Origin of the sequence: Flavobacterium agrisoli (assembly GCF_016522065.1) — a bacterium.
Taxonomy (GTDB): Bacteria; Bacteroidota; Bacteroidia; order Flavobacteriales; family Flavobacteriaceae; genus Flavobacterium; species Flavobacterium agrisoli.
This window is the reverse complement of record NZ_JAEHFV010000001.1, coordinates 346,028-403,698: the sequence shown is the minus strand read 5'-3', so window position 1 is coordinate 403,698 and position 57,671 is coordinate 346,028. Positions and strand designations below refer to the sequence as shown.

Genomic DNA, 57,671 nt, shown 5'->3' with positions numbered 1-57,671 from the left:
ATACGTTAATTTAAATTATGAGGTTAACCCAAATCATCCAACTTATACAAGCAATGGATATCATTACACCGAACCTTTTCCGAGCGTTAAATTAGCTTACAAACTCAATGAACAAAATAAATTTACGGCTTTTTATAACCGACGTGTAGACAGGCCCAATGAAGTTGATATTCGAATTTTCCCTAAATATGATGATGCCGAAATTATTAAAGTCGGAAATCCCGCGTTGCAACCACAATTTACCTCGGCTTTTGAAGTGGGTTACAAAACCGATTTTGAAAAAGGTTATTTAATGGGTTCCCTTTATTATCGGGTTATAAATGGTACCATTACACGAATTGCTACCACAGTTCCCGGAAGCGCTATTATTTATAATGTTTTTCAAAATGCGAAGGAAAGTTCTTCTTTCGGAATTGAATTGGTTTTTGCTAAAGAACTCAATTCGTGGTATTCCTTTAACCTAAATGGAAATTTGTATAAAAATACTATTGATGCTTTTACGGTTACTAATTTGTATCCAACCCCTTCTACTTTTAGTGCTAATCTTCAAGAAATCACTTCTGGAAATTTAAAATGGAACAATACTTTTTCGTTCTATAAAACCATTTCGGCACAGCTCTCTATGGTTTATTTAGCGCCCGATATAATTCCGCAAGGAAAAATTAAAGCTCGTTTTTATACTGATTTTGGAATTAAAAAATCAATTCAGAATGGGAAAGGAGAAGTGTTTTTAAATGCTACAGATCTTTTTAATACGTTAGTCATCAAAAAAGAAATTGCCGGAGAAGATTTCCGTTTTTCTTCCGAAGATTATTATGAAACACAAGTATTCCGTTTTGGTTATAGCTATAAATTTTGATTTCTTAATTAAAACCAAAATTCAAAATAAATTCAAAATTGGGTTGTAAAATTTGCACTTCTATAGTAATAAATGAATATGTATAAATTTTCTTCCGCCTACAGTAGATATACTTTATTGGCACAGTTTGTAATTTGGTTTTTGCTTCTTTCGCAATTTTTAAGAATTGGCTTTTTCATCTGGCAATTTGATGAAGTTTCATGGAATATTTTAGATGTTTTTAGAACGCTATTAACGGGGTTATTCTTTGATTTTGGAACCATTACCTTTATTTCCATTGGTAGTGTAGTGTATTATAGTTTATTGCCAAATAAATGGATTGGTTCTTTAATGGATAAAATTTTGGTTTATTTTTTTACAACGCTAACCATTTTTGTTCTTGTTTTTACTTTTTTTGCCGAATTGACATTTTGGGATGAATTTAAAGCACGATTTAATTTCATAGCCGTTGATTATTTAATTTATACTTATGAAGTTGTAGCTAATATTCAACAATCGTACCCACTACCTGTTTTAATTGGCGGAATAGCCGTTCTTACTTTTGCGTTTGTATATCTTTTTTACAAAACCCAAGCTTTTGCCAAAACGTTTGCTACTACTGCCACTTTAAAAACCAGATTGTCGGTTTTAGGCGCTACTATCATAATTGCTTTGTTCTTTGGTTTTTTCATCACTAATAATCAAGCAGAATGGTCTTCAAATCGGTATAATGCTGAAATTTCCAAATCGGGTATTTATTCCTTTTTTGCCGCTTTTAGAAACAACCAAATTAAATACGTTGATTTTTATACATCCACAGATAATGATAAAGCTTTTGATTGTATCCGGAAAAAGTTAGAGAATTCTAATACGGTTTATCTTAAAAAAGAGCATTCCATTCACAGAAAGATTACGTCTATTCAACCTTCTAATGCAAATAAAAATGTAGTGTTTATTTTGGTTGAAAGTTTAAGTGCCAGTTTTTTAAAAGAGTTTGGTAACGAAGAAAAGATTACACCATTTTTGGATAGTCTTGCTCAAAAAAGTATTTTTTTCGATGATTTATACGCCACCGGAAACAGAACCGTTAGAGGAATGGAAGCGGTTACGCTTTGTATACCACCAACTCCGGGACAAAGTATTGTAAAAAGACCTAACAACCAAAATTTATATACGGTTAGTAACGTGTTTAAATCACGAAACTACGATTGTAATTTTTTCTACGGAGGTGACGGCTATTTTGATAATATGAATGCCTATTTTGGTGGTAACGGTTTTGCGATTTATGACAGAGGAAGAGGAAGTGTTTTAAGCGATGAAATTAAAACGGTTCGACATAATATAACTGACAATGAAGTTACTTTTGAAAATGCTTGGGGAATTTGCGATGAAGATATTTTTAATAAAATGCTTAAAGTAGCCGATCTTCAGTATAAAACAGGTAAGCCATTTTTTAACTTTGTCATGACAACTTCCAATCACCGACCTTTTACGTATCCTTCTGGAAAAATTGATATTACATCTGGAACTAATAGGGAAGGAGCTGTAAAATATACTGACTTTGCCCTTAAAGAATTATTTAAGAAAGCAAAAACAAAACCTTGGTTCAAAAACACCGTTTTTGTTATTATTGCCGATCATTGTGCCAGTAGTGCTGGAAAAGATGAAATTGATGTAGCCAACTATCATATTCCAGCTTTTATTGTGAATTTACCCGAAAAAAGTAATCAAAAAATAACGAAACAATGTTCACAAATAGATCTTTGGCCTACTTTATTTGGTTTGTTTCATTGGAATTATGAGTCTGATTTTTTTGGGAAAAATGTTTTAGACCAAAATTATGAAGAACGTGCTTTAATGGGAACTTATCGAAAATTGGTATTGATGAAAAAGGAAAAAGTAATGATTTTATCAGATCAAAGAAAACAAGCTTTTTACGCTTGGAACAAAAATAACAATCGTTTAAAGGCCATACCAATGAATTCAACTTTTTTAAACGAAACTATTGCTTGGTACCAAACTGCCGATTTTCTTTTTACTAATAAACTGTTACAATAATGATGTACATTCATTTTATAATTAATCCCATTTCTGGAAGTGGAAAACATAATTTGTCGGCATCGTATATTAAAACTCAATTTCCGAACACTACTTATAAAATTGAAGTGGATTATACCCAACATAAAAAACACGCTTTACAATTAACAAAATCAGCTATTTTACAAAATCCCGATTGTATTATTGCCTGCGGAGGTGATGGAACTATTAACGAAGTGGCCTCCTCACTAGTGGGAACCAATATAAAATTAGGAATAATCCCGATAGGTTCAGGAAACGGACTAGCATCAAACTTACAAATTCCGAATAATTTTGAGAAAGCAATTTCAATTATAAAAAAAGGAAATTATAAAGCAATGGATGTAGGACAATTAAACGATAACTATTTTTTTAGCAATATGGGTATCGGTATTGATGCACTTATAATTAAAAAATACGAAAAAGCAGGTAAGCGAACGCTTTCGGCGTATATAAAAGCAACATTGTCGGCTGCTTTAGAATTCAAAACGTTTAAAACGAAAGTCTATTTTGACAATCAACATTTAGAAATCAATCCTCTTTTATTGTTTATATCGAATTCAAATGAGATGGGGTATAAAATGAGTCTAACCCCTAAAGCAAGCTTGTTCGACGGGTTTTTAGATATAATAATTGTTCCAAAACTTTCTTTTCTGGAAAAATTATTGTTAGGTTATCATGTTCTACGAAATTCGGTAGATAAATTTAAAAAAGCCAATCGAATTTTAATAAAAGATATTAGAATTGAAATGCCTTCAAAAATTTTTACTGATGTACAGTTGGATGGCGAACAATATAATTTGAAAACCAATCAATTATCAGTTCGCATATTAGCAAAATCATTACGGGTTTTGGTAGATTAACAGCCTTTTTCAGCATTACCTTTTAGAGTTTGCTAACCATAAAATTACTGAATATGCAGCCTAGATTTTAATTTTAAGAATAATAATCCAATTTTGTACGCATCTTCCGAAGAAGAATTTCGGTCACTAATCGGAATTTTATAAATTCCGCATAATTCGTTTAAAGAAAATTGCTTGTCGTTAATATCGTGTAATTTTCGATACATTACATCAATATCTAAAGCTTCGTTTTTTAAACGGCCACAATCCAATCGTTCTAAAGCAGCATTAATCATTTCTACATCAAAATGAACATGATGTCCTACAATGATGGCATTGCCGATATAATCAATTAGCAATTGAAGTGCATCGGGTTCAATTAACTTTTTCATTTTGCTTTCCACAATAAACTCGTTGGATAAGCCATTGTCATGCAAATATTTGTACTGAAGAATGACGGCCTCAAAATTATCTTCGATCATGATTACATTATTAACAATAGCAAATGACCCGATTGATAAAATAACGTCTTTTGAAGTGCTTAAACCCGATGTTTCTGTAGAAATTACCACATAACGATCGGATTTATGCTCAAATTTAGAAACGTATTCTTTCCAAAATTCGGGATGATCTTTGTTAATATTCTTAAGCCAATCAAACATATACTTATGAAAATTGCGTTAATTGAAATTTGCTTTTAATTAATTCTTCTAATTCTCGCATTGGAGCAAGGGCATTTTTTAATTTTTCACGATCTAGTTTTGAAAGATCTTTAATACTAATAAATTGTCCAGCATCATCGTTTTTAATTCCTTCCAAAGTACGGTATTTGGATAAAGTTAAAAATGCTTCGGCACAATTTAAATAAATATCGGCATTTTTCGTATCGGTGATCGCTAATTGCTTGAATCGCAAATAGGTATTATTGATTCCTTTGATGTCATTACTTAAAATTAACAAACGCGCTCCATCAATTAAAGGCATTAAAGCACGCGTTTTAATATCGAATTTGTCTTTGTTTTCGCCTTCTTCTTCCAAAACGAATTTCTTGAAAAAGGTTAGAGGCGAATTTTTCTTTAAAGCATCATTTCCTAAAAAGTCAAAAAACAAAGTGTTATTTTGAGCATTTTTGTAAATGATGTTTTCCAAGGCTTCTTCTATTTTAGGTTCACCAAAAACAATTTGGTAATCAAAGAAAATACTACTTAAATCATTACTACTTTCGCCTGGAGTATTCATCCAACTGTTGTATTGTTTGGTCCAATCGGTCAGGGATTTACACCACAACATATTACTTCCCATGTGACCATTCGGACAATATTCATAGCCTACTTTTTCTAAAATGCTGGTAGTTTTTTTAGCTAAATGCAAAAAGTAATCTTTAACATCTCGATATTTTTCGGCCGTAACATCTTCAAAAATCAAAATACTATCTTGATCGGTTAACAAAAGTTGTTCTTTACGACCTTGACTACCAATACTCAACCAAGCAAAGCGAGCAGGAGGTGAGCCTAAATCTAAAATAGAAAGCTCAACAGCACGTCGAATCAACGCCAGATTTATTTCGTTGGCAATATTGCTAATATGGGATATTGGAATGTTTTTTTGAATGGAATTTTGAATCAAATCACCCAAACGATCACGAATTTCTTTTAAGTCCTTTGGCACTTGCGAACGCTTGATTTCCTTGATTAAAACTCCAGGATTACTGGCTTGCGCTACAATTAAATCATGTTCGGATATAATTCCTTTTACCACCGATTTATTTGTTCCGTCTTTTGTCACACACAAATGTGTTACATCATGTTTTATCATTAACAATTGCGCTTCTGCTAAGGAAACATTTTCAAAAACAGTCACCACCGGCGAGGCCATAATAGTATCAACTGTAACGGTAATTGGAAAGCGTCCTGTTGCAATTTTAGTAGCCATATCAGCCTCCGTAATAATTCCGATTGGATTGTTATTTTCATCACAAACCAAAATATTATTTATAAGCGATTCCACCATCAAAAGTGCAGCTTCTTTAACCGTGGTGGTAATTGGAACGGTTATGGGCGAATTGTTGTAATTTAAGGATTGAATATATTGCATTTCAGATTGTGTATCCGAATAAAAAGCATTATCTGGAATTAATTTGCCTTTATAATTGGTTTCTTTAGTATGACGCGTGTTGGCAGCAAAACTTTCTAATAAAAAGTTCAAAACATCGGAATTATTGGCAACAAAAGGCCTAAAAACCGAAATCGGAATAGCGTAAAGAATAGATTCTTCACGAGCTTTGGCAGTCATGGTATAGTTGTTTTTGGCAAAAAACGGACGTAAACCAAAAATATCACCTGTATGGCATTTATTTAGCAATGTTTCTTCGGCATCGGCAATTATAGACAAATTGATTGTACCTTGAGCAACTACATAAAAACTATCATGAAGTACATCGTTATTTTTAAATAAAATAGCATGTTTTTCTAAATTTAATACACGAATTTTTGAAGCAATTTGAGATAATTCATGAAAAGTTAAATTATCAAATGGTGCGTATTCTTTTAAAAAATCTGCAATGTGCTCAGCAATAGTATTCATAAATATTTTTAAGTGATATAAAAATTGATTGTAAAAATAATAAATAAAACACTTACAAAAGTAGAACGAATAGATTTATCTGTGAAGCATTTCTATCAACAACAATTTAAATTAAAGATACTAATTAAATTGAGAAGTACAAGTTTGTTTGGAAAAAGTCTATTTTACATAATATAAATTATAGGTCAAATATAAATATCTATTATATATAAAAAAAACACCAAGATTTGGTGTTTTTACTAATCTGGAAAGCTTAAAATGTCTAATTGCTATAAACGGCCTTACCATCTACGTAAATTTCAATTTTGTTGCTTTTGTCCATAAATTGCGTTCTAACATATTTACCGTTAAAAATTCGAATATCACCGTAAACTTTACCCAAATCGGCTGTTTCATATTCGTATAACATTTTGGTGTTTCCTGGCTGAATTCCAATTTTATAGCTCGAAAATTTTGTACCTTTTAAATCGAATTCTTGTTTAGAATCAATTATATTTCCGTCGGCGTAGTAATTTGTAATAGAATTGTTTACAGTAATATCTGGATAAAATGAATTTACCTTTTTGATAAATTCTAACTGTTGCGCATTTACATTTTCGATTTTATTGACAATGGTTTGTGCGTACGAAAATGCAGTAAATAAACATAATGCAATAACTTTTTTCATAAATTTTGATTTAATTAATAATTCTTTGTTGTTAAATAGCTAATTTTTGTAAATATCAATAGCTAACATAGTATCAAGATAGCAAATATTTACCTTTGCAAGCCATAAATAACATTATTTTAATAAAATGTCAAAAAAACGACACTTCCAATTAATACTGATTTTAGGTGCTTTAACTGCTTTAGGTCCATTTTCAATTGATATGTATTTGCCCGGTTTTGAAGGAATTGCAACCGATTTAAACACTACTGTAGCTAAAGTTGCCATGAGTTTATCGAGCTATTTTATCGGAATTTCGTTTGGGCAGTTATTATACGGTCCGTTACTGGATCGTTTTGGTCGAAAAAAACCGCTATTTTGGGGATTGTTAGTTTATATATTGGCCTCTTTGGGTTGTGTGTATGTAACGAATATTGATTATTTTATCGCTTTGCGTTTCATTCAAGCCATCGGAAGTTGTGCCGCCACTGTGGCTTCGGTAGCTATGGTTCGCGACTTATTTCCTGTAAAAGAAATTCCTAAAGTATTTTCGTTATTAATGTTGGTGGTTGGACTATCGCCTATGTTGGCTCCAACTATTGGTGGATATGTCACAGCCGATTACGGTTGGCATACCGTTTTTATTATTTTGATGTGGATGGGAATTGTAATTTTATTGGCCTCGCAACTTTTTTTACCTGTTACATCGGAAGGAGATCCTTCTGTTTCATTGAAACCTAAACCTATTTTAAATAGTTTTTGGACGGTTTTAAAAGAACCACAATTTCATACATACGCTTTTACTGGAGCGATAGCTTTTTCAGGGCTTTTTACGTATGTAGCGGCTTCCCCTATCGTTTTTATGGATATTTTTAAAGTAGGTCCTAAAATTTACGGATGGATTTTTGCTTTTATGTCCGTAAGCTTTATAGGCGCTAGTCAGTTAAATTCTATATTATTAAGACGTTTTACAAGCGAACAACTCATTTTTAGAGCATTACTATGTCAAGTTTGCATTAGTATGCTTTTTTTAATTTTAGCTCTCAACCAACTTTTAAATTTGTATTCGACTGTAGCTATGTTATTTTTGTTTTTAGGATGTCTTGGTATCACAAATCCAAATACTGCCGGTTTAACAATGGCTCCTTTTACAAAAAATACCGGAATTGTATCGGCATTAATGGGAGCTATTCAACTTGGTTTAGGTGCTTTAGCCTCTTTTTTTGTGGGAGTTTTTGTGCACAATTCAATTACTCCTATGGTTGCTATCATGGTTACGAGTTCTGTGTTGGCATTTATCATTTTAAATATTGGAAGTCGGAAATTAAAGCAATAAAAAAAGCTGTTTTTATTAAAATAAAAAGAACAGCTTTTAAAATATTTTTTAGAGATATTAATTATCGCCAGGCAGTTTGATTTTTTTATCGGGCCTAATAATCATACGCAAAGATTGATCTTTAGCAAAATAAGCCACCATCCAATTGTAAAAGGTTTGCATTCGGTTTCGGTAAGTAATTAGCGAAAATAAGTGTACAAACAACCAAATGAACCAAGCAAAAAAGCCTTTAAAATGCATTTTAGGTTTTGGCAAATCAACAACTGCTTTATTTTTTCCAATAATGGCCATGGACCCCTTATCGTTATAAACAAATGGTCGCAGTGATTTGTTATCTTTCATTGCCTTAAAATTCTTCGATAAATTCTGTGCTTGTTGAATAGCAACTTGCGCTACTTGAGGATGTCCGTGAGGAAAATTTTCATCTCCAGCTAAAATACAAGTGTCACCAATAGCATAAATATTATCTAAACCATTCACTTTATTAAAAGCATCTGTTGCTAATCTTCGACCGCGACCGTAACTTTCGGTTGGAATTCCTTTGAAAATTTTTGCAGAAACTCCTGCTGCCCAAATTAAATTTTTGGTCGCAATAGTTTCTCCTCCTTCAAAATAAACCACATCATCAACATAATCGGTAACTTTAGCATTCAGTTTTACGACAACGCCTAGTTTCGTTACAGCTTCTAAGGTGTCCTGTTGAGATTCTTTACTCATCGGCGCCAACAGCGCATCGCCACCATCTACTAAATAAATATTACTCGCACTTGTTGCTAATTCGGGATATTCTTTTACCAAAATATTTTTACGCATTTCGGCAAACATTCCCGAAACTTCTACTCCAGTAGGCCCTCCTCCGGCCACCACAATGGTTAAGTATTTTCTTCTTTTACGAATATCTTTGCAAATGGCTGCTTTTTCCAAGTTTTTAAGCAAGGTGTTACGCATCACAATAGCATCATTGAGCGTTTTCATCGGAATAGCATTTTTCTGGACATTTTCCATTCCGAAATAATTTGTTTCGGCTCCGGTAGCAAAAACCAATTTGTCGTACGTTAGCTCACCATTGTTCAGAATAATTTTATTTTCTTCAGGAACCACTTCTAATAATTCGCCTAAACGGAATTGCAGGTTTTTTTTACCCGAAAAAAACTTTCTAAAAGGATAACTAATACTTGTAGGCTCTAAAAAAGCCGTAGCAACTTGATAAATTAAAGGGGGAAAAAAGTTGTAATTATTTTTATCGACTAAAACAACGTTTATATCTTTTTGATTTAGAAGATCTTTGGCCAGGTTAATTCCAGCAAAACCTCCTCCAATAATGACTATTCTCATATAAATCTTTTTGTATGATTTTGGGTAAAAATGAAGTCCTAAAATTACTATTTAAATTATCAAATGACGAAAATTGTAACTTATTTTTTATTTTTTTTAACAGGCTTTTCAGCAGGTTCTGGTTTCATTTGTAAGTACTGTTGCGCCAACAATTTTTCGATTAACTCTTCTTTCGTTAAATGGTGAAATATGCTTTTTACTTTTTGTTTTACAGCAATTTCAATTTCGTGATTCGGCTTGGTTTTGAAGATTTTTTTAGCCCATAAAATGGTATTATTGGCTTCGATACTGTTTCCAGAAGGCTTTTCAATTTTAGTAAAATGAAGGCCTAATTCTTTTTCAAAATCGGCAATTTCAACCTCTTCTTCAGGTTGTAAAATGGTCAGTGATAAACCCGTAGCTCCTGCCCTTGCAGTTCTTCCGCTTCGGTGAACGTAATTTTCATAGGTATCCGGCAAATGATAATTAATAACAAAAGAAACATCCGAAACATCAATTCCGCGCGAAGCCAAATCGGTAGCAACTAAAATCGAAATATGATTTTCTCTAAATTGCCCCATTATTCTATCACGAATTCCCTGTGTTAAACTGCCATGCAAAGCGCCCGATGAAAATCGGTTAATGGCTAAATTTTTAGCTAATTTGTTAACCGCAGCTTTGGTTTTACAAAAAATAATGGCCTTCTCCCCTTCTCTTGAATTTAAAAAATGCATCAATACATCTAGTTTTTCAATTGCCTCGACCACAATATATTGATGTTCTATTTGCTGATTCCCAACGGTTTCCATATCGGCCGAAATGGTAACTACATTTTTAAGCAAATAATTCTGAACCAATTGTTTGATAGCTCCCGATAAGGTTGCCGAAAACAAAAAAGTTCTTCGTTTTTTAGGCATTTCTGCAATTATTTCATCAATACTTTCTTTTAAAATAGCAATCATTTCATCGGCTTCGTCTAAAACAAGAAAAGAAGTTTTAGACAAGTCAATAGCTTTTCGCTGAATAAGATCAATTAGTCGACCGGGAGTTGCCACCACAATATGAGTGGCTTGTTTTAACTCTTGAATTTGAGGCTTTATTGAAGTTCCACCACATAAACTAATACTGTTTACTTCAGGTAGGTATTTTGAAAATGCAGTCAAATTAGAAAAAATCTGTTGTCCTAATTCTCGTGTAGGTGCTAAAATAACAGCTTGCACGTGATTTTCGTTGGTATTAATGAGTTGTAAAAGCGGTAAACCGAATGCGGCCGTTTTCCCTGTTCCGGTTTTGGCAAGTGCCACCACATCGGTTTCATTTTTAAGGAGTAACGGAATAGCTTGTTGCTGAATTTCGGTAGGCGAAACAATATCCAATTCGTTTAAAGATTGAAGTAATGAAGCTGAAATTCCTAATTTTTTAAAGGCTACTGACATTGTTTGCTTGTTTTTGAAATTCATTTGGGTAAAGGTACATCGTTAAATGCAAATTCCCACAAGAAGTCCTTTCTCTTGTGGGAATTGAAAACTATATTGACATGAAAATATTACTCTTCATCGGGTTCGTTCATGATTTTTTCGCGGTATTTTTTACCAATCAATAAGGTTAATTTTTGTTTGTAATCGTCAACAAGCCATTCGCGGTAATTTTTGCTGCACTGACTCAAACATTTTGAATATCGTTTAATACGGCAGTCAATATCGTCATCCAATTCTTTGGCTAACGTTTTTGCTTCTTGCAGTGTTTCGGTATTGTCTACGCACATATCAGCATGTTGGTCTAGCGATTTATCTAAAACAACTTTGGAACGTTCATTTTGTGCTATGGCCAATTTATGTTCTTCATCCACATCAAAAGTTACATCGGCGGTTTTGCTGAATTTAGCGCGCAATTCGGGCGGCATACTGTATTTAAAGAACATTTCGATTTCGGTATCGTCTCTCAAATTTTCCAGATAAAATTCGGGCGATTTGAATATGTGTTGCCAATTGACAGCATCACTCCACAAACCAAATCGAGCGGCATTATTACCCAAATCGATTACTGTAAATTCGTCTTTTCCAGGAAGTTTTCGAGAGCCACGGCCAATCATTTGAAAATAAAGAGTCAACGATTTTGTCGCACGATTTAAAATGATGGTTTCAACAGTAGGCTCATCAAAACCAGTTGTTAAAATTCCGACCGACGTTAAAATAGCATCTGGTGTTTTTTTAAACCACTGTAAAATTTCTTTCCGTTCTTCGTTACCACACGTATTATCCAAATGGCGAATATCATAACCGGCCTCTCTAAAAGTTTCATAAACATATAGCGAAGTATGAATACCATTATTGAAAATCAAGGTTTTTTTACCCAACGATTTTTCGGTGTAAGCATGCAACAATTTTTCTTGCATTACCGAATTGGTATACAAATCATCAGATGATTTTACGGTATAATCTCCGTTGATTCCCACTTTTAAAGAAGTCAATCCTACATCATAACTATAAGTAGTGGCTTTGGCTAAAAACCCTTTATCAATAAGGGATGCAATAGTATCTCCTACAATTAATTCATCGTAGCTTTGGTGCATCGGCAATTTGATGTTTGAACTCAAAGGTGTTGCGGTAACTCCTAAAATAAAAGCATTTTTAAAAGAAGTCAATAATTTACGGAAAGAGTTGTAATGCGCTTCATCAATAATGACTAAACCGATATGATCTAAATGTAATTTTTCGTCGTTTATACGATTTTTAAGCGTTTCCACCATCGCCACAAAGCACGAATATTCGTTTTGATCAGGTAATTCTTTTACTTTACTGTTGATAATTTTGTTTTTAACTCCAAAACCTTTTAGCATTTTTGAGGTTTGTTTGCACAACTCAATACGGTGTGTTAAAACCACCACTTTTTTGTCATTATTAGCTAAATAACGACGTACAATTTCTGAGAAAATTACTGTTTTTCCTCCACCAGTTGGCAATTGATACAACAAATGGTGTTTTTCTGGCGCGTTATCCAAGCGCTCAAAAATGGCATCAATATCCTTTTTTTGATAGGCGTATAATTCTTTTTTTTCTTCTTTTTCTATTTCTAAAATATGTTCAGACATTGCTTTTTATTGGTTTTTGCAAAAATACACCTAAAAAACAGTTATTCCTTGTGTTTTTACTTAAAATAAAAGAAAAAAATAGAAATGATTAAATTTTAATAAGAAAATTAGAGTATTGATTTATTGTAAACAGCTTCAAAATCAGCACTATTTTTCCATCGAAGTTGTTTTGTTTCGGTAACAATAGCTTGAATTCGTGGTTTAAATTCAGTCCAAATCCCGTTGGAAATACAAAAAGTAATTGCCTGTTCAAATGAATTTAACATGCTTTTGTAAAAAAGTTCTTGTTTTATGGTATTTTCTGAAGCATAAGTTTGAGCAATTTCGATAGCATATAACATAATATCGGCCGTTTTAAAAACATCTACTCCCAAAGTGATAAAGTGTTTGATGGTTTTTTGTGCCACCGAGCGACGCATTTTGGCTTTGCCCCTTCGGGTGACTTTTATCGGGAAATATTCGTTTGATATTTTTAGTTTAGCCTCCTGCAAAAGCGTTTCTTCTTTTGGATTAAAAACAAAATCATAAAAAACTTTTACCGGCGTAAATTTTTCATACAATTCAATAATTTGCTCCTGAAGCTGTTCCTGTGACAATTCTTTTAAATACTTTTTTAAATCGCGCTTACTCATAATCAAATGATAATAACCACAAAAGTAAATTGTTTGCCCGAGCATACCTAAAAAACCGCAGAGAATACTTAATTTTACGGCACAATTAAATTTTTATTTCAAATGCTAAAATTATTTAAAATAGTGGCTATCCTTGAGGGTATCTCTTACTTGGTTTTGTTTGCCAACATGCTTTTAATTAAACCCAATAATTTGGATTTATACCATAATTTATTATTCCCAATTGGCATGACGCACGGAATTTTATTTATCGGGTATGTGTTATTGGCTATTTTTTTAAAAGAAAGTCAAAAATGGACATTACCTGTTTTTGGTCTCATTTTATTGGCTTCTTTGTTACCATTTGGTACTTTTTATATCGAGCATAAATATTTAAAAAACGCATAATTTGTTAGAAAAACTTTTTAATTTTTTATACCCTGTATTTCGAGATTTAGGTATGAGTCGCATTTCGGCTTCTTACCTCAGTTTGGCTATTAATTTATTGGTATTATTTATTTTAGCCTATTCCATTTATTATATAGCCAAATTTGTTTTGGTAACCTTAACCGGAATTTTTGCATCGCGAACTAAAACAAAGTTTGATGATTACCTTATTCAAAATAAAACAGCTAAATATACGGCCTATTTAATTCCGTTTTTCTTTATTTATTACACCGTTCCCATCATTCTAAAAAAATACGATTATTGGCAATCGGCTTTCGAAAAAATTGTGGGTATTTACATTGTTTTGCTACTACTTTGGATTGTAAGAGCCATTTTTAATTCATTAAAAGATTATCTCAAACACAAACCAAAATACAGCGACAAACCTATCGATAGCTTTATTCAGGTTATCATGATTGTGCTTTGGATTTTTGGTATAACGGTTATTATTTCGAAATTATTTGGCATTAAACAATCGGAATTATTAACCATTTTAGGAACGCTTTCGGCTATAATCATTTTGATTTTTAGAGATACCATTTTAGGATTTGTATCAAGTGTACAAGTTTCTATTAACGATATGGTGCGCATTGGCGATTGGATAACGATGAATAAATTTGGTGCCGATGGTGATGTAATTGAAATTAATTTAACGACGGTAAAAGTTCAAAATTTTGATAATACCATCACGACAATTCCCACTTATGCGTTGAGTTCTGATTCTTTTCAGAATTGGAGAGGAATGCTTCGTTCGGATGGACGACGTATAAAAAGACACGTTTTAATAAAAAGCAGTAGCATTCGTTTTTTAACTGCAGAAGATATTGAACGACTGCAACAAATCGAACTGATAAAAGCCTATTTAGATACACGTCAAGCCGAAATTGATCGTTTTAACACCAATCGAAATTCGAATAAAGAAATTGCTATAAACGGTCGAAACCTTACCAATTTGGGCGTTTTTAGAAAATACATTTCCGAATACATGACCAACCAAAGCGGCATTAATGCCAATATGACCATGATGTGTCGCCAATTACAATCGACCGAATTTGGGGTTCCGCTAGAAATTTACGCTTTTGCCAACGACAAACGTTGGGTAAATTATGAATACATTATGTCGGATCTTTTTGACCATATTTTTGCCTCGATAACTTATTTTGATTTGGAAATTTTTGAAATGCCTTCCAAACTCGAAATTAAAAACAGTTATCCTAACAATTAAAAAAATCCACAAATTAGAACTACTTAATTTGTGGATTTTTTAATTTATAATCGGTCTTTTACAAATTCAATTTTTGTTTTTCCGTGCGCTTTAGGTTTTCCATTTTCATCTAAATTCACCATCACGGTTTCGTTAATGGTAATAATGGTTTCGCGTGTCATCATATTTCGAACTTCCGATTTTAAGGTTATCGAAGTAGTACCAAATTTAACAACGTCAATTCCGATTTCGATAATATCACCTTGTCGTGCCGAACTTCTAAAATTAATTTCCGACATGTGTTTGGTTACAATGCGCTGGTTTTCTAGCTGAATAATGCTATACAAAGCCAATTCCTCATCAATCCAAGCTAAAAGTTTACCGCCAAATAATGTTCCGTTCGGATTTAAATCTTCGGGTTTAACCCATTTTCTAGTATGAAATCGCATATTTTTATTTTAATTATTACAAAAATAAGGTTTTACTCTCAGTAATTTTATTTAATTTTAAAGAAAAACAATGGCAAATAGAGATTTATTTTTAAACGAATTTAGAGGCGAAACTTTAGGAACCGTAAACTCGCAATCTACCTCCGACGAAGCTTTTCAAAACCAAACACTTCGTCCCATCTTAAAACTTCAAAATGATTTACTAATTGCTGTTTTTATCAATTATGCGCATAAAAATAGACCCGATTTCTTTTCCTCTTCGGTAGAAAAAAAATTAATCACAATTGAAAATGCCATTCAAAAAGACATCAAATTTAGAAACTCATTAAAAGGAATTGTGATTGGTCTTTTTACGATTGAAGAATACCAAAATTACATTCAAAATTCTTCGAGTTTAAACAAAAGAATGATGAATTTGGTCATAGATCGATTAAAAAATCAGGTACAATTGTTTGAACTTGAAGCGAATTAAAAAGTTTTCTTAAAGCTTAAAATGACTCCTAAAAATATAATTATCTTTGTTTACGAAAAGTTATTTTAAGTTTTTCAAAATAATAGTAATAGTAAAGTATGCAAAACATTCCTAGTGTAGACTTACGTGATTTCCTTTCGGACGACCCGAAACGTAAACAAAAATTTGTAAATGAAATCGGCAGTGCATTTGAAAATATTGGCTTTGTAGCGCTAAAAGGACACTTTTTAGACGACGAACTGGTAAATGAATTGTATGGAGAAATTAGAAAATTCTTCTCATTACCTCTAGAAACAAAACACCAATACGAAATTCCAGGAATTGGCGGACAAAGAGGTTATGTCTCTTTTGGAAAAGAACATGCTAAAGGCAAAAAAGAGGGCGATTTAAAAGAGTTTTGGCATTTTGGACAATATGTAGATAACGATTCAAAATACGCCAATGAATATCCCGATAATGTCGAAGTGAAAGAATTACCACGCTTTAATGTTGTAGGAAAAGATGCCTATCAAAAACTTGAGAAAACGGGTGTTTATGTATTACGTGCCTTGGCTTTACATTTAGGATTAGACGAAAATTATTTTGATCAATATGCCAAAGATGGTAACTCGATTTTAAGACCTATCCACTACCCGCCTATTACTTCGGAGCCTGAAAATGCTATTCGTGCTGCGGCTCACGGAGATATCAATTTAATTACCTTGTTAATGGGAGCGCAAGGAAAAGGTTTACAGGTTCAAAACCACAACGGAGATTGGATTGACGCCATTGCTGCCGAGGATGAATTGGTAATTAATGTGGGCGATATGTTATCAAGACATACCAACAATAAACTAAAATCGACTATTCATCAGGTTGTGAATCCGCCAAGAGAATTATGGGGAACATCTCGTTACTCTATTCCTTTTTTTATGCATCCGGTGAGCGATATGAAATTGGATTGTTTGGCTAATTGTATCGACGACGAAAATCCGAAAAAGTTTACCGATATTACCGCAGGCGAATTTTTGTACGAGCGCTTGGTTGAGTTAGGTTTAATAAAGAACTAAATTTTAAAAACGAATACTTTAATTTTATTCCAAATTCCAAAATACAATACCTTGGAATTTGGAATTTAATTTTTGATAAACATTGTTAGTATGGATTTAAAAGACCAATTAAAAAACTTATTTCCAGATCACGAACCCGAACCAGAAGTTCTTGAAACTGAAGAATCTAAAGAACTTTGGATTCAAAAAGAACCCATGATTTGCAAATTTGAAAAACGAAAAGGCAAACCCACAACCATAATTGAAGGTTACACCGGAGATCAAGAAGATTTTAAGATTTTAGCCAAAGAAATTAAAACCAAACTAAGTGTTGGCGGAAGTTTTAAAGACGAATCAATAATAATTCAAGGTGATTATCGAGATAAAATTATGGATATTTTAAAGCAAAAAGGCTTTAAAGTAAAACGCGTTGGGGGATAATTTCGATTGTTAATAACTGAAAACTCTTTACCCTAAATAAACTTCGCAATTTTTCCTAGTTTAAAAACTCTAAACCATGATACAAGAATCTGAATTAATATTAAATCCCGACGGAAGCGTTTACCATTTGAATTTGCTTCCTGAAAACATTGCAACAGATATTATTTTTGTAGGAGATCAAAATCGAGTTGAAAAAATTACAGCCCTTTTTGATAGCATCGAATTTTGGACTCAAAAAAGAGAATTTAAAACACAAACCGGAACTTTTAAAGGCAAACGAATCACCGTGCTTTCTACAGGAATAGGACCTGATAACATCGATATTGTGATGAACGAATTGGATGCTTTAGTTAACATTGATTTAAAAACCAGAAAAATAAAAGAAGAAAAAACGGTACTAAATATTATCAGAATTGGCACCTCTGGTTCTCTTCAAGCCGATATTCCGGTGGATAGTTTTGTCCTTTCCAAATTCGGATTGGGTTTAGACAATATGCTTCGCTCCTATGTTATTGATGAAATTACCAATACCGCTCTGGAAGAAGCATTTTTTAACGATTCGAATTGGGACATCAAAAAAGGAAAACCCTATGCAATTGCCTGTTCTGAAATTTTAGAGAAAAAAATAGAAAGTGATCAAATTTTTAAAGGAATAACCGCTACATCTGGCGGATTTTATGGACCACAAGGTCGAATTTTACGTTTGCATATTCAAGATGATAAATTGAATAGCAAAATGGATAATTTTGAATTTAACGGAAATAAAATAACCAATTTAGAAATGGAAACAGCCGCTATTTATGGTCTTTCGGCACTTTTAGGCCACGAGGCGCTTTCGTTAAATGCCATTATTGCCAATAGAGCTACCGGTACTTTTAGCAATGATCCTTACCAAGCAGTCGATGAATTGATTGCGTATACTTTAAATAAATTAGCAGAATAAAATTTCAAAAATACTATGACCACAGTAAATATAGCCGGAGTTCCAGAACATTTTAATTTTCCTTGGCAACTAGGTATTGAAAATAATAAATTTCAATTGCAAAATATTGATTTAAAATGGACTTCAGTGCCAGAAGGAACCGGGAAGTTATGCGAAATGTTACGCAAAGGCGAAACCGATATGGCCGTTATTTTAACAGAAGGAATCATTAAAGATATTGTTGCAGGAAATTTGAGTAAAATAGTTCAAATTTACGTTAAATCTCCTTTAATTTGGGGCATTCATGTGGCTGCAAATTCTAATTTTCATACTTTAGAAGATTTAAAAAACGCTAAAGTTGCTATTTCTAGAATAGGTTCTGGTTCCCAATTAATGGCTTACGTAAATGCTAATAATGAAGGTTGGCCAACAGCTAATCTCCAATTTGAAATCATCAACACCATTGATGGTGCGGTTGAAGCACTCACCAACCAACAAGCTGATTATTTTATGTGGGAACATTTTATGACTAAACCTTTAGTTGATAAAGGTATTTTTAGAAGATTAGGTGATTGTCCTACGCCTTGGCCTAGTTTTGTTATTGCAGTTCGTGATGAATTTTTAAAAACAAATCACGATGCGGTTTCAAAAACGCTAGAAATCATCAATAATATCTCAAAAGATTTTAAAAATATACCCGAAATTGACGCCACATTAGCGCAAAAATTCAATCAAAAACAAGAAGATATTCAGGCTTGGCTTGAAATAACCGAATGGTCGCAACAAAATATAAGCGAAAACGAATTCTTCAAAATCCAAATCCAATTGTTGAAGCTAGGTATTATTGATAAAAAAAGTAATTTTGAAGAAATTATAAAAGCAGTATAAACTTGCTTTGTAACATAATATGATTGCAAACACAAAAATTGATTTTCAAAAAATAAAAACCAAGTTGCGGGTAAAGTCGCCTTGGGATCGAATCATTATTTTGTGTTTAAGCATTTTAATTACTCTTCCGGTATTTATCATTTTACATCAAAATTTGATTGAACTTAATTGGGCATTTCAATTGGATCGAATTTTGCTTTTTTTAGTCGTATCCGCCACAATTTATTTTCTTCTATATCAATTACGAACCATTATTATTATTTGTGTCGTGTTGTATTTACTGGTTTTGTTTTATGGTACTGTTATTGGAAATTACGGATTTAATCAGGTTTATCAAGATTACGATTCGATGATTTACACTATGACGTATAATCCTTATCCTCAAGATATTATTGTTTCTAAATTGCTTCCGTTTCCGAATAAATCGTCTATTTTACAAGCTATTGAATATCAAAATCCGAAAGTCCGCAATTTTGCCATTATGGCAACTTCAAAACATTTTAAATCGGTAAAAGGTTATTCCGAATACCGAACTTTAATTCAGTGTTTTGCTGTTTTTAAAGAAATTAACAGTCGTTGGAATTACGTAAATGATCCAAAAGATGGGGATTATATTGCCACAGCCAGTGAGTCTTTAAGGTATTTTTCGGGAGATTGCGATGATCATTCTATATTAATGGCTGCTGCAATTCGTTCAATTGGCGGTACTCCCCGACTTATTCATACGAAAGGACATATTTATCCTGAAATTTTTATCGGTACGTCAAAAGACTTAGAAGCAATCAATTATTTAATTAAAAATAAGTTATTTGTAAAAGAAAGTTTCGGTAAACCGCTCCATTATCATATAGATGAACGCGATCAAATTTGGTTAAATTTAGATTATACAGCTAAATATCCAGGTGGACCATTTATGTCCGAAGAAATTCTGGGAGCCTTAACCTTGAATTAGTTACATTTGATTATTCAAAATTTTATTAAATTTGTAGTTTTTTTACTATACAAATATATACGCCTTATGAAAAGTTTAAATTTACACGCCCACTTAAAAGAACATTTCGGATTTGAAAAATTTCGTCCCAATCAAGAAGAAATTATCAATGCCATTTTATCTCAAAACGACGTTTTGGCCATTATGCCCACAGGAGGCGGAAAATCCATTTGTTTTCAACTTCCCGCTTTGATTCTGCCCGGAATCACAATTGTAATTTCGCCCTTAATTGCCTTGATGAAAGATCAAGTCGACAGTTTAAAGGCCAACGGAATTGCAGCTTGTTACATTAACAGCACGCAAACTAACGATGAACAACAGCAACATATTGAAGGACTTACAAACAATTCCGTTAAAATTGTATATGTGGCACCCGAGAGTTTGTCTTATTTAGAAAATGCTTTTAATTCGATACAAATTAGTCTTATCGCTATTGATGAAGCACATTGTATTTCATCTTGGGGGCATGATTTTCGCCCTGCTTATACCAATTTGGGTTATTTAAAGAATCGATTTCCGTCGACTCCAATTTTAGCCTTGACTGCTACTGCCGACAAAGCGACCCGAACTGATATTGCGGAACAACTTAATTTACAAAATCCTAACGTTTTTGTGGCTTCTTTTGATCGAAAAAATCTAAGTTTAGAAGTACGTCCTGCTATCGACCGAGTTAAAAAAATTGTTGAGTTTATTGAGAATAAGCCCAACGAGGCCGGAATTATTTATTGTTTGAGTCGCAAAACAACCGAAGAACTTTCGCAAAAATTACAAGAAAAAGGAATTAATGCCAAAGCCTATCATGCTGGACTAAACCCTGCCGTTCGGGCCAAAACGCAAGATGAATTTATTAACGATGATTGTTTGGTGATTTGTGCTACGATTGCCTTCGGAATGGGAATTGATAAATCAAATGTTCGTTGGGTAATTCATTACAATTTACCTAAAAACATCGAAGGATATTACCAAGAAATTGGTCGGGCGGGTCGTGATGGACTCCCATCTGAAACTATTTTGTTTGAAAGTTATGCGGATGTAATTCAATTACAAAAATTTGCTTCTGAAGGATTAAACGCTGAATTGCAATTAGCAAAATTAGAACGTATGAAACAATATGCGGATGCGCAAAGTTGCCGACGAAAAATTCTCCTTTCTTATTTTGGTGAACTGGTAACCGAAAATTGCGGTAATTGTGATATTTGCAAAAATCCGCCCACTTTTTTCGACGGAACAATTGTGGCTCAAAAAGCATTATCAGCCGTAACGCGACTACAACAAAAAGAAACTCTGCCTGTTATTGTTGATTTTCTAAGAGGTTCTAAAAATGCTACAATTTATAATAATCAGTATCAAGAATTAAAAACCTACGGAATTGGTGCCGATATTTCCTGGTTTGATTGGAGTCAATATATTATCCAACTCATCAATTTAGGCTATTTAGAAATTGCTTTTCATCAAAATAATCGTCTTTTATTAACGCCATTGGCTAAAAAAGTTCTATTTGAAAACGAAAAAGTGCAACTTTCAAAGGTTATTAAAAAAGAAATTGAAAAAGTGGTGCCAACCGAAAAGAAAACAAAATCGAATCCTAGTTCGCTTTTTGAAATTTTAAGAAAATTGCGATATGATATTGCAAAAGAAGAAAATATTCCTGCTTATGTTGTTTTTAATGATGCTACTTTAAAACAAATTGAGGCCGAAAGACCCATGAGTGATGCAGAGTTTCTAAACATTGATGGTGTGGGAAAAGCCAAACTCGAAAAATACGGATCGGTATTTATTGAGGCAATTATCACTTTTCAAAATAACAAAAAAGAGCGAAAGAAAAAAGAAGGGAGTACGTATAAAGAAACCTTACTATTACTACAATCAGGGCTAAATTTTGAAGAAATTGCCGCAAAAAGAAATTTGGGATTGGGAACTATAATTTCGCATCTAGCCAAATTATATATCGATGGACATGACATCGATTTTAGCTCTTATATTTCTGAAGAAGAAACTTCAAAAATTGCAGCAGCCAAATTGAAACTAGAATCGCCGAGCGCTTTGAAACCGTATTATGATTATTTTGAAGAGCAAATAGCTTATGATAAAATTAGGATTGGTTTGGCGGTACTTGAAAAGAAAATGCAAAATAATTCTCTTACAATTTAAATTGTAAGGTGCAAATAAAATAAAACCCGAATGAAACAATTTTGTCTGATTCGGGTTTATTTTTTACTTATAAATAGCGTTCCTGAAAAACGTTTTGATGGTGTTTTAAATGCCCAATAATTAAAAATCCTATGGCCCTTACCGAAATAGATTGATCTGAAGCTACTCCCATTCGAATTAATTGTTCTTCTGAAAAACTTTTAAATAACAATACATTAGAATGACGAACTGCCGAAAATTCGGTTAATAATTCTTGAAGTCCCCTCCTATTGGCATCTGTGTTTATCACATAATCGTTTTGCTCAAATCCAGGTAATGGAGTTTGATCATTTCTAGAAATTCGCAATGCACGATACGCAAATATTCTTTCGCTATCGATAATATGCTGAATAATTTCTTTTATAGTCCATTTTCCTTCGGCATATCGATAATCAAATTTGTCCATTGGAATATTTTGGACAAATTTGATAAAATCGTGTAAACTAATTTCCAATTCTTCTAGTAAATCAACATTTTCAATTGCTTTGATATAAGTGGCATGAAATGCAGAATATTCATTTACGGGCAATTGATTGGAATTCATATTATTTATTTTTACTTGTTTACGAACAAACGAAATGTATTAGACCATGTTTAAAAATAATTAATAATTAAGCGGAATTTCTACTAGCATTGGTATTTCCAAAAAGCGATCGGGTAACAATTTTTTCGTATACTTTTACCAATTCAGTATCCACTTTTTCGGCTTTATTCAATTCATTTATACGAAGTAGTGCGTATTGTTGTATAGTTAACAAAGGCAACACAATACGTTCTCTAATATCAATTGAAGCTTTACCATCAGGGTAGTTTTCCATCAAAGTAGTATGCCCCGCTATTTTTAACAATAATCGTTCTGTTTCTACAAACTCATCCGAAATAATTTGCCAGAATTCACCAAATTCAGGATCCTCTTTCATGTAAGCTGTTAATGGCAAAAAGGACTTAGCCAAAGACATCATACTATTTTCTAACAAGGTTTTGAAAAATAAAGAACTGTGATACAAATCCGAAACTTTATCCCATTGTCCCGTAGTTTCAAAATGTTTTAAAGCTGAACCCACTCCAAAAAACCCAGGAACATTTTGCTTTAATTGACTCCAAGAGCCCACAAACGGTATAGCGCGTAAATCGGCAAAATCCAATTGTTCTGACTTACTTCTTTTAGATGGCCTACTTCCGATATTGGTTTTAGAATAATATTTTAAAGTACTCATTTTCTCCAAATAAGGAATAAATTTGGGGTGATTTTTAAAACTCAAATACTTTTCATAACCCAACTCGGCCAATTGTTCTAAAATTTCTTTTTCTTGTGCCGATAATTCATTTTTGGTTTTACTAAAAACCTGATTGGTTACACCAGCACTTAGCAAGTTTTCTAGGTTGTATCTACAAGAATCTAAAGTCCCGAAATTAGAACTAATTGTTTGACCTTGTACGGTAACTTGAATTTCATTATTTTCGATTGTTGGGCCTAAAGAAGCATAAAATTTATGTGTTTTTCCACCTCCACGAGCCGGAGGTCCACCACGTCCGTCAAAGAAAATCACTTTTACGTCATATTTTCTAGACATTTCTGTCAGCATTTCTTTGGCTTTATAAATACTCCAGTTAGCCATTAAATAACCGCCATCTTTAGTTCCGTCAGAGAAACCTAACATGATGGTTTGTTTATTTCCTCTGCTTGCCAAATGTTTTGCATATTCTGGGTTTGTATACAATTGTTCCATAACCAAATGCGCTTTTTGCAAGTCATCTACCGATTCAAAAAGCGGAATAATATCCACACTTGGGTTTTCCCAATTGTTTAATCGAATCATGGCAAAGGTTTCCATAACGTTTAGGGCACTTTCATTATTACTGATGATGTAACGGTTTGCTCCTTCTTCACCATTATTTTGTTGAATGGTTTTAATCGCCTTAATGGATTCGATAGTTGATTTAGTAATTTCATTTTCAAAATCAGCCGAATTTAAATCGCCTGTCACTTTTGAAACAATTTCGATTTTTTCTTCCTCAGACAAATCGTAATAATTAGCGGGAAATAAATTACTTTTTTGGTTTAAGTAATAATCGATAATATCTTTAAAAACAGCATTATGTATTCTACTATTTTGACGAATATCTAAAGTAGCAAAATGAAAACCAAACAAATTAACCCTAACCAACAAAGCTTCTAATTCATCTAAATATAAAGATTGGTGTTCGTCAATAATGATATTGCGTATCACGTTTAATTGTTTTACAAATTCCTCTAAAGTAATGTAGATTTCACCTCTCGAATAAAAAACAGAACGGTATAATTTATTTTCCAATTCGGCTACCAAAGTATCTACGCCTGGAAAAGTTAATTTTCGTTTTAGTTTTCGCATTTCCATGTAATAACACTTCATGATAGAAGTACGCAAACGCTCGGCCACTTTTAGAGTTATTTCGGTCGTAACAAACGGATTTCCATCACGGTCTCCACCTGGCCAAAATCCAAGCTTAATCACTTGATTTTTTATTTCATGATTATGAAAAATATTTTTTTGTAAGTACTGCACTATTTCGCCAGAGGTTTCATAAAAAACATTTTCTAAATACCAGATTAAACTCACCGCTTCGTCAAAAGGGTTTGGTTTTTCGGCTTGAATAAAAGGTGTTTTCCCTAATTGCGCTAACAACCGTTTGATTTCCAATAAATCATTTTTACGTATAGCTTCGGTTAAATCGTTTATGATTCCGAGTACGGGACCAGGATAAAATTGTGTTGGATGCGCCGTTAAAACAGTTCTAACATTAAAGTTTTCGAAAAAATCCATCAGATTTTCATCTTTTTCCTTAGCATTAGCTTTTTCTTTAATATCACGTAATGAACCGCGACCTTCCATATTGTTTACCGCCGGAAAAGCAGCGTCTTCAATGGCATCAAAAAGTACAATTTGTCTTTCGATATATTGAATAAAACGAAACATCAAATCAATTTTTTCTTCTTCTGTAGCTGTACTTAAGTATTTGTTGCTAAAGAAATTAACTATTTCTTTAGGGTTTTCTAGTTTTTTAAAACCTGTTTCGCAAACATCGGTAAACAAAGGCAGTAAAACTCCTGTGTTATCGATAGAATCAAAAGGTAATGTGATAAAAACACTATTATAAATGTTGTATTTAGAAAGAACATCTTGGTTAAAACGCTCAATTTTAGGTAAAGTGTACATAAAAATTAGTTGATTGTTATGTGTTAATAGTCAAAAAAAACCTCAAGAAGCAATTCTTGAGGTAATTATTTAAAATCAGTTCAAGAATATTTTATTACATATTTTTGAAAATAGTATGCATTAAACGCTTCTTATCGTTAATACTTTCTTCTAATGAAATCATTGTTTCAGTTCTGTAAACACCGTCAATATCGTCAATCATAAAAATAACTTCTTTGGCGTGTTTGGTGTCTTTTGCACGGATTTTGCAAAAAATATTAAATTTTCCAGTTGTAACTGAAGCTACAGTAACAAATGGTATTTGATTGATGCGCTCCAATACAAATTTGGTTTGCGAAGTATTGTTCAAGAAAACACCAACATAAGCGATGAAAGAGTAACCTAGTTTGTCATAATCCAAAGCCAATGAAGATCCCATGATAATACCAGCATCTTCCATTTTTTTAACGCGAACGTGAACTGTACCCGCAGATATTAATAATTTTTTTGCGATATCCGTAAATGGAACTCTAGTATTGTCAATCAACATATCTAAAATTTGGTGATCTACTTCATCTAAGCGAAACTTACTCATAAATTCTTTAATTAATATTACTATTTATTACAACAAAGTATAAAAATATATAAAAAAAACAATTATTTGATAATTTTACTAACTTTTTATTAAGCCATTAACAAAAATAATAGTATCATTCAATTTGAAATTTGCCATTTCATCTATTCTAGGAAAATCGCCAAAATCGTCAGAATATTTAGCACCTTTTCCATCATATTCAAAATGGCCAAATTTATTTTCTAAATTGCCAATTTGTGAAAAATATGCATTAAATACAATTTGATTATCGATCAATTCCTCTTTGTATTGTGCAGCAAAATTCGTGATAATTTCGATACCATCATAATTTATTTTAATATTTTTGAATATAAAATCATAAAAAACGACATTATTTTGTGAAATATTCAAATATTTATCAATTGCATCGCTAACTAAATCGTTTTCGTTTAAGTAAGAAAAACTAGCAATTAATGCGAAAAATATAAATTTTCGGGTTTCTTCTCTTAAGTAATCATCAGTATAATGTCCTGCCTCAAACAAAATAGTAGGGACATTCAAATTCTGAAATGTATCTCCTATACAATTGATATTAAAGGAATCATCAAAACGCCCTACTTGTCCAGGAATAAATTTTTGCAAAACATCATTAATAGCAACAATCACTTCAATCGCTTTTAAACGTGATTCGTTAATATCCCGTTCTTCATTAAACGAAGGAGCTAAAAAAGAGGTTGTAGCTGGCTTCCCTGCGGTTCCTGCACCAAAAATTGTACGTTGGTCATGTAGATTAAAGCAATAGTCTGGTTTAAAATCTTCAAAAACAGCTCTTAAAATTCTACTTTCGGGCTGAGTCAAATTTTGAGAATCCCTATTTAAGTCCACCTCATTGGCATTTACACGCGTATAAGCCTCGGCTCCATCTGGATTTAATAATGGTAAAGCACAAAAAGTAAATTTTTCTAATAATGCATTAGCAAATTCAGATTTACTATGCAATACATTAAAAAAATCAAATAACGCTTTAGTTGTGGTTCCTTCATTACCATGCATTTGCGACCACAAATAAATTTTAGTTTTACCTCTACCAATTGTATAGGAATAAATCGGTTTTCCAAGAACAGATTCGCCTACTTTTTTTAATTGATTATTAGTGTTTAATTGTAATAAAAGTGGTTCCACTTCTGCCAAAGTAATATAGCGTCCAAAAAGTTTTTGCTCTTTATTTTCTTTAAATAATAATTCTAAATCCATCAGTTTTGTTTTAGTTTACAAAAGTAAACATCTTTACTTTTACAATTGTAAATTGTTTATTTTTTAAAAAATTTATAATTGTAAACAATTTCTACGCTCTGTTTAAGTACTTAAAATTCATTTTTGTAACTACTATTTTATTGATTTTAAATTAAATCATTAATTATTAAATATCAATACTTTAAAATAAATTATATAAAGTTAAATAATAGACAAAAACAACACTTCGACCTTAATTTAAATCTCTTTTTGTCGAAATTAAATTTTATTTGTTACATTTGTAAAACATCTTATTTTTTAAATAATTTACAATGGTAAACATTGATGCTTTTATAAAAAGACTCGAAAAAATTTTGGATTATTATAATCTTAATGCTTCCACTTTTGCCGATAAAATTGGTGTACAACGCTCCAGCATGTCGCATTTATTATCTGGAAGAAACAAACCCAGTTTGGACTTTATCCTAAAAATAACCGAAGTTTTCCCAGAAGTGGATTTGTATTGGATTATAAACGGAAAAGGGAATTTCCCGAAAAATTATTTGACAGAAGATGCCATTTCAAAACCACTTCAGGATTTAAATTCAAATAATACTCCCCCGCCACTATATACCAAAAAGGAAGATTTATTTTCTGATATTGAAAATATAGAAAATGAATTTGATTTTCCGATATCGCCTTCTAACAATCTAAAAGAGGAAAACGAAATAGAAAAAATTGTAGTTTTTTATAAAAACGGAAAATTTAAACTCTACAAGCCTTAAATTTCTTCTTTACTTTATTTCTTTCAGCTACATTATAAATTTATTTTGGTAAATTTGAGAAAACAGCTCAAATGATGCAACGCCTTTTAAGTTATCTTATACCGATAACTGTTTTTAAAAAAAAATCGCTTCGTAGCAAAACAATCGAGATTAACTGGAATAACGGCGAAATGGTACTTGATACCCTCAACACGAATTATTCTTACGGAAGTTTACAACGAATTTTGCGCTACGGTCTTCAAAATATTGGATTTCACAAGATTGCTAAGATGGAAGCTATTTTGGTTTTGGGCGTCGCCGGAGGTAGCGTAATTAAAACGTTAATAGACGAAATTAAATTTAAAGGAAAAATCACGGGCATTGAAATTGATTCCGAAATGAATGCTATTGCAAATCAGTATTTTAAACTAGATAGTTACAAAAATGTGGAAATTATTATTGAGGATGCTTTTGAATACGTTTTAAAAAACAACCATTTTTTTGATTTGATAATTATTGATGTTTTCGAAGATATCAAAATGCCCAATTTTTTATTTGAGCGTTTTTTTAGTCAGCGAGTTTGTCAAATGCTTAAAAATAAAGGGTTTATTCTATTTAATACTATGTTGCTAAATACTTCACATACTCAACGTAACCAAAAGTACATGTCCGAAATTGATTCAATTTCTTTTTCTGTAAAAGCATTACCGCGTGTAGAAGAACATAACGAACTCATTTTAATTCAAAAAAAATAAAACTAAATATGGACGGTTTTTCAAGCATTTTATCAAACATTCATGCAGCTCCCATAATTGGTTCGGTTGATTATAAATCGTTTGTTCCCATTGATTTATCAAAAAATAATGCCGATTTAACTACTAATCGACTAGAATCGCCTCAAGAATTTGAAAATTACATTAAAGAGTATCTAGAACAAAATAATGCTAAAGTTGCCTACGGCGGTTATCTTGAAGAACGAAAATTATACCAAAGAAGTTCTATTTTCAATAATAACGAAACCGCTGAACGTTCTATACATATTGGCATGGATTTATGGATAAAAGCCGAAACGACAATTAATTGTCCCATTGATGGTGAAATACATAGCTTCAAAAATAATACTGGTTTGGGAGACTATGGTCCGACTCTTATTTTAAAACATATTGTTAAAAATGAAGTTTTTTATACTTTGTACGGTCACCTTTCGTTAAAAAGTATAACCAATCTTTCTCTGGGAACGATTTTGAAAAAAGGAGAAAAATTAGCAACTTTAGGTTATGCTTCAGAAAATGGAAATTATGCTCCTCATTTGCATTTTCAAATTATTAAAAACATAGAAGATCATTGGGGCGATTATCCAGGGGTTTGTAGCAAAGATACAGTTGATTTTTATGCTGAAAATTGTCCAAATCCGAATTTAATTTTAAAAATAAATAAAACATGAAAAAAGTACTTTTAGGTTTACTCCTACTTCTTTTTATAGTAGGATGTAAATCAAAACAAAAAACAACTACAGACTATCCCGAAGTTTCTAAAATGACGGCAGTTCCTGCAAGTGAAGTGGATAAAAATCAAGAAAATAAAGCTTATGAATTGGGAAAACGAGTTTTAATGACCTGTAATACATCCAAATTTAAAGCTTTTGATGCCACTGAAGTTACGCAAGAAGTAATGGAAAATACCACTATAGAACGATTGACAAAAACGTGCACTAAATTCAGACAATGGTATGGCACTTTTATTGATTTAAAATTAGATGGTGTTTATGAAACCAATGAAGAAACAGTGTATCGTTATCATGCTTTATATACCAAAAAAGTTGCTAATAAAGAGCTCCGAGTGTTTGTAAATAAAGATAATTTGGTGTCTGGTATTAAATCCTCCGATTGGGATGATAATTTTGAAAGTAAGTTGGATAAATAATTTATATCCTCTTAAAAACAAAAAAGCTTCAAAATTTCTTGAAGCTTTTTTGTTTTGGTCTTATTTAGTTATTCTTGTCAATAACCAATCGGTTTTCTCTGTTAGCTAATTCCCAAACCACCGCAAAAGCCAATTGAGCTCTTTTTTCTAGGGCATCATATTCTATTTTATCAGGAGTGTCGGTACTTTTATGATAATCGGCATGAACGCCATTAAATAAAAAAACAGAAGGAATACCGTGTTTAGCAAAATTATAATGGTCGGAACGCTCATAAAAACGATTTGGATCATTAGGTTCGTTAAATTTAAAATCCAAATTCAAATGCGTGTATTTTTCATTTTGATTAACCACTATATTGTGCAAATCACTCGACAAACGGTTGGCGCCAATTACATAAACATAATTATTAGTATTGGCGTGTTCCACATCGCGGCGACCAATCATATCAATATTTACATCTGCCACTGTATTTTCTAATGGAAATAAAGGGTGTTCCGAATAATAACGCGAACCGTGTAAACCATGTTCCTCACCCGTTACGTGCAAAAACAAAATAGAACGTTTTGGCCCATTTCCGTCTTTTTTAGCTTTGGCAAATGCTTTGGCAATTTCTAAAAGGGCAACTGTTCCAGAACCATCATCATCGGCACCATTGTAAACTTCGCCATTTTTTACACCCACATGGTCATAATGCGCAGAAATTACGACTACTTCATTGGGTTTTTCATTTCCTTCAATATAAGCCCAAATATTTTCTGAATCTTGCAAATTCAAATTGCGTTTGGCATTTAGATAAGAGGCTGGAATAGGCTGATAAAAACTGTCTGCTCCTTTTGGGTATGAAATAGCATTTTTTTGATATTGCTCAATCATGTATTTTCCTGCTTTTTTTTGACCTTCAGAACCCGTTTCGCGACCTTCCATCTCATCAGAAGCAATAATATAAAGGTGTTTTTTTAAATCGGAAGCTGTTATGATTTTTTCATATTTAGTTAAATCAACATTATTATTCTCCGAAGCTGGTTTTGTACTATTGCACGAATAGAGGCCAGCAATTACAAAAAGGAATGCAATTTTTTTCATAAATTTATATAGCGTGTTTATTTTTCTCTAGTAAAGCGTTTCTTTTAAAAAAAGGAGTAAATGGTCAAACGAACGTTTTGCCGCTTTTTCATTATATGCATTCCCTTTCGAAGGATCATTTCCAGCTTCGGGATTGGTGAAAGAATGAACGGCATTTCCGTAAGAAATAAAACTCCAATCGGCCTTACCGTCTCGCATTTCTTTTTCAAAATTGAGAATGTCTTCGTTGGTTACACTTTTATCATCGGCACCATTACAAACCATAATTTTAGCCGACAAATTAGTTTCGTTAGCTCTGTTTGAATCTTTACGAAGTCCACCATGAAAAGAAACAACTCCTTTTACGTTCAAATGACCGCGCGCTGCTTCTAAAGCGCCTGTTCCACCAAAACAATATCCAATAACTACTACATCACTTGTTGCTACTCCATTTTGAGTCAGTTGATTTAGAGCAAGCTGAATTCTTTTTTGATATTCTGTAAAATTAGTTTTGTAAAAGCCAGCTATTTTTCCTGCTTCGGTGTTGTCTTTTGGATAATTTCCTTCTCCATAAATATCGGCGATGAAAACAGTATATCCTAATTTGGAAAGCTCGGTAGCAATGTTTTTGGATGATGTATCAATCCCTTTCCAAGCGGGTAAAATTAATACTCCTGCCGTTTTTTTTGATTTAATAGCCGAAGAAGCTAACAATCCATTTAATTTTTGCGAACCATCTTGATAAGAAATTGGCTTTAGTTGTGCAAAAGAATTTGATATAGCCATGATGAAAATGAGTAAAAGATTTAATTTTTTCATAGTTGTTATATTTACAACAAATATCTACAAAAAAACCAAATAATACTGCATCTATGATAGTTAATCTAGTCCAATATTTCGTTTGAAAGCGCAACCCAGTTCAATAATCGAATCGGTTTTGGCAATTCCTGGAATACGGTCAATTTTTTCATACAAAATACTGCGCATGTGCTCGTGGTTTTGAGCAATTAGCTTAACATACAAAGTAAAAGAACCTGTTACGTAATAACATTCAGTAATTTCTGGAATTTTTTTCAGTTCCTCGATCACACGAGCCGAATCTGAATCTTTATTTAAAGTAATTCCGGTAAAAGAAGCCCAATCAAATCCCAGTTTTTTTTCGTCGATTATCGGTTTTATTCCTTTTATAACACCCAATTCCAATAAGCGATTTATCCGTTGATGCACCATCGTATTGGAAATTTTCAAATTAGCAGCAATGACAGAAAAAGCCATTCTTCCTTCTTTTTCCAATTCACCAATTATTTTTATATCAAATTCATCTAAAACAGCCATGATTTATAATTTAAAATTGACTCTAAACATTTAAAATTAACTAAATTTTTAACCTTAAAAGTTATTTTTAAAGTCAAAATTAAGTAATTTTGTTGGTAATTAGACTAATTTATTTCTTTAATCACTAAGTAAATATCCTATCATGCAACAAACTCAAGACACACTTTCTGCACTATCTAATAAAATAATTGAAAAAGAACATCATTATGGCGCTCATAATTACCATCCGCTACCGGTTGTTTTGCAAAAGGGAGAAGGTGTTTTTGTTTGGGATGTTGACGGAAAAAAATATTTCGACTTTCTTTCGGCTTATTCTGCTGTAAATCAAGGTCATTGTCATCCTGAAATTTTACAAGCAATGGTAAATCAGGCGCAAACATTGACATTAACTTCTAGGGCTTTTTATAACGATCAACTAGGGAATTACGAAGAATATGTAACTAACTTTTTTGGTTTTGATAAGGTTTTGCCTATGAATACAGGTGCCGAAGCGGTAGAAACGGCTATTAAATTATGCCGAAAATGGGCTTATGAAGTAAAAGGAATTGCAGAAGAAGCGGCACAAATTATAGTTTGCGAAAATAATTTTCACGGCCGAACCACCACTATTATTTCGTTCTCGAATGATGAAGGAGCTCGTAAAAACTTTGGGCCTTATACCGAAGGATTTATTAAAATTGAATATGACAATTTAGTCGCTTTAGAAAATGCTTTAGAATCTTCAAAAAATATTGCGGGATTTTTGGTAGAACCCATTCAGGGTGAAGCGGGTGTTTTTGTACCTTCAGAAGGGTATTTGGCAAAAGCAAAAGCATTATGCAAAAAACATAATGTTTTATTTATTGCCGATGAAGTACAAACCGGGATTGCAAGAACAGGTAAATTATTAGCCGTTCATCACGAAAACGTACAACCCGATATTTTAATTCTCGGAAAAGCCATTTCGGGTGGTGTTTATCCTATTTCGGCTGTTTTGGCCAATAACGAGATTATGAACGTAATTAAACCAGGTCAACACGGTTCTACTTTTGGAGGAAATCCGGTAGCGGCTGCTGTTGCAATAGCGGCTTTAGAAGTTGTTCAGAAGGAAAAATTAGCCGAAAATGCTGAACGTTTAGGAATTTTATTGCGAAAAGGACTCAATGAAATTGCTGCAAAAAACAAACTTATCACGATTGTTCGAGGCAAAGGGTTACTGAACGCAATTGTAATTGATTGTGACGAAGAGTCGGATTTGGCTTGGAATATTTGTTTGAAATTTAGAGATAACGGTTTATTGGCAAAACCAACACACGGAAACAAAATTAGATTAGCGCCTCCTTTGGTGATTACCGAATCGCAAATTGAGGAATGTTTGACCATTATCGAAAAATCTTTGGCCGAATTTTAAACTAAATAGGAATCAATATAAAAACAAAAAAACTAGTTCCATAAGCTAGTTTTTTTGTTCAATACAATCGATAATCAATTTGGCATGCATTCGCGAATTTTCGATGAACCACTTGTGAGTTTCCATTCCGCCACAGACTACTCCTGCTAAAAAAACGCCTGCAACATTTGTTTCCATCGTTTCTGGATTGTAAGTCGGAATTTTGAGGTGATCATCCGAAAGTGAAATTCCGATTTGTTTTAAGAAATTTAAATTGGGTTGATATCCTGTTAAAGCCAAAACAAAATCGTTTTCTATTTCTACATTTCCATCTGGTGTTTTAATAAGTACTTTTTCATTCGTTATAGCCTCGATATTGGAGTTAAAATAGGCTTTTATGCTTCCTTCCGCAATTCGGTTTTCTACATCAGGTTTTACCCAATATTTTACTCTTTTGTTGATTTCATCTTTTCGAATCACCATCGTAACCTCTGCTCCTTTTCGCCAGCATTCTAAAGCCGCATCAACCGAAGAATTATTTGCGCCTACAATCAGCACTTTTCTAAAAGCATATTCGTGTGCTTCTTTGTAATAATGACGTACTTTTTCTAGGTTTTCTCCAGGAACATCCATCATAATCGGAATGTCATAAAAACCAGTGGCTATAATTATGTTTTTAGAAATATAGGTATTTTTATCGGTAATAACTTCAAAATGAGCTACTTTTTGCTTTTTCACCTCAAGGACTTTTTCAAATAAATGAATATTGAAATCAAAGTAGCGGTGAATATTACGGTAATATTCTAAAGCCTCTTGTCGTCCAGGTTTCGGAGCAAGACAATTAAACGGAATTCCACCAATTTCTAAACGTTCGGCAGTTGAAAAAAAAGTCATGTACAATGGATAATTAAAAATGCTATTAACTAAAGCTCCTTTTTCAATTATCAAGTAATTTAATTTTTTTTGTTGTGCTTCAATAGCGCATGCCAATCCTATCGGGCCACCACCTATAATGATTAAATCATAATTAGTTGTCATTTTTCCAGTTTTTAAATGGGTTTTTGCTTAAATAAGCATTGTAGTATTTTGGATCATTGGTCACTTCTTCGCCCAACCAATTTGGTTTTTCAAAAAGTTCCGCTTCAAAAGCCAATTCTACTTCGGCGATTACCAAACCTTCGTTTTCTTCAAAAAATTCATCAACTTCAAAAACATGGTTTCCAGATTGAATTTCGTATCGAATTTTATCTATAACTCCTTTTTCACATATTGCGAGCAGTTGCTGCGCTTCGTTTAGCGGAATTTCTTTTTCCCACTCAAAACGAGACAAACCCGACTCATTTCCGATACCTTTTATTGTAATATAACCTTTTTCACCCTTAATTCGAATACGAACAGTTCTGGCCACATCCGAAGATAAATAGCCTTGAGCAATACGGTTTTGTGCAAAGGCTTGCGCTTTATAATCGTTATTTAAAACCTTAAATTTCCTTTCAATTTCAATCATAATTCCAAAAAATAACTATACAAGCAAGTTACTCAATTAATTCAAGGTCTAAAAAATAAATTACCATCATAAAAATTAAAAATTAAAATTTATTCATTCTTATCTTACAAGTAAAATTAAAAATATCTGATTATTAAGTATTTGTGTATTTATTTTTTTGTTAAATTTGAGAGAACCTTAACAATAAAATTTTATGTCTAAAAAAACAATTTATCTGTTAGGCATTGTGGTCACCATTATTTTAGGTACGTTTTTGTATTTAAAATTTTGCTGCAATTGCTGTGTTGAACCTCCTATTGAAGAATCAAAAGTCGAAGTATCTCCTACTCCAACTGTTCCTAATTTTACACCTTTTGTTTTGATTGGAAATGATTTTAATTACCACACCAATCAAAATTTGAAATTTTTGCGAAACGATGAAAATATCATCATGCCCGTACAAGATTCGGTTACGATTGGAATTGTCAGCCTAAAAGATTATTTAATTAGTTATCCTAATCAGCGGGTTTTAATTACTGGTTATGCTACTTCTGATGAAAATAATACTACCAATTATGAAAATTTGGCATTGGCAAGAGCAAATACTATTAAAAACTTTTTTGTTTCCAAAGGCCTTCCCGAAACGCAATTCGATACTAAAGGAATTGTGGTAGAGACTTGGAAAATGGATTTAGATACTTTATTAGGACCAGCCGAATATAAAATTTCTGATGTTACAATGGAAACTGCTTCAGGAAATGATCAATGGAATGCCTTGAAGTCAAAAATTAACGCTGATCCGTTGATATTGTATTTTGACACCAACAAAGCCAAAGAATCATTGACAGCTGATGAAAAAGCCAAATTTGATGATATTGTGAAATACGTTCAAAATGTACCATCGGCTATGATTGCAGTTGTTGGGCATACCGATAATGTAGGAAGTAGCGCATCTAACGAAGTTTTAGCCCAAAAAAGAGCTGATTTTGCTAAGTCTTATTTAGCCAAAAATGGAATTGAAGAATCCAAAATTGAAGCCACTAATAAAGGACAAAATGAACCAATGGCTGACAATGCAACCCCTGAAGGACAAGCAAAAAACAGACGAGCAGTAATTACAATTAAATAATAACATTAAAATTAACTATCATGAACATACCTTGTATCTTAATACCTGCGTTAGTAGGACTAATCTGTGGCATTTTGGGTTACTTAATCGGAAAAATGAATTCAAAAAAAGAAGAAGTTTCGGTTTCTTTACAACCTGAATTAGATGCCTGCAGAGAAAATTCGAAATCTCTTTCTGCAAGAATTACGGCTTTAGAGGCCGAGTTAGCAAATGCAAAACTAGCAACTTCAAATATTCAAAGTTTTACAGCTCCTTTAATTGCTTTTGATGCTAATTTGGCGGCTGCGGTATACGGAAAGAAAATAAAAGAAAATGATTTAAAAATTATTGAAGGAATAGGGCCAAAAATTGAAGATTTGTATCATCAAGCAGGAATTAAAACTTGGTACGAATTATCGGAAACTCCTACGGAAAAATCGCAAGCGATATTAGATGCTGGAGGAGAAAATTTTGCCATACACAACCCAGGTACTTGGGCTAGACAAGCTCAAATGGCCTACGAAGGAAAATGGCAAGAACTTAAAAATTGGCAAGAATCTTTAAATAGTGGAAAAGAATAAAATTATTTCCTTTATAAAAAAACCGGCAAATTGCCGGTTTTTTTTATGTTTAATATGATATATTAATCAATAGCTCTTTTGGTAATATCCCCAAAAGCATCAATTCTTCTGTCTCTAAAGAATGGCCAATTTTGACGTACATTTTCTTGTAGATCCAAATCGACTTCGGCAATTAAAATTTCTTCTTTATCATGTGAAGCTTGAGCTAAAATTTCGCCTTGTGGCCCAGCAATAAACGAAGACCCCCAAAATTGAATTCCAGCACTTTCCGATTCTGGTAAATATTGCTCTAAACCAATTCGGTTTGCAGCGGCAACAAAAACCCCATTTGCTACAGCATGTCCTTTCATAACATTCATCCAAGCACCGTGTTGATTTTCGCCGTATTGCTCTTTTTCTTTCGGATGCCAACCAATTGCAGTTGGATAAAACAAAACTTCGGCTCCTTTTAAAGCTGTTAATCGAGCCGCTTCAGGATACCATTGATCCCAACAAATTAAAGTACCCACTTTTCCTTTCTGCGTTTGAAATGCTTGAAATCCTAAATCGCCAGGTGTAAAATAAAATTTTTCATAAAAATGAGGATCATCTGGAATATGCATTTTGCGGTATAGTCCCGCTTCGGTACCATCAGCATCAATAATATAAGCACTATTGTGGTAAATACCCGCCATTCTTTTCTCGAAAAACGGAACAATAATTACAACTCCTAATTCTTTTGCTAATGCACTAAAAGCAATAAAAGAAGTGCTATAAAGAGGCTCTGCCAAGGCAAAATTTTCAACATCTTCACTTTGACAAAAATAATGACTGCTATATAATTCGGGTAGTAAAATAACTTCGGCTCCTTTAGCAGCAGCGTCACGTACCCATTTTAGGCATTTAGCCAGGTTATTTTCAGCAACATCATTTAGGTTTAATTGAATAACCGCAATATTGTATTTTTTGTTTGGCATAGTATTTATTTTAGAGTGCAAAAATAAACATTTTCAAACAGACATTTAGTGAAGGAATTTATAAAATTTTATGATTTAAAATTGTACTTTATTTAAAACAGAAAGGCATTAAATCCAGTACAAAATAGCTAGAAGAGCCATCGAAGCAATAAAAACCCAAAGCAAAATTCCTTGAAATAAAGGTTTTAAACCAACCGACTTTAATACAAATGCATTTAGTCCTGAACCAATTAAAAATAAGGTAATAGTCAATCCTATTTTTGCAATAAATACTATTGATGGCGCTATAAACTGAATTTGAGGCACATAACTATTCAGCAACATGGCCAATATAAACAATCCGATAAAATAAGGTACTTTGATTTTTGTTTTTTTATTTTTAAAAATTGCCGCAGAAAATAATGCTATTGGAATTATCCATAAGGCTCGTGCAAGCTTTACAGTTGTAGCAACTTGCAACGCTTCAATTCCGTAGCGGCTAGCAGCTCCCACAACCGAACTAGTATCGTGAATGGCAACCGCACACCACAATCCGAAATCTTTTTGCGATAAATGAAGTTCGTGTCCTAAAAATGGAAATAAAAATAAAGCTATTGAATTCAGAATAAAAATGACTCCTAATGCCACTGAAGTCTGATTTTCTTCCGATTTAATTACCGGCGCTATTGCAGCAATGGCACTTCCTCCGCAAATTGCTGTTCCGCAAGCGATTAAATGCGTCGTTTTTTTATCTGTATTTAAACATTTACCAAGAAATGTTCCTAGTAATAAAGTCGAAAAAATAGAAGCTATTGTTAAGGTGAATCCTTCTTTACCTGCCGCAATGGCACTACTTACATTCATACCAAACCCCAATCCCACTACCGAAAATTGCAATAAAAACGGACCTGCTTTAGCACTAAAATGAGGAAAAGGATTTCCAATTAAATTGGCCACTAGTAAACCTAATAATAGCGCAATTGGAGGAGTTATCAACGAAAAAAAACATAATATAATAATAAAGAAAAAGATAAGTCGCTGGAAATTATCACTTAGATGAAAAACTTTTTTATATGATATTGAATTGGCTCTCATTGAAAAATTAGGTTACTAATTACCAAACAAAGATCAGTAGATTAGTCCAAATACGCCAATCGTAAAAAGCAATACCCTATAATTTTAAGTTATAATAACTAGTAATTTGTTGAATAAAAATTTCGGTTAACGCGTCCGATTTGCCTTGAAGTGTAATAATGAAAAAATAGCGTATAATAGAAAGTGATTGAACATCCAAAACAGTTAATTCATTATTTTTCAATTCTTTACTTACAGCATGAATGGACATAAAAGCCACACAATTCGAATTCAATAAATAGGATTTTATACTCTCGGTGCTTCCCAAGCGCATTTCAACCTGAAGTTGATTGGCTTTTAAACCGGCTTTTTTTAGTTCGAATTCTATTACTTCTAAAGTCCCAGAACCTCTTTCTCTGGTAACGAATTTTAGATTTTTTAAATCACCAACGAAAATCTCCTTTCTACTGATTAAAGCGTGCTGACTCTTGCAAACCAATACTAATTCATCTTTTAAAAACGGTACATATTTAATCGATTGGTTTTTCGATTGCCCTTCTACAATTCCGATTTCAATTTGTTTATTCAGCAAAGCCGCTTCTATTTGCTCGGTGTTTGCATTGAGCAAATCAACTTTTATATCTTTTAATTTTTGATGGAAACTGGCCAATAAGGGCGGAATAACATATTGAGAAATGGTTGTACTAGCTCCCAATCGTAATAAACCTTGCCGTGCACTAAGTAAAGTACTCATTTCAAAATCTATTTTCCTATAAATTTCGAAAATGTTAGCGGTGTATTTTAGTAGAATTTCCCCTGCTTCGGTTAAAGCGATTTTAGAACCATTTCGTTCAAAAAGTTTGATTTTATACAACTCTTCTAATTCCTGAATATGTTTGGTTACGGCGGGTTGAGAAATATACAATTCTGTTGAAGCTTTTGTAAAACTCAACCGATTAGCCACCGTATAAAAAACTTTAAGTCTAAAATCCATCGAAAATTATTTAGAAAAGTTTAATTAGAAAAAGCAGAAAAACTATTACAACAATCCATTATATTTTCTGATAAACCATTCAGAGCTCAAGGCAATTGCAATAATCGCCAAAAGCCAATACCAATCAATCAATGGCGTGTTATTGGTTACTTTTTTCTGAATAGGTCGGTACTCTTTATTCTGAATTAAATCGGCAATTAAATCCGCCACTTGGTTAGCAAAATATGCTTTTCCGTTGGTTTCTTGTGCTAATTGTTGCAATTTACTAACATCGGGATTTACGAATTGTTTTTCAATATCAAAATCCAAAATTTCAAATTGACTTGAATAGGTGGTTTTTGAATTTAATTCGGTTACTTTAAATTGGTATTTCCCGGCTTGTAAACCATTCAAATTTACTTTAAACGAGTTGTTCGATTTTAATAAATCATAATTTTTTATTTGTTTGGTTTGCGTATTTTGCACAGAAATCGTAAGTCGCGCTTTCTCATCAAACTCATAATTTTTATTGAAATATTCGGCATTAATTTCAATTTCATCACCCGAATTATAAAAATTTTCATGATGAACTTCTAAAGCTTTTTTAGTATTATCTGAAGCTAAAAACTGAATGATTTTATCGATAAAAATATCATATTTTGTAAATTTTTGTTCTTGCACATAATTTTGCAAACGCCACCTCCAACTGTTTTCTCCAAATAAATAGGCCGAACGAGTGTTTTGGTTTTCAACAAAGCATAGTAAAGGAGCTTGTGTGGCTACATTTCGGATTTTAGAAAACAATAAGGTAGAAACATTTCCAGAAGCGGTAATTGTTCCATAAGGATTTTCTAAAGGAGGAAAATTTTCAAAACCAAGATTATCCAAAGCAAATAAATTAAACTGAGCATTAAAACTTGCCAAAAATTCTTCTTTTTGACTGCTCATTTTAAAATTAAAATGGGATTGTTTTTGGTTTAAAAAATTAAAATCTGTGGCAGCACCTGTAATGATAAACGTATTGATTTTTGCAGTTTTGTTATCTTCAAAAATTGCATTAAAAGTTGAGTTAGGCTGATATAAAATCAACACATTATAATCTCGCAATGATTTGATTTGATTTGGGTTAAGCAAAGTTACTTTACGTTGAGCATTAGACTCAATAGCGCGCTTTAAAGCACCAATATCAGGATGTTTGATATTCGAAACCAAAACAATTGTTGTTTTTTGATCGATTATTTCAACCGCAAAATTTTTAGAATTGTTAAAACTATTTTTTTCGTTTATACTGCTTGAAATGGTAGCTTTAAAAACCTGCAAACCCACTTTATCGGCAGGTAAATTTAAATTAACAACAGCTGTTTTATTGTTTTGGGTAAAACTCACTTTTTGTTTGGCAACAATTGTGTTTCCGTTTTTAATGGTAAAATCGGCTGAAATTGATTTATTACCCGAATACTGCAAAAAAACTTCAACTGGAAATTTATTCTTTAAAAACGCATACTTATTTGCATTTAATTGATTGATTTTTAAGTCGAAAAAAGTAGTGGTATCTCCTACTATAATAGGAAAAACTCGATTTTTGTTTTCAAATCGATACACATAATCGTTCCCTGTTGTTTGGTTTCCATCAGTAATCATTACCGTTGGAAAGTTGCTATTTTTATAAATACTTTTTAAACTTTTTGCAACAGCATCAAAATTGGTTTGATTTCCTTTAAAATCAAAAGTTGTGCTGGCTTTAAAATCGGTATCAAATTGATAACTTTTGATTTCGAATTTTTCTTGCAAAGCGGGATTTGAAATTATTTCCTTGTAACTAGTCAGTGCTTCTTGGTTTGATTTTAAAAAAGCTACAGAACTCGAATTATCCACAACAATAGGAAGAGGTGTTTTAATAATTTCAATTGTATTGTTTGTAATTACAGGATTGATAAGCAATACCAACAAACTGAACAGGCTTATAAATCGTAAAAAAGCCAAAAACAAATGCAAATTTGATTTGTTTTTGGCTTTGTATAGGTATTGAAAAAAAGACAACCCAACAGCTATTAATATCGAAAGTAGTAATAATTGAATCGTGTTTGTTGTCATTAATTTTTATTTAAAAATAGAAAAATTTAAAGATTAAAAAAATTATTAAGAGAGTAATATAAATCTTTAAATTCTTAAATGAATGAATGCTTTTACTTTATACTAAGTAAGCATTCCTCCGCAAACATTTAAAACTTGGCCCGTTACGTAAGAACTCATATCAGAAGCTAAGAACAAACAAGCATTGGCAACATCTTCGGTAGTTCCACCTCTTTTTAACGGAATTCCTTCTCTCCAACCTTTTACAACTTCTTCGCTCAATTTAGCCGTCATTTCAGTTTCAATAAAACCAGGCGCAATGGCATTGCAACGAATATTACGAGAACCTAACTCTAATGCAACGGATTTAGTAAAACCAATTGCTCCTGCTTTTGAAGCGGCATAATTGGTTTGACCTGCATTACCTGAAACTCCCACAACCGAACTAATGTTGATAATAGAACCGGCACGTTGTTTTAAAAAAGTTTTTTGAATGGCTTTAGTCATATTAAAAACTGACTTTAAGTTAACATCTACAACTTGATCAAAATCAGCTTCAGACATACGCATTAACAAGTTATCTTTAGTAATTCCGGCGTTATTTATTAAAATATCAACTGTACCAAAATCAGCTAAAACAGCATCTACAAAACTTTGTGCTTCGTTAAAATCAGCCGCATTCGATTGGTAACCTTTTGCCTTAACACCCAAAGCATTTAATTCAGCTTCAAGCGCATTTGCCGACTCCACAGAGGCGCTATAGGTAAAAGCAACATTGGCTCCGTTTTTAGCAAAAACTTCTGCAATTCCGCGACCAATTCCGCGACTAGCTCCCGTAATTATGGCAACTTTTCCTTCAAGTAATTTCATTTTAAAAAATAATTTAATTTAAATTTTAGATTAGAGTTAGCTATATATTTGAAGCTATTTCTGCTATTCGCTCCACAAGCAACAATATAATTCACGAAGTAATCTCTTCCATTTTATAGAAAAACAAAAAGAACTTCCCTTCCTATCAGTGCCAAAAACGACTTGCCAAATATAGGATATTCCCTTTTAAAAAAAAACCAACAAGCATTGAGATTGTTTTGATTGATTAAATATACTTATTGATCGCTTTATCCCAAGCGGGTAAATAAATGGCCATTAAAGTAAAAACCAATAAAAATAAGTGGTACCAAGCATTTTCAAACAAATCGAAAAAATTTAATTTGCCAGCAGCAAAACTCAAAATTAACAAAACCTGTGCACCATAAGGCAAAATACCTTGAATAACACACGAAAAAATATCCAAAATGGTAGCTGTTTTTCGAGCATCTAAATTGTATTCATCGTTAATTTCTTTTGCAATTCCACCAGTAATCACAATTGACACGGTGTTATTAGCAATTGCTAAATTGGCAAATCCAACCAAAGTTCCAATTCCCAATTGAGCCGATTTTTTAGATTTGATTGTTTTTTTGATATGATACAAAACAAAGTCAATTCCGCCCGCTTTATCTACCATTGCGGCCAATCCGCCTGTAAGCATGGATAATAAGAAAATATCGGTCATACTAGTAAAACCTTCATATATTTTTTGAGAAAAACCCAAAAGTGTAAAATCACCATTCATAAAGCCAATACAACCTGCTAAAATAGTTCCGAAAAATAAAGTCGAAAAAACATTTAAACCCAAAAGTGCTAAAATAACCACGACCAAATATGGAATGATCACCCAAATATTATAATCCTGTACCACAATAGGCGTTGTGGCTATTTCTGAATTAAAACCTAAATAAAATAACAGCAAGACCGTTATTACAGAAGCCGGTAGCGCAATAAACAAATTGATTTTAAATTTATCTTTTAGTTTACAACCTAAAGATTGCGTGGCAGCAATAGTTGTGTCGGATATCATGGATAAATTATCACCAAACATGGAACCACCTAATAAAGCGCCTGCTAATAAAGGTAGCGAAACACCACTAGTTTCTGCTAAACGAACAGCAATTGGTCCAATAGCGACAATTGCTCCCACCGAAGTACCCGTGGCGGTTGATAAAAAAGCGGCAATTAAAAATATTCCCAACGGAAAATAAGACACATTAACAGTACTAATTCCAAAATTCACCACCGCATCTACACCTCCCGTAGCTTTACTCACTGTTGCAAAAGCACCCGCAAGCAAATATATAAGACACATGGTCATAATTTTACTTTCGCCACAACCGGCAATAAACGTATCAATTTTAGAAGAATACGATTGTTTCAATAAAATAAAAGCAGCCACTATACCCACTAAAACTGCAACAGGTGAAGATAGGGCGTAAAAATCATTCAAAAAGATACCTGCTCCTAAAAACGTGAAGATAAAAATCAGCAAAGGAAATAAAGCCCAACCATTCGCATTTGCTTTTAAACTATTTTTCATAATAACCGTACCGCTTATAAATTTTGATAATGTCGGCAAAGATACTCTTTCTTTGTACAAAAAACCGCTGCTGAAATTCACACATAAATAATAACGCCTACAGCTTTTATAAACTATAGGCGTTATTACTTATTTATTTTTGAAATTAAAACTGGTAGCGAATACCTAAACCAACATCAAATCCGAAATTGTCATCATCATGATAACCCGTTCTAATTTCTGGTCTGGCATCTAGCGAAATTAAAATTGGCACTTCTTTAAAACCATATTCAATTCCGATATCTCCAGCTGCATAGACAAAAGTTCCGCTATCATCGTATTGGTGATTATCGTGATGGTTGTGATCCCAACTACCTAATCCACCACCAACTCCAGCATACCAATTAAAATCGCCTTCAATATTCCAAACCCATTGATACAATCCTGTTACTTTAAATGCATCATAATGATTGCTATTTCTCCATCCCAAATCAAATTCTAAACGATTACCTGATGAAACTGCTCTTTGGTACGAAATTTCGCCACCAAAACCGTCGTTATCACTAATTCGAAAACCCAATGCATTTTTTGAAATTCTTTGAGCCTGTGCTGCAAACCCTATTGCAACTAACATAATGGCTGATAAAATGATTTTTTTCATATTTTGATTTTATTTTTAGACAAAACTAAACCAAAAAAATACTGCTTTATTATATCATTAAATCATTTTTTTTCAGAATTATCAGTTTGCTTAATTATTAAAAAAGCGGCTAAATCTTAAAAAAGAATTAGCCGCTTTTGTTAGCATATTCGATATGAATTACTTACCGAAATTATATCGAATATTAATACCAAATCCGTCGGCACTAAAATCGGTATCATCAATTATCCAAAAAGTAGGTCTCCAATCCACTCCTAAAACAATGGGAACTTGTTTAAAACGATATTCCAAACCAATTTCGCCACTAACTCCTAACCAAAACGGATCGTCAATATTCATTGAAGGTCCTACTCCAACATACCAATTAAATGCTTCACCACCTAAAGGGCGATATAAAAAATCCCAAAGTGCATCAATTCCTACTCCGCCGTCACCAAAGGAAACATCAGCATGAATTCGGCTAAATTTTCCGAGACCAAAAACACCATCTACAGCAAAATCACCACCACTACCACTCCCAAACCGCACTCCAACTTCTTGAGCTGAAACCATTTGCATAGTGAAGAAAAAACAAAATAATAAGGCTAATTTTTTCATAATTTTCGAATTTTAATTAAAGTTTATTCTTTTATTTAAAAAATTAAATGAATTAATCATAATTAAAATTAACAAAAAAATCCGAATATTTTTCTTATTTTTTTAAGGAATTTAAACTTACCTTAACATTAACTTGTTCTAAGTGAGCAATGTTTGATATTAAATTTTCCATTTCAAAAAGATCGTCGTCGTTGGTTTCAATCTTATTTTGTTGGTAATAATGGAGTTTCCATCTTTTTTTTCGATACTCCAAAGCGGTCAAGTTTTCGACCCAATCGCCAGAATTCAAATACAAAGTTGCTCCTTGTTTATTGGTTACGTTTGTGATTTTTGGCTCGTGAATATGACCGCAAATAACGTAATCGTATTTTTTTTCGATAGCCAAATCGGTTGCGGTAGTTTCAAAATCAGAAATGTGTTTCACTGCTTTTTTTACGCTGGCTTTAATTCTTTTTGAAAGTGAATACGGTTCTTTACCAACTTTAGCCAACATCCAATTAATAAATCGGTTTAAAAGAATCAAATAATCGTAGCCCAAGCCTCCTAATTTTGCAATCCATTTTGAATGTTGTACCGAGGCATCAAAAACATCGCCATGAAAAATCCAAGCTTTTTTACCATCGAGTTCCAAAACTAATTTATCTACCAGAGAAAAATTTCCCATAAACATTTCGCTAAACTTTCGTAAAATTTCATCGTGATTACCCGTAACATAATATACTTTAGTGCCTTTTGTAGCAAAACTGATTATTTTTTGAATAACTTTTAAATGCGATTTTGGGAAATATGATTTTCTAAATTGCCAACCATCAATAATATCGCCATTTAAGATTAATATTTTAGGTTTGATACTCGACAAATAATTGTACAATTCCTTAGCATGACTGCCATACGTTCCTAGATGAACATCCGAAATCACCACTACTTCAATATTTCTTTTTTTCAATTTGGTAAATTGTTAGTATTTATCCAAATATAAAATATTGGAAGTGGATGGCGTTTTAAATTAAAGTTATCAATTGAAGGTTGGCGTTACTAAATTGTAACATGCAAATGATTAAAACCATCGAATCCGAGTCATAAATTTTTAATTTTAATTCATAAAACTTACATTTGTCCAAAACTAACTAAAATGGCAGGAAACAGCTACGGAACACTCTATAAAATAACCACTTTTGGTGAATCTCATGGCGAAGCATTAGGCGGAATAATTGATGGTTGTCCTTCGGGAATAACACTTGATTTTGAAGCAATTGAAACAGAAATGGCTCGCAGAAAACCAGGTCAATCGGCCATTGTTACGCAACGTAAAGAACCAGACGCAGTACAATTTTTATCCGGAATATTTGAAGGAAAAACAACAGGAACGCCAATTGGTTTTATTATCCCGAATACCAATCAAAAATCGGATGATTACTCGCATATAAAAGACAATTACAGACCTAGTCATGCCGACTATGTCTATGACCAAAAATATGGTTTTAGAGATTATCGTGGGGGCGGACGCAGTTCAGCACGCGAAACTGCTAGCCGTGTAGTGGCGGGCGCAATTGCCAAACAAATGTTACCCGAAATTAAAATAAACGCTTATGTTTCTTCGGTTGGTCCTATTCATTTAGATAAAAATTACAAGGAACTTGATTTGTCTTTAACCGAAAACAATCCCGTTCGTTGTCCCGATGAAGCTGCCGCTGTTAAAATGGAAGAATACATTCGTGAAATAAGAAAACAAGGTGATACCGTTGGCGGAATTGTGACTTGCGTGATTCAAAACGTTCCGGTTGGACTAGGAGAACCTGTTTTTGATAAGCTACATGCTGAATTGGGCAAAGCCATGCTTTCTATTAATGCGGTAAAAGGCTTTGAATACGGTAGCGGATTTGCAGGTGCCGAAATGAAAGGAAGTCAACACAATGATTTGTACAATCCAGATGGAACTACGCAAACCAATCTTTCTGGAGGAATTCAAGGTGGAATTAGCAACGGAATGGACATCTATTTTAAAGTAGCTTTTAAACCTGTTGCTACCATTATGCAAACGCAAGATTCGTTAAATAATAAAGGTGAAATTACACCAATGACCGGAAAAGGGCGTCACGATCCTTGTGTGGTTCCTAGAGCCGTTCCAATTGTAGAAGCAATGGCGGCCATTGTTTTAGCCGACTTTTATTTGATTAATAAGACATACTAATAATTTTTAAATAAACAAATACATGAATAATCCTAATACCGAAAACAAAAAAACTTCTTTCATAAAAAGCTTGACAGGTCAAATTTTGATTGCGATGGTATTAGGTGCGGCACTAGGAATAATTTTACACAAATCCATTTCTCCTGAAAGTGCTGAAAATTTTAGTCAAAAGATTAAAATGTTGGCTGCCATCTTTATCCGATTGGTACAAATGATTATTTCTCCGCTAGTCTTTACAACTTTGGTAGTTGGAATTGCAAAATTAGGCGATATAAAAGCCGTTGGACGAATTGGAGGAAGAGCGCTCGCTTGGTTTTTTACAGCCTCTTTTATTTCATTATTAATAGGATTATTTTATGTTAATATTTTACAGCCGGGAGTTGGTTTAAATTTACCTCATATTGATTTAGGAACAGCCGCAGAAGTAACAGGAAAAACACAAACCCTTACTTTTGAAAATTTTGTTGAACACATTGTTCCCAAAAGTGTTATTGAAGCTATGGCAACCAACGAAATTTTACAAATTGTAATTTTCTCTATTTTTTTCGGATTAGCGGCTGCTGCTTTAGGAGATACAGTAAAACCCGTAATTACAGCATTAGATAAAACATCACATATTGTTTTAAAAATGGTTAATTACGTAATGAATTTTGCACCTATCGGAGTTTTTGGAGCAATTGCAGGTGTTTTTGCGGTACGTGATTTTCAAGAATTAATTATAACATACTTTAAATTTTTTGGCTCCTTTTTAATCGGCATTGGAACACTTTGGATTTTTTTAATTGCTATTGGATATGTTTTTTTAAAATCAAGAATGAACTTGTTATTAAAAAGAATTATCACTCCTTTAATTGTAGCTTTCGGAACAACCAGTAGCGAAGCTGTATTTCCTAAATTAACAGAAGAACTAGAAGAATTTGGAGTAAAAGATAAAATTGTTTCTTTCATGCTACCCTTAGGTTACTCTTTTAATTTAGATGGAAGTATGATGTACATGACTTTTGCCAGTATGTTTATTGCACAAGCCTACGGAATACATTTAGATTTAGGAACGCAAATGGTCATGTTATTGGTCTTAATGTTAACCAGTAAGGGTATTGCAGGAGTTCCTCGCGCCAGTTTAGTGGTTGTGGCTGCTACGTGTGGCATGTTCGACATTCCTATAGAAGGTATTGCATTGATTTTGCCAATTGATCATTTTTGCGATATGTTCCGAACGGCAACAAATGTGTTAGGAAATGCATTAGCAACATCAGTAGTTGGAAAATGGGAAGGTGATTTTGAGCCTCAATTAGAAGATTTAAAATAGTTTTAAAAGCATCTTTTTAAGGATGCTTTTTTTATAAAAAACAATTTAAATTTCTCGACCTATATAAACATTTTAACTTATATTTGATAAAACAATTCTTGTGATATGCCTCAAATCCGATTTGTTTTATTCCTAGTATTATTGTTTAATAGTACTACAATACATGCTTTCTCCCAGACTGCATCAGTTGAAACTGTCGAAATAGAAACCTTGACCGATAGCGCTGTTGCGTTTTTCAATAAATCAGACTATCAAAAATCATTGCTAACTTCTAGAGTGGCTTTAAATTATGCCATTCAGCAAAAAGATAATGTTTTAACCGCTAAGTGTTATAATATTGTTGCAGCCAATTATCACGTTCTTTCGCAATACACCAAAGGTATTTTTTATTATGAAAAAGCGCTTTCATTTGCCGAAAAAACGGCTAATGATGTAATGAAATATAAAATAAATAATAATCTCGGTACAATTTATTTTTTCGAAAAAAAGCAACACCAACGGGGTCTTAATCATTTTAAAAAAGCACTAGCCTTCGCAAAAAAAATTAAAAATTACGAGTCCGTTTTCACTACCAATTTAAATATTTGTTGGGCTTTTTTTGAAATTGAAAATTTTGAAAACGGTAAGAAATATTTGCAAGTCATTAATAAAAATCAGAATCAATACCTCTCTCCTACTACATCTACCGTTTTTTATTTGGTAAACGGAATGTTTGCAAGACATCAAAACCATTCAAAATTAGCCGATTCCTATTTTTTAAAAGCAATTGAAGAAGGAAAAAAATGGGAAAAAGATTCCGATTTGTCTTTCGCTTATTTAGAATATTCTAAATTTTTGAATGCTGAAAAAAAATTCGAACAAGCGTATGCTGCTTTACGTCAATACAATTCAATTACCAAGCAACTTAATGATGTAGAATTATTTAGTAAAACCGAAGCCGAAAGTGCAAATTTAGAATTGGATGAATACCGAAGGGAAATAAGTAAAATTGAAAACGAAAAAGATATTCAGAAGGAAAATTTCGAAAAGTCAAAACTCATCAGTTTTTTATTTCTTTCTATTTCATTTATTTTTTTAGTTTTAATTGGATCGTTATTCATAAACGTGAATTACAAAAAACGTTTGAACGCCAAGTTAATGAAAGCCAATGAAGACCTTCAAGAAGCAAAAGAACAAGCCGAAGAAGCTTCTAAACTAAAAACACAATTTATTTCTACAATCAGCCACGAAGTTAGGACTCCTTTGTATGGTGTTATCGGAATCACCAACATGATTCTAGAAGAACATAAAGAATTATCGGATAGTAAACATTTAAAATCACTAAAATTTTCGGCCCGTTATCTGTTAACTTTAGTAAACGATATTCTTCAAATTAATAAAATTGAAGAGAAAAAATTAGTTTTAGAAACTACGGTCTTTAACCTATCGGATGAAATAAATCTGATTACTAACGCCTTATCTTTTTTAGCACAAAACAACCACAACGAAATCATAACCTATACCGACCCAAATATACCGGAATACCTAATTGGCGATAAATTACGTCTTTCGCAAATAATAATGAATTTGGTTAATAACGCACTAAAATTCACTAAAAACGGAACTGTTACAATAAAGGCAAAACTAGTTAAAACAGAAGGCGATTTATTTCATATTGAATTTCAAGTTCAAGATACTGGAATAGGAATTCCACTTGCTGATCAAGAGAAAATTTTTGAAAAATTCGTACAATTAAGTCGAAAAAACACTGACTATCAAGGAACTGGTTTAGGTCTAGCTATAGTAAAACGTCTTTTGAGTTTGTTTAAAAGTTCCATTACACTAAAAAGTGAGGTGGATAAAGGAACTACCTTCACTTTTACCATCGCTTTTGAACACAACGAAGTGAAATACAATCAAATTATTAACGCCATTGAAGTTGATTTAACTTCTAATATTATAGTAAATGTTTTAGTGGTAGAAGACAATACCATTAACCAAATTGTTACCAAAAAAATCATTGAAAAAAACAATTATACCTGTCAAATTGTGGAAGATGGTTTATCGGCTATTGAAATACTCAAAACTGAAAAATTTGATGTTATTTTGATGGATATTAATATGCCTATTTTAAACGGATTTGAAACCACTAAGAGAATCCGAAAAATGGGAGTTAAAACCCCAATTATTGCACTAACGGCATTTGATAAAGAAGAAATTGTTGAAGAAGCTTTGGCTTCGGGAATGAATGATATTATTATAAAACCATTTGACCCACTAAAATTGTTCAAAATCATCAATTGTCTGGTTTACAAAACCATTCCAAAATAATTCTTTATACTTTTTAAATTAAAAATCCAATTTTTGTAGTGTTTCTAAAACATACGTATGCATTACCGTACGATAATCCAAATGGGTCACAATTCGGAGTTTTCCTTGTCCCATTGCACTAATAAAAATATTTTTTTGTTGTAGTTTTTCAATAATCCAACGTTCGTCGTATTGTTTTTGAACTGTAAAAATTAGAATATTGGTTTCTATCGGTTCTACATTGGCTACCCAATTTTTAGTTCTTAAAACAGCTCCTATTTCCTGTGCTTTTTTATGATCATTAGCTAAATGCTGAATATTGTGGTCTAAAGCATAAATACCTGCTGCTGCCAAATAGCCAATTTGTCGCATTCCGCCCCCTAAAATTTTACGAATACGCAATGCTTTTTTCATATCGGCTTTGGTTCCAAGTAGAACCGAACCAACCGGTGCCCCCAAACCTTTTGATAAACAAACCGAAATAGTATCGAATAAACGACCAAAGTCTTTTGGATTTTGTTTTTTTGCTATCAAAGCATTCCAAATTCGGGCTCCATCTAAATGGTATTTCAAGCCATGTTTTTCGCAAACACGTTTTATTTTAATCAATTCTTCAATTTCATAACACGCTCCTCCTCCTTTATTGGTGGTATTTTCAATGCATACCAAACTCGTTAACGGACTGTGATAAAATTCGGGATCGTTAATAGCACTTTCTACTTGCTCGGCCGTAATCATTCCGCGATTTCCATCCAACAAACAACAAGAAACACCGCTATTAAACGAAACACCTCCGCCTTCATAATTAAAAACATGCGCATATTTATCAGCTATAAGTTGCTCACCCGGTTGCGTATGCAATTTAATTGCCGCCTGATTGGCCATAGTCCCCGACGCAAAAAAAAGTCCAGCTTCCATTCCAAACAGAGCTGCCACTTTATTCTCTAATGCAATAACGGTAGGGTCTTGTTTGTAAACATCATCGCCTACTTGCGCATTAAACATATAATGAAGCATTTCGATGCTTGGTTTGGTGATGGTATCGCTTACTAAATTTATTTCCATATTCTAAAAACTAAATCTTACTTTTGTGATACAAAAATACATATTCGGACAAGTAATTCCTCTTATTTTGCAAAGGATTTACTACTCCCGAAATTTTAAACGAAAGTTACTTAAGAATCTTATAAAAAAAGTATTAATTTATGACAACAGCCGAACAAATAAAAGGTATTGTGGAGCGCCTTGGTGCGTTGAGGAGGTATCTTTGACGTTGATGCTAAACTAATTGAAATTGCAAACGAAGAAGAAAAAACTTTTGCACCTAATTTTTGGGACAATGCTAAAGAAGCCGAAATAATTATCAAAAATCTTCGAAACAAGAAAAAATGGATTGAAGATTACGACAAAGCCATTACACTAAATGAAGAATTACAGCTGGCTTATGAGTTTTACAAAGAAGGCGAACTTACGGCCGAGGAACTAGACCAACAGTTTTTTGCTACCGAAACGCATATCGAAAACATCGAATTTAAAAACATGCTTTCGGACGAAGGTGATAGTTTGAGCGCTGTTGTACAAATTACAGCCGGAGCTGGTGGTACCGAAAGTTGCGATTGGGCCTCTATGTTAATGCGAATGTATATGATGTGGGGCGAAAAAAATGGCTATAAAATTAAAGAACTCAACTTTCAAGAAGGCGATGTTGCGGGTATAAAAACGGTTACGCTAGAATTTGAAGGCGATTATTCATTTGGTTATTTAAAAGGAGAAAATGGTGTTCATCGCTTGGTGCGCATTTCCCCTTTTGATAGTAATGCCAAACGCCATACTTCGTTTGTGTCGGTTTATGTGTATCCTTTGGTTGATGATAGTATCGAAATTGACATTAATCCAGCTGATATCGAAATAACCACTTCTAGATCGAGCGGTGCTGGTGGACAAAATGTGAACAAAGTAGAAACAAAGGTACAATTGGTGCATAAACCAACCGGAATTCAAATTCAATGTTCCGAAACTCGTTCGCAGCAAGACAACCGTCAACGTGCCATGCAAATGTTACGCTCGCAATTATATGAAATTGAATTAAAAAAACGCCAAGAACAGCGCGCCGATATTGAGGCCGGTAAAATGAAAATTGAATGGGGTTCACAAATTCGAAATTACGTAATGCAACCCTATAAATTGGTTAAAGATGTTCGAACTGGATACGAAACCAGCGATGTTGATGGTGTTATGAACGGAGAAATTGATGCGTTCTTAAAGGCTTTTTTAATGATGATGGGACAAAAAGAAACCGAATAATAATATTCAACCATTTTTAAAGGCAGAAGTTTTCTTCTGTCTTTTTCATTTTATATAATCTGATTCCGTACTCAGAATCGTTTTTATCCTTTTAGAATTTGTAAATTAGCCAAGACATTTTTTGAAAATATACTTTATAACTATGGATTTAAACTTCAATAAAAACGAAGATCACAATAAATTACTTCTTGCCGATTTAAGAAAAAAATTCTCGAAAGTTAAGCTCGGAGGTGGAGAAAAAAGAATAGAAAAACTTCACAAAGAAGGCAAAATGACTGCCAGAGAACGTATTGATTATTTATTGGATAAAAATGCCGAAGTGATTGAAATTGGCTCTTTTGCCGGAGAAGGAATGTATGCCGAACACGGCGGATGCCCTTCGGGAGGAGTGGTTGTAAAAATTGGATATATACAAGGAAAACAATGTATTGTTGTAGCCAACGATGCTACTGTAAAAGCAGGTGCTTGGTTTCCTATAAGCGGTAAAAAAAACCTTCGCGCGCAGGAAATCGCAATGGAAAACAGGCTTCCTATTATTTATTTAGTAGATAGCGCAGGTGTTTATTTACCAATGCAAGATGAAATTTTTCCGGATAAAGAACATTTTGGCCGAATTTTTAGAAACAACGCTCAAATGAGCAGTATGGGAATTACCCAAATAGCAGCAGTTATGGGGAGTTGTGTCGCCGGTGGCGCTTACCTTCCGATAATGAGCGACGAAGCATTGATTGTAGACAAAACAGGCAGTATTTTTTTGGCTGGAAGTTATTTAGTAAAAGCCGCTATTGGAGAAACTATTGATAACGAAACCCTTGGCGGCGCTACCACGCATTGTGAAATTTCGGGTGTGACCGACTACAAAGCCGAAAATGATGCGGCTGCCTTAGATAAAATAAAAAATATTGTTTCTAAAATTGGTTCTTTTGATCAGGCTGGTTTCAATAAAATTCAATCGGTTTCACCTAAATTAAATCCAGAAGATATTTACGGAATTTTGCCTAAAGCCCGAAACGAACAATACGATATGATGGAGATCATCAATAGATTGGTCGATAATTCCGAATTTGAAGCTTATAAAGAAAATTATGGACAAACCTTAATTACAGGGTATGCTCGTATTGAAGGTTGGGCAGTGGGAATTGTGGCCAATCAACGAAAAGTAGTAAAAACAGCCAAAGGCGAAATGCAATTTGGAGGTGTTATATACTCTGATAGTGCCGATAAAGCCACTCGTTTTATTGCCAATTGTAATCAGAAAAAAATTCCGCTTGTTTTCCTTCAAGATGTAACGGGTTTCATGGTTGGTTCAAAATCGGAACATGGCGGAATTATCAAAGACGGAGCCAAAATGGTTAATGCTGTTAGCAATTCGGTTGTGCCGAAATTTACAGTAATTATTGGAAATTCCTACGGAGCCGGAAATTATGCTATGTGCGGAAAAGCTTTTGATCCTAGATTAATTTTTGCGTGGCCAAGTGCCGAATTGGCTGTTATGGGGGGAACACAAGCTGCAAAAGTTATAACTCAAATTGAAGCTTCGGCTCTCAAAAATAAAGGCGAAGAAATAGATGAAGCTAAAGAAAAGGAGCTTTTTTCTAAAATTAAAGGACGGTATGATGAACAAACCTCGCCATATTATGCTGCTGCTCGCCTTTGGACAGATGCTATTATAGATCCGCTCGAAACCCGAACTTGGCTGTCTATGGGTATTGAAGCGGCCAATCAAGCGCCTATTCAAAAACCATTTAATTTGGGGGTTATTCAAGTTTAAACAATTCTGTAAGTATAACGTCTTTAAATTTTTATTTTCATTTTTTAACGCTTAAATTTTTTACATATTATTAAAAATCAGTAAATTAGTTGTTGTTTTTATTAAATTCTGATAGATATGGAAAGTGTAAAAAAAATGAATAAGTGGGCAAATTCGCATACTTATTTTTCGCTCGATTTATTTCGGATAGTTTTTGGCGTTTTTTTATTTATGAAAGGAATTTCTTTTGTAAGTAATGCGCATTATTTACAAGAATTAATTTCCCCAATTGATAGGTTTGGTGGCGGAATGTTTTTGTTGCATTACATTGCCCCCGCGCACATGATTGGTGGAATTATGATTGCTTTCGGATTATTAACCCGATGGGCAACGGCAGCACAAATCCCGATTTTGTTAGGAGCTGTATTTGTTAATATTTTAGGAACACGTACCTCCGAACATCTTATTGTAGCTTTAATTGCATTATTAGTTTGTATTTTTTTCTTTGTTTACGGTAGCGGTAAACATTCGGCTGATTATTATTTCAAAATGAATCAATAAATAATTGAAATTAAAAGAATATAAAAGAGCGCTTTTTTTCTCTTTTATATTCTTTATTGCTGATAATTATCATAGTTAGTCAGACCCTTAGCCTCTAAATTTGTCATAACAATATTGGCAATTATGGCAACTTCTCTTATTCAAAAATACAATGTTCCTGGTGCTCGTTATACGAGTTATCCCACAGTTCCGTTTTGGAACGAAACCGATTTTAGCTACTGTCAATGGCTGCAAACTTTTCAAAAATCATTTGCCGAAAGTAACGCTAACGATGGAATCAGTTTGTATATCCATTTGCCGTTTTGTGAAAGTATGTGTACGTTTTGCGGTTGCACTAAACGCATAACCAAAAATCACCATGTAGAAAACGACTACATTAATGCTGTTTTAAAAGAATGGATTTTATACTGTGATTTAGTACATCAAAAGCCTATTATCAAAGAAATTCACTTAGGTGGTGGTACTCCCACTTTTTTTAAGCCGGAAAATTTAAAAAAATTAATTGAGGGCATTTTAATTACCGCAACAAAAGCTCCTGATTACGAATTCAGTTTTGAAGGTCATCCCAATAATACTACCTACGAGCACTTAAAAACATTATACGATTTGGGTTTTAGAAGAGTTAGTTTTGGCGTTCAAGATTATGCCGAAGAAGTGCAAAAAGCAATTAACCGAATTCAGCCTTTTCATAATGTTGCTAAAGTGACTTTGTGGGCAAAAGAATTGGGCTACACTTCTATTGGTCATGATTTAGTTTTTGGACTCCCTTTTCAAAAAATAGACGACGTAAAAGATACTATCGAAAAAACACAAGCATTACAGCCCGACCGATTGGCATTTTATAGCTATGCACATGTTCCTTGGATAAAAGGAAATGGGCAACGTGGTTATGATGAGAAAAATTTACCAAAAGAGAATGACAAAAGAGCTTTGTACGAGTTCGGAAAAAAATTATTGGGAGATTATGGTTATCACGAAATTGGAATGGATCATTTTGCTTTAGCCAAAGACAGCTTGCATCAAGCCATGAAAAATAAAAACCTACATCGCAATTTTATGGGATATAGTGCCTCAAAAACACAACTAATGATTGGTTTGGGAGTCTCTTCTATTGGTGATACTTGGTATAGTTTTGCTCAAAATGTAAAGTCAATCGAGGATTATTACAAACTTTTAAAAAATAATTTATTACCTATTGATAGAGGACATATTTTAACGGAAGAAGACCTTATTATTCGCCAACATATCCTAAATTTAATGTGTCATTTTGAAACCTCGTGGTCAGAAAAGGATAACAATTTACCCGAATTGCCAGATATTTTAGCACAGTTACGTGAAATGGAAAAAGATCATCTCGTTACAATTGATCCTTCATCACTTAAAATTACTGCAAAGGGAAAAGCATTTGTCCATAATATTTGCATGGCTTTTGATTTGCGATTAAAAAGAAAAATTCCTGAAACACCTTTATTTTCGATGACAATATAATTATGGACGAACTTTTAAAAAAAATTAAAGATTGCACTTTATGTCAAGAGTTTTTGCCTATCGCTCCTAGACCAGTAATGGCGGCAAGCTCTA

The 57,671-nt window shown here is 33.0% G+C and carries 55 protein-coding genes (2 of these 55 running past the window's edge); 28 read left to right on the top strand and 27 right to left on the bottom strand.

Annotated elements, in window-relative coordinates; genetic code table 11:
* The 3 genes from I5M07_RS01640 to I5M07_RS01630 all read left to right on the top strand — a co-directional run.
* A protein-coding gene (locus tag I5M07_RS01640) for an outer membrane beta-barrel family protein (RefSeq protein WP_200104450.1) crosses the window boundary here: on the top strand, positions 1-859 show its 3' portion. The gene continues 1,553 nt to the left of window position 1, outside the view; the window shows 859 of its 2,412 coding nt (coding positions 1,554-2,412); its start codon lies beyond the left edge, outside the window; its stop codon occupies positions 857-859.
* Between the two features lie 78 nt (positions 860-937).
* Positions 938-2,896, top strand: coding sequence for an LTA synthase family protein (locus tag I5M07_RS01635; RefSeq protein WP_200104449.1), 1,959 nt, complete (start codon positions 938-940; stop codon positions 2,894-2,896).
* A complete protein-coding gene (locus I5M07_RS01630) occupies positions 2,896-3,777 on the top strand; it encodes a diacylglycerol/lipid kinase family protein (protein ID WP_200104448.1) in 882 nt (293 codons plus the stop codon). The genes I5M07_RS01635 and I5M07_RS01630 overlap by 1 nt, the downstream gene beginning before the upstream one ends.
* A gap of 44 nt (positions 3,778-3,821) precedes the next feature.
* Here the strand turns inward: I5M07_RS01630 and I5M07_RS01625 are convergent, their stop codons facing one another.
* The 3 genes from I5M07_RS01625 to I5M07_RS01615 all read right to left on the bottom strand — a co-directional run bounded on the left by I5M07_RS01625 (position 3,822) and on the right by I5M07_RS01615 (position 7,006).
* Positions 3,822-4,418: a 3'-5' exonuclease gene (locus I5M07_RS01625; protein ID WP_200104447.1), complete on the bottom strand. Its 597-nt coding sequence runs from the start codon at positions 4,416-4,418 to the stop codon at positions 3,822-3,824.
* A gap of 4 nt (positions 4,419-4,422) precedes the next feature.
* Entirely contained in the window at positions 4,423-6,339 is a 1,917-nt protein-coding gene (locus I5M07_RS01620; RefSeq protein WP_200104446.1) for a DUF294 nucleotidyltransferase-like domain-containing protein, read from the bottom strand.
* 262 nt (positions 6,340-6,601) lie between these two features.
* Entirely contained in the window at positions 6,602-7,006 is a 405-nt protein-coding gene (locus I5M07_RS01615; RefSeq protein WP_200104445.1) for a hypothetical protein, read from the bottom strand.
* A 127-nt stretch (positions 7,007-7,133) separates the two neighbouring features.
* On the opposite strand from I5M07_RS01615, the gene I5M07_RS01610 reads away from it, so the two are divergent.
* On the top strand, positions 7,134-8,321 hold the full coding sequence (locus tag I5M07_RS01610; RefSeq protein WP_200104444.1) for a multidrug effflux MFS transporter: 1,188 nt from the start codon (positions 7,134-7,136) through the stop codon (positions 8,319-8,321).
* Positions 8,322-8,378: 57 nt separating this feature from the next.
* Here I5M07_RS01610 and I5M07_RS01605 read toward each other — a convergent pair whose 3' ends face one another.
* The 4 genes from I5M07_RS01605 to I5M07_RS01590 form a co-directional block, all read right to left on the bottom strand.
* Entirely contained in the window at positions 8,379-9,656 is a 1,278-nt protein-coding gene (locus I5M07_RS01605; protein WP_200104443.1) for an NAD(P)/FAD-dependent oxidoreductase, read from the bottom strand.
* Between the two features lie 80 nt (positions 9,657-9,736).
* Positions 9,737-11,071, bottom strand: a complete 1,335-nt coding sequence (locus tag I5M07_RS01600) for a DEAD/DEAH box helicase (protein WP_200104442.1) — start codon at positions 11,069-11,071, stop codon at positions 9,737-9,739.
* 110 nt (positions 11,072-11,181) lie between these two features.
* Complete coding sequence (locus I5M07_RS01595) at positions 11,182-12,726, bottom strand: DEAD/DEAH box helicase (RefSeq protein ID WP_200104441.1); 1,545 nt, start codon at positions 12,724-12,726, stop codon at positions 11,182-11,184.
* A 107-nt stretch (positions 12,727-12,833) separates the two neighbouring features.
* Complete coding sequence (locus tag I5M07_RS01590; RefSeq protein ID WP_200104440.1) at positions 12,834-13,358, bottom strand: DUF6155 family protein; 525 nt, start codon at positions 13,356-13,358, stop codon at positions 12,834-12,836.
* A 102-nt stretch (positions 13,359-13,460) separates the two neighbouring features.
* On the opposite strand from I5M07_RS01590, the gene I5M07_RS01585 reads away from it, so the two are divergent.
* Together I5M07_RS01585 and I5M07_RS01580 are read left to right on the top strand one after the other, a co-directional pair.
* On the top strand, positions 13,461-13,745 hold the full coding sequence (locus I5M07_RS01585; RefSeq protein ID WP_200104439.1) for a DUF3817 domain-containing protein: 285 nt from the start codon (positions 13,461-13,463) through the stop codon (positions 13,743-13,745).
* Between the two features lie 52 nt (positions 13,746-13,797).
* Complete coding sequence (locus I5M07_RS01580) at positions 13,798-15,009, top strand: mechanosensitive ion channel family protein (protein ID WP_200105135.1); 1,212 nt, start codon at positions 13,798-13,800, stop codon at positions 15,007-15,009.
* 44 nt (positions 15,010-15,053) lie between these two features.
* Here I5M07_RS01580 and I5M07_RS01575 read toward each other — a convergent pair whose 3' ends face one another.
* Positions 15,054-15,437, bottom strand: coding sequence for an acyl-CoA thioesterase (locus I5M07_RS01575; RefSeq protein ID WP_200104438.1), 384 nt, complete (start codon positions 15,435-15,437; stop codon positions 15,054-15,056).
* 70 nt (positions 15,438-15,507) lie between these two features.
* Here I5M07_RS01575 and I5M07_RS01570 point away from each other — a divergent pair, with 70 nt between their 5' ends.
* The 7 genes from I5M07_RS01570 (at position 15,508) to recQ (ending at position 22,330) form a co-directional block, all read left to right on the top strand.
* Positions 15,508-15,909, top strand: coding sequence for a glyoxalase (locus I5M07_RS01570; RefSeq protein WP_200104437.1), 402 nt, complete (start codon positions 15,508-15,510; stop codon positions 15,907-15,909).
* Between the two features lie 98 nt (positions 15,910-16,007).
* Positions 16,008-16,958, top strand: a complete 951-nt coding sequence (locus I5M07_RS01565) for an isopenicillin N synthase family dioxygenase (RefSeq protein ID WP_200104436.1) — start codon at positions 16,008-16,010, stop codon at positions 16,956-16,958.
* 90 nt (positions 16,959-17,048) lie between these two features.
* Positions 17,049-17,378 (top strand): translation initiation factor, encoded by a 330-nt coding sequence (locus I5M07_RS01560; protein WP_200104435.1) that lies wholly within the window; start codon positions 17,049-17,051, stop codon positions 17,376-17,378.
* Positions 17,379-17,454: 76 nt separating this feature from the next.
* Positions 17,455-18,321 carry a nucleoside phosphorylase gene (locus I5M07_RS01555; protein ID WP_200104434.1) on the top strand — a complete coding sequence of 289 codons (867 nt, stop codon included), beginning with the start codon at positions 17,455-17,457 and terminating at the stop codon, positions 18,319-18,321.
* 15 nt (positions 18,322-18,336) lie between these two features.
* Positions 18,337-19,188, top strand: coding sequence for a substrate-binding domain-containing protein (locus tag I5M07_RS01550; protein ID WP_200104433.1), 852 nt, complete (start codon positions 18,337-18,339; stop codon positions 19,186-19,188).
* 19 nt (positions 19,189-19,207) lie between these two features.
* A complete protein-coding gene (locus I5M07_RS01545; protein ID WP_200104432.1) occupies positions 19,208-20,140 on the top strand; it encodes a transglutaminase in 933 nt (310 codons plus the stop codon).
* A gap of 66 nt (positions 20,141-20,206) precedes the next feature.
* A complete protein-coding gene (gene recQ, locus I5M07_RS01540; protein ID WP_200104431.1) occupies positions 20,207-22,330 on the top strand; it encodes a DNA helicase RecQ in 2,124 nt (707 codons plus the stop codon).
* Between the two features lie 67 nt (positions 22,331-22,397).
* Here recQ and I5M07_RS01535 read toward each other — a convergent pair whose 3' ends face one another.
* The 4 genes from I5M07_RS01535 to I5M07_RS01520 form a co-directional block, all read right to left on the bottom strand.
* Positions 22,398-22,913 carry a DinB family protein gene (locus I5M07_RS01535; protein ID WP_200104430.1) on the bottom strand — a complete coding sequence of 172 codons (516 nt, stop codon included), beginning with the start codon at positions 22,911-22,913 and terminating at the stop codon, positions 22,398-22,400.
* Positions 22,914-22,980: 67 nt separating this feature from the next.
* Entirely contained in the window at positions 22,981-25,566 is a 2,586-nt protein-coding gene (locus tag I5M07_RS01530) for a phosphoenolpyruvate carboxylase (protein WP_200104429.1), read from the bottom strand.
* Between the two features lie 94 nt (positions 25,567-25,660).
* On the bottom strand, positions 25,661-26,140 hold the full coding sequence (locus tag I5M07_RS01525) for an Lrp/AsnC family transcriptional regulator (RefSeq protein ID WP_008468989.1): 480 nt from the start codon (positions 26,138-26,140) through the stop codon (positions 25,661-25,663).
* Between the two features lie 78 nt (positions 26,141-26,218).
* The gene (locus tag I5M07_RS01520) at positions 26,219-27,373 is read right to left on the bottom strand and encodes a M14 family metallopeptidase (protein WP_200104428.1); all 1,155 of its coding nucleotides are present in this window, start codon (positions 27,371-27,373) and stop codon (positions 26,219-26,221) included.
* 311 nt (positions 27,374-27,684) lie between these two features.
* Between I5M07_RS01520 and I5M07_RS01515 the strand changes: the two genes are divergently transcribed.
* The 4 genes from I5M07_RS01515 to I5M07_RS01500 all read left to right on the top strand — a co-directional run bounded on the left by I5M07_RS01515 (position 27,685) and on the right by I5M07_RS01500 (position 30,039).
* Entirely contained in the window at positions 27,685-28,137 is a 453-nt protein-coding gene (locus I5M07_RS01515; RefSeq protein ID WP_200104427.1) for a helix-turn-helix domain-containing protein, read from the top strand.
* Positions 28,138-28,208: 71 nt separating this feature from the next.
* Positions 28,209-28,871, top strand: coding sequence for a spermidine synthase (locus I5M07_RS01510; RefSeq protein ID WP_200104426.1), 663 nt, complete (start codon positions 28,209-28,211; stop codon positions 28,869-28,871).
* Between the two features lie 8 nt (positions 28,872-28,879).
* The gene (locus I5M07_RS01505) at positions 28,880-29,560 is read left to right on the top strand and encodes a peptidoglycan DD-metalloendopeptidase family protein (RefSeq protein ID WP_200104425.1); all 681 of its coding nucleotides are present in this window, start codon (positions 28,880-28,882) and stop codon (positions 29,558-29,560) included.
* Positions 29,557-30,039: a hypothetical protein gene (locus I5M07_RS01500; protein WP_200104424.1), complete on the top strand. Its 483-nt coding sequence runs from the start codon at positions 29,557-29,559 to the stop codon at positions 30,037-30,039. The genes I5M07_RS01505 and I5M07_RS01500 overlap by 4 nt, the downstream gene beginning before the upstream one ends.
* A 64-nt stretch (positions 30,040-30,103) precedes the next feature.
* On the opposite strand, the gene I5M07_RS01495 is transcribed toward I5M07_RS01500, so the two are convergent.
* The 3 genes from I5M07_RS01495 to I5M07_RS01485 are packed head-to-tail and all read right to left on the bottom strand — an operon-like array spanning position 30,104 to position 32,437.
* Complete coding sequence (locus tag I5M07_RS01495) at positions 30,104-31,123, bottom strand: M28 family peptidase (protein ID WP_200104423.1); 1,020 nt, start codon at positions 31,121-31,123, stop codon at positions 30,104-30,106.
* A gap of 27 nt (positions 31,124-31,150) precedes the next feature.
* Entirely contained in the window at positions 31,151-31,921 is a 771-nt protein-coding gene (locus tag I5M07_RS01490) for a dienelactone hydrolase family protein (RefSeq protein WP_200104422.1), read from the bottom strand.
* Positions 31,922-31,981: 60 nt separating this feature from the next.
* Positions 31,982-32,437: an Lrp/AsnC family transcriptional regulator gene (locus tag I5M07_RS01485; protein ID WP_200104421.1), complete on the bottom strand. Its 456-nt coding sequence runs from the start codon at positions 32,435-32,437 to the stop codon at positions 31,982-31,984.
* Between the two features lie 142 nt (positions 32,438-32,579).
* On the opposite strand from I5M07_RS01485, the gene rocD reads away from it, so the two are divergent.
* The gene (rocD, locus tag I5M07_RS01480) at positions 32,580-33,827 is read left to right on the top strand and encodes an ornithine--oxo-acid transaminase (protein WP_200104420.1); all 1,248 of its coding nucleotides are present in this window, start codon (positions 32,580-32,582) and stop codon (positions 33,825-33,827) included.
* A gap of 45 nt (positions 33,828-33,872) precedes the next feature.
* Here the strand turns inward: rocD and I5M07_RS01475 are convergent, their stop codons facing one another.
* Together I5M07_RS01475 and I5M07_RS01470 are read right to left on the bottom strand one after the other, a co-directional pair.
* Positions 33,873-34,844 (bottom strand): YpdA family putative bacillithiol disulfide reductase, encoded by a 972-nt coding sequence (locus I5M07_RS01475; protein WP_200104419.1) that lies wholly within the window; start codon positions 34,842-34,844, stop codon positions 33,873-33,875.
* Positions 34,834-35,313, bottom strand: coding sequence for a CYTH domain-containing protein (locus I5M07_RS01470; RefSeq protein WP_200104418.1), 480 nt, complete (start codon positions 35,311-35,313; stop codon positions 34,834-34,836). The genes I5M07_RS01475 and I5M07_RS01470 overlap by 11 nt, the downstream gene beginning before the upstream one ends.
* A gap of 193 nt (positions 35,314-35,506) precedes the next feature.
* On the opposite strand from I5M07_RS01470, the gene I5M07_RS01465 reads away from it, so the two are divergent.
* Positions 35,507-36,421, top strand: a complete 915-nt coding sequence (locus I5M07_RS01465; protein ID WP_200104417.1) for an OmpA family protein — start codon at positions 35,507-35,509, stop codon at positions 36,419-36,421.
* A 20-nt stretch (positions 36,422-36,441) separates the two neighbouring features.
* Positions 36,442-36,981 carry a hypothetical protein gene (locus I5M07_RS01460; RefSeq protein ID WP_200104416.1) on the top strand — a complete coding sequence of 180 codons (540 nt, stop codon included), beginning with the start codon at positions 36,442-36,444 and terminating at the stop codon, positions 36,979-36,981.
* Positions 36,982-37,043: 62 nt separating this feature from the next.
* Here I5M07_RS01460 and I5M07_RS01455 read toward each other — a convergent pair whose 3' ends face one another.
* From I5M07_RS01455 to I5M07_RS01415, 9 genes are all read right to left on the bottom strand, one after another.
* Positions 37,044-37,937, bottom strand: coding sequence for a carbon-nitrogen hydrolase (locus I5M07_RS01455; RefSeq protein ID WP_200104415.1), 894 nt, complete (start codon positions 37,935-37,937; stop codon positions 37,044-37,046).
* Positions 37,938-38,045: 108 nt separating this feature from the next.
* Positions 38,046-39,011: a YeiH family protein gene (locus tag I5M07_RS01450; RefSeq protein ID WP_200104414.1), complete on the bottom strand. Its 966-nt coding sequence runs from the start codon at positions 39,009-39,011 to the stop codon at positions 38,046-38,048.
* Between the two features lie 76 nt (positions 39,012-39,087).
* Positions 39,088-39,984, bottom strand: a complete 897-nt coding sequence (locus I5M07_RS01445) for a LysR family transcriptional regulator (RefSeq protein WP_200104413.1) — start codon at positions 39,982-39,984, stop codon at positions 39,088-39,090.
* Positions 39,985-40,029: 45 nt separating this feature from the next.
* Positions 40,030-42,057, bottom strand: coding sequence for a hypothetical protein (locus tag I5M07_RS01440; RefSeq protein ID WP_200104412.1), 2,028 nt, complete (start codon positions 42,055-42,057; stop codon positions 40,030-40,032).
* 102 nt (positions 42,058-42,159) lie between these two features.
* Positions 42,160-42,906 (bottom strand): 3-oxoacyl-[acyl-carrier-protein] reductase, encoded by a 747-nt coding sequence (gene fabG, locus I5M07_RS01435; RefSeq protein ID WP_200104411.1) that lies wholly within the window; start codon positions 42,904-42,906, stop codon positions 42,160-42,162.
* A 226-nt stretch (positions 42,907-43,132) separates the two neighbouring features.
* Positions 43,133-44,449, bottom strand: coding sequence for a Na+/H+ antiporter NhaC family protein (locus I5M07_RS01430; protein ID WP_200104410.1), 1,317 nt, complete (start codon positions 44,447-44,449; stop codon positions 43,133-43,135).
* Positions 44,450-44,594: 145 nt separating this feature from the next.
* A complete protein-coding gene (locus I5M07_RS01425) occupies positions 44,595-45,089 on the bottom strand; it encodes a hypothetical protein (protein ID WP_200104409.1) in 495 nt (164 codons plus the stop codon).
* Between the two features lie 159 nt (positions 45,090-45,248).
* Positions 45,249-45,686, bottom strand: a complete 438-nt coding sequence (locus I5M07_RS01420; protein ID WP_200104408.1) for a hypothetical protein — start codon at positions 45,684-45,686, stop codon at positions 45,249-45,251.
* A 94-nt stretch (positions 45,687-45,780) separates the two neighbouring features.
* Positions 45,781-46,632, bottom strand: a complete 852-nt coding sequence (locus tag I5M07_RS01415) for a UDP-2,3-diacylglucosamine diphosphatase (protein ID WP_200104407.1) — start codon at positions 46,630-46,632, stop codon at positions 45,781-45,783.
* 186 nt (positions 46,633-46,818) lie between these two features.
* Here I5M07_RS01415 and aroC point away from each other — a divergent pair, with 186 nt between their 5' ends.
* The 3 genes from aroC (at position 46,819) to I5M07_RS01400 (ending at position 51,496) form a co-directional block, all read left to right on the top strand.
* Positions 46,819-47,877 carry a chorismate synthase gene (gene aroC, locus I5M07_RS01410; protein ID WP_200104406.1) on the top strand — a complete coding sequence of 353 codons (1,059 nt, stop codon included), beginning with the start codon at positions 46,819-46,821 and terminating at the stop codon, positions 47,875-47,877.
* Between the two features lie 22 nt (positions 47,878-47,899).
* Positions 47,900-49,186 (top strand): dicarboxylate/amino acid:cation symporter, encoded by a 1,287-nt coding sequence (locus I5M07_RS01405; RefSeq protein ID WP_200104405.1) that lies wholly within the window; start codon positions 47,900-47,902, stop codon positions 49,184-49,186.
* Positions 49,187-49,291: 105 nt separating this feature from the next.
* Positions 49,292-51,496, top strand: coding sequence for a response regulator (locus I5M07_RS01400; protein ID WP_200104404.1), 2,205 nt, complete (start codon positions 49,292-49,294; stop codon positions 51,494-51,496).
* 18 nt (positions 51,497-51,514) lie between these two features.
* Here the strand turns inward: I5M07_RS01400 and I5M07_RS01395 are convergent, their stop codons facing one another.
* Entirely contained in the window at positions 51,515-52,540 is a 1,026-nt protein-coding gene (locus I5M07_RS01395; protein WP_200104403.1) for a threonine aldolase family protein, read from the bottom strand.
* A 140-nt stretch (positions 52,541-52,680) separates the two neighbouring features.
* Here I5M07_RS01395 and prfB point away from each other — a divergent pair.
* The 5 genes from prfB to I5M07_RS01370 all read left to right on the top strand — a co-directional run.
* Positions 52,681-53,779 (top strand): peptide chain release factor 2 gene (gene prfB / locus I5M07_RS01390; protein WP_200104402.1). Its coding sequence is split into 2 segments (ribosomal slippage): positions 52,681-52,743 and positions 52,745-53,779, totalling 1,098 coding nucleotides; the frame shifts between segments, so codons are not numbered across the junction.
* Between the two features lie 142 nt (positions 53,780-53,921).
* Entirely contained in the window at positions 53,922-55,550 is a 1,629-nt protein-coding gene (locus I5M07_RS01385; RefSeq protein ID WP_200104401.1) for an acyl-CoA carboxylase subunit beta, read from the top strand.
* Between the two features lie 117 nt (positions 55,551-55,667).
* Positions 55,668-56,090, top strand: a complete 423-nt coding sequence (locus I5M07_RS01380; RefSeq protein ID WP_200104400.1) for a DoxX family protein — start codon at positions 55,668-55,670, stop codon at positions 56,088-56,090.
* Positions 56,091-56,213: 123 nt separating this feature from the next.
* A complete protein-coding gene (gene hemN, locus I5M07_RS01375) occupies positions 56,214-57,578 on the top strand; it encodes an oxygen-independent coproporphyrinogen III oxidase (protein WP_200104399.1) in 1,365 nt (454 codons plus the stop codon).
* A gap of 2 nt (positions 57,579-57,580) precedes the next feature.
* Positions 57,581-57,671, top strand: partial view of a uracil-DNA glycosylase family protein gene (locus I5M07_RS01370; RefSeq protein ID WP_200104398.1) — the 5' portion only. The gene runs 488 nt beyond the window's last position; 91 of the gene's 579 nt are visible here — the first part of the coding sequence; the start codon lies at positions 57,581-57,583; its stop codon lies off the right edge, out of view.

What these genes read in the sequence shown, in the direction of transcription:
- I5M07_RS01565 (WP_200104436.1), top strand. Translation starts at nt 16,008, where the DNA reads ATGCAAAACATTCCTAGTGTAGACTTACGTGATTTCCTTTCGGACGAC.
- fabG (WP_200104411.1), bottom strand. Translation starts at nt 42,906, where the DNA reads ATGAAATTACTTGAAGGAAAAGTTGCCATAATTACGGGAGCTAGTCGC.
- I5M07_RS01620 (WP_200104446.1), bottom strand. Translation starts at nt 6,339, where the DNA reads ATGAATACTATTGCTGAGCACATTGCAGATTTTTTAAAAGAATACGCA.
- I5M07_RS01455 (WP_200104415.1), bottom strand. Translation starts at nt 37,937, where the DNA reads ATGCCAAACAAAAAATACAATATTGCGGTTATTCAATTAAACCTAAAT.
- I5M07_RS01570 (WP_200104437.1), top strand. Translation starts at nt 15,508, where the DNA reads ATGGCAAATAGAGATTTATTTTTAAACGAATTTAGAGGCGAAACTTTA.
- I5M07_RS01525 (WP_008468989.1), bottom strand. Translation starts at nt 26,140, where the DNA reads ATGAGTAAGTTTCGCTTAGATGAAGTAGATCACCAAATTTTAGATATG.
- I5M07_RS01585 (WP_200104439.1), top strand. Translation starts at nt 13,461, where the DNA reads ATGCTAAAATTATTTAAAATAGTGGCTATCCTTGAGGGTATCTCTTAC.
- I5M07_RS01535 (WP_200104430.1), bottom strand. Translation starts at nt 22,913, where the DNA reads ATGAATTCCAATCAATTGCCCGTAAATGAATATTCTGCATTTCATGCC.
- I5M07_RS01465 (WP_200104417.1), top strand. Translation starts at nt 35,507, where the DNA reads ATGTCTAAAAAAACAATTTATCTGTTAGGCATTGTGGTCACCATTATT.
- I5M07_RS01440 (WP_200104412.1), bottom strand. Translation starts at nt 42,057, where the DNA reads ATGACAACAAACACGATTCAATTATTACTACTTTCGATATTAATAGCT.
- I5M07_RS01635 (WP_200104449.1), top strand. Translation starts at nt 938, where the DNA reads ATGTATAAATTTTCTTCCGCCTACAGTAGATATACTTTATTGGCACAG.
- I5M07_RS01590 (WP_200104440.1), bottom strand. Translation starts at nt 13,358, where the DNA reads ATGAGTAAGCGCGATTTAAAAAAGTATTTAAAAGAATTGTCACAGGAA.
- I5M07_RS01580 (WP_200105135.1), top strand. Translation starts at nt 13,798, where the DNA reads ATGAGTCGCATTTCGGCTTCTTACCTCAGTTTGGCTATTAATTTATTG.
- I5M07_RS01595 (WP_200104441.1), bottom strand. Translation starts at nt 12,726, where the DNA reads ATGTCTGAACATATTTTAGAAATAGAAAAAGAAGAAAAAAAAGAATTA.
- aroC (WP_200104406.1), top strand. Translation starts at nt 46,819, where the DNA reads ATGGCAGGAAACAGCTACGGAACACTCTATAAAATAACCACTTTTGGT.
- I5M07_RS01550 (WP_200104433.1), top strand. Translation starts at nt 18,337, where the DNA reads ATGACCACAGTAAATATAGCCGGAGTTCCAGAACATTTTAATTTTCCT.
- I5M07_RS01545 (WP_200104432.1), top strand. Translation starts at nt 19,208, where the DNA reads ATGATTGCAAACACAAAAATTGATTTTCAAAAAATAAAAACCAAGTTG.
- I5M07_RS01505 (WP_200104425.1), top strand. Translation starts at nt 28,880, where the DNA reads ATGGACGGTTTTTCAAGCATTTTATCAAACATTCATGCAGCTCCCATA.
- I5M07_RS01520 (WP_200104428.1), bottom strand. Translation starts at nt 27,373, where the DNA reads ATGGATTTAGAATTATTATTTAAAGAAAATAAAGAGCAAAAACTTTTT.
- I5M07_RS01515 (WP_200104427.1), top strand. Translation starts at nt 27,685, where the DNA reads ATGGTAAACATTGATGCTTTTATAAAAAGACTCGAAAAAATTTTGGAT.
- I5M07_RS01475 (WP_200104419.1), bottom strand. Translation starts at nt 34,844, where the DNA reads ATGACAACTAATTATGATTTAATCATTATAGGTGGTGGCCCGATAGGA.
- I5M07_RS01630 (WP_200104448.1), top strand. Translation starts at nt 2,896, where the DNA reads ATGATGTACATTCATTTTATAATTAATCCCATTTCTGGAAGTGGAAAA.
- hemN (WP_200104399.1), top strand. Translation starts at nt 56,214, where the DNA reads ATGGCAACTTCTCTTATTCAAAAATACAATGTTCCTGGTGCTCGTTAT.
- I5M07_RS01575 (WP_200104438.1), bottom strand. Translation starts at nt 15,437, where the DNA reads ATGCGATTTCATACTAGAAAATGGGTTAAACCCGAAGATTTAAATCCG.
- I5M07_RS01530 (WP_200104429.1), bottom strand. Translation starts at nt 25,566, where the DNA reads ATGTACACTTTACCTAAAATTGAGCGTTTTAACCAAGATGTTCTTTCT.
- recQ (WP_200104431.1), top strand. Translation starts at nt 20,207, where the DNA reads ATGAAAAGTTTAAATTTACACGCCCACTTAAAAGAACATTTCGGATTT.
- I5M07_RS01490 (WP_200104422.1), bottom strand. Translation starts at nt 31,921, where the DNA reads ATGAAAAAATTAAATCTTTTACTCATTTTCATCATGGCTATATCAAAT.
- I5M07_RS01610 (WP_200104444.1), top strand. Translation starts at nt 7,134, where the DNA reads ATGTCAAAAAAACGACACTTCCAATTAATACTGATTTTAGGTGCTTTA.
- I5M07_RS01500 (WP_200104424.1), top strand. Translation starts at nt 29,557, where the DNA reads ATGAAAAAAGTACTTTTAGGTTTACTCCTACTTCTTTTTATAGTAGGA.
- I5M07_RS01380 (WP_200104400.1), top strand. Translation starts at nt 55,668, where the DNA reads ATGGAAAGTGTAAAAAAAATGAATAAGTGGGCAAATTCGCATACTTAT.
- I5M07_RS01605 (WP_200104443.1), bottom strand. Translation starts at nt 9,656, where the DNA reads ATGAGAATAGTCATTATTGGAGGAGGTTTTGCTGGAATTAACCTGGCC.
- rocD (WP_200104420.1), top strand. Translation starts at nt 32,580, where the DNA reads ATGCAACAAACTCAAGACACACTTTCTGCACTATCTAATAAAATAATT.
- I5M07_RS01470 (WP_200104418.1), bottom strand. Translation starts at nt 35,313, where the DNA reads ATGATTGAAATTGAAAGGAAATTTAAGGTTTTAAATAACGATTATAAA.
- I5M07_RS01625 (WP_200104447.1), bottom strand. Translation starts at nt 4,418, where the DNA reads ATGTTTGATTGGCTTAAGAATATTAACAAAGATCATCCCGAATTTTGG.
- I5M07_RS01400 (WP_200104404.1), top strand. Translation starts at nt 49,292, where the DNA reads ATGCCTCAAATCCGATTTGTTTTATTCCTAGTATTATTGTTTAATAGT.
- I5M07_RS01395 (WP_200104403.1), bottom strand. Translation starts at nt 52,540, where the DNA reads ATGGAAATAAATTTAGTAAGCGATACCATCACCAAACCAAGCATCGAA.
- I5M07_RS01430 (WP_200104410.1), bottom strand. Translation starts at nt 44,449, where the DNA reads ATGAAAAATAGTTTAAAAGCAAATGCGAATGGTTGGGCTTTATTTCCT.
- I5M07_RS01385 (WP_200104401.1), top strand. Translation starts at nt 53,922, where the DNA reads ATGGATTTAAACTTCAATAAAAACGAAGATCACAATAAATTACTTCTT.
- I5M07_RS01420 (WP_200104408.1), bottom strand. Translation starts at nt 45,686, where the DNA reads ATGAAAAAATTAGCCTTATTATTTTGTTTTTTCTTCACTATGCAAATG.
- I5M07_RS01495 (WP_200104423.1), bottom strand. Translation starts at nt 31,123, where the DNA reads ATGAAAAAAATTGCATTCCTTTTTGTAATTGCTGGCCTCTATTCGTGC.
- I5M07_RS01600 (WP_200104442.1), bottom strand. Translation starts at nt 11,071, where the DNA reads ATGTCAGTAGCCTTTAAAAAATTAGGAATTTCAGCTTCATTACTTCAA.
- I5M07_RS01425 (WP_200104409.1), bottom strand. Translation starts at nt 45,089, where the DNA reads ATGAAAAAAATCATTTTATCAGCCATTATGTTAGTTGCAATAGGGTTT.
- I5M07_RS01510 (WP_200104426.1), top strand. Translation starts at nt 28,209, where the DNA reads ATGATGCAACGCCTTTTAAGTTATCTTATACCGATAACTGTTTTTAAA.
- I5M07_RS01615 (WP_200104445.1), bottom strand. Translation starts at nt 7,006, where the DNA reads ATGAAAAAAGTTATTGCATTATGTTTATTTACTGCATTTTCGTACGCA.
- I5M07_RS01560 (WP_200104435.1), top strand. Translation starts at nt 17,049, where the DNA reads ATGGATTTAAAAGACCAATTAAAAAACTTATTTCCAGATCACGAACCC.
- I5M07_RS01445 (WP_200104413.1), bottom strand. Translation starts at nt 39,984, where the DNA reads ATGGATTTTAGACTTAAAGTTTTTTATACGGTGGCTAATCGGTTGAGT.
- I5M07_RS01450 (WP_200104414.1), bottom strand. Translation starts at nt 39,011, where the DNA reads ATGAGAGCCAATTCAATATCATATAAAAAAGTTTTTCATCTAAGTGAT.
- I5M07_RS01460 (WP_200104416.1), top strand. Translation starts at nt 36,442, where the DNA reads ATGAACATACCTTGTATCTTAATACCTGCGTTAGTAGGACTAATCTGT.
- I5M07_RS01485 (WP_200104421.1), bottom strand. Translation starts at nt 32,437, where the DNA reads ATGGCTGTTTTAGATGAATTTGATATAAAAATAATTGGTGAATTGGAA.
- I5M07_RS01405 (WP_200104405.1), top strand. Translation starts at nt 47,900, where the DNA reads ATGAATAATCCTAATACCGAAAACAAAAAAACTTCTTTCATAAAAAGC.
- I5M07_RS01555 (WP_200104434.1), top strand. Translation starts at nt 17,455, where the DNA reads ATGATACAAGAATCTGAATTAATATTAAATCCCGACGGAAGCGTTTAC.